Annotated in this window: 59 protein-coding genes; 15 read left to right on the top strand and 44 right to left on the bottom strand. The window is 49.1% G+C overall.

The features are described from left to right. Positions 1–30: 30 nt before the first annotated feature. Positions 31–480 carry an Hsp20/alpha crystallin family protein gene (locus ACI4OH_RS11710; RefSeq protein WP_439784775.1) on the bottom strand — a complete coding sequence of 150 codons (450 nt, stop codon included), beginning with the start codon at positions 478–480 and terminating at the stop codon, positions 31–33. A gap of 342 nt (positions 481–822) precedes the next feature. Between ACI4OH_RS11710 and ACI4OH_RS11705 the strand changes: the two genes are divergently transcribed. After that, on the top strand, positions 823–1,641 hold the full coding sequence (locus ACI4OH_RS11705) for a nitroreductase family protein (protein WP_435721932.1): 819 nt from the start codon (positions 823–825) through the stop codon (positions 1,639–1,641). A 178-nt stretch (positions 1,642–1,819) separates the two neighbouring features. Here the strand turns inward: ACI4OH_RS11705 and ACI4OH_RS11700 are convergent, their stop codons facing one another. Next, on the bottom strand, positions 1,820–2,539 hold the full coding sequence (locus ACI4OH_RS11700) for a hypothetical protein (RefSeq protein WP_435721931.1): 720 nt from the start codon (positions 2,537–2,539) through the stop codon (positions 1,820–1,822). A 503-nt stretch (positions 2,540–3,042) separates the two neighbouring features. Between ACI4OH_RS11700 and ACI4OH_RS11695 the strand changes: the two genes are divergently transcribed. Next, positions 3,043–3,837 (top strand): dihydrofolate reductase family protein, encoded by a 795-nt coding sequence (locus tag ACI4OH_RS11695; protein ID WP_435721930.1) that lies wholly within the window; start codon positions 3,043–3,045, stop codon positions 3,835–3,837. Between the two features lie 597 nt (positions 3,838–4,434). Then, positions 4,435–5,679: a replication initiation protein gene (locus ACI4OH_RS11690; RefSeq protein WP_432647283.1), complete on the top strand. Its 1,245-nt coding sequence runs from the start codon at positions 4,435–4,437 to the stop codon at positions 5,677–5,679. A gap of 76 nt (positions 5,680–5,755) precedes the next feature. Here the strand turns inward: ACI4OH_RS11690 and ACI4OH_RS11685 are convergent, their stop codons facing one another. Genes ACI4OH_RS11685 through ACI4OH_RS11675 form a run of 3 tightly spaced genes read right to left on the bottom strand, consistent with a single transcriptional unit; the run spans position 5,756 to position 6,851 of the window. Beyond that, the gene (locus ACI4OH_RS11685) at positions 5,756–6,343 is read right to left on the bottom strand and encodes a 4Fe-4S binding protein (RefSeq protein ID WP_435721929.1); all 588 of its coding nucleotides are present in this window, start codon (positions 6,341–6,343) and stop codon (positions 5,756–5,758) included. Beyond that, entirely contained in the window at positions 6,340–6,543 is a 204-nt protein-coding gene (locus ACI4OH_RS11680) for a 4Fe-4S binding protein (protein ID WP_432647285.1), read from the bottom strand. Before ACI4OH_RS11680 ends, ACI4OH_RS11685 begins: the two co-directional genes overlap by 4 nt. After that, positions 6,537–6,851 carry an ArsR/SmtB family transcription factor gene (locus ACI4OH_RS11675; protein WP_432647286.1) on the bottom strand — a complete coding sequence of 105 codons (315 nt, stop codon included), beginning with the start codon at positions 6,849–6,851 and terminating at the stop codon, positions 6,537–6,539. Before ACI4OH_RS11675 ends, ACI4OH_RS11680 begins: the two co-directional genes overlap by 7 nt. Before the next feature lie 749 nt (positions 6,852–7,600). Between ACI4OH_RS11675 and ACI4OH_RS11670 the strand changes: the two genes are divergently transcribed. Next, on the top strand, positions 7,601–8,830 hold the full coding sequence (locus ACI4OH_RS11670) for a replication initiation protein (protein WP_439784781.1): 1,230 nt from the start codon (positions 7,601–7,603) through the stop codon (positions 8,828–8,830). A gap of 89 nt (positions 8,831–8,919) precedes the next feature. On the opposite strand, the gene ACI4OH_RS11665 is transcribed toward ACI4OH_RS11670, so the two are convergent. Then, positions 8,920–9,861 carry an MBL fold metallo-hydrolase gene (locus ACI4OH_RS11665; protein WP_432647288.1) on the bottom strand — a complete coding sequence of 314 codons (942 nt, stop codon included), beginning with the start codon at positions 9,859–9,861 and terminating at the stop codon, positions 8,920–8,922. 163 nt (positions 9,862–10,024) lie between these two features. Here ACI4OH_RS11665 and ACI4OH_RS11660 point away from each other — a divergent pair, with 163 nt between their 5' ends. Continuing rightward, complete coding sequence (locus tag ACI4OH_RS11660) at positions 10,025–10,945, top strand: LysR family transcriptional regulator (RefSeq protein ID WP_439784780.1); 921 nt, start codon at positions 10,025–10,027, stop codon at positions 10,943–10,945. Between the two features lie 188 nt (positions 10,946–11,133). Next, a complete protein-coding gene (locus ACI4OH_RS11655; protein WP_432647290.1) occupies positions 11,134–11,457 on the top strand; it encodes an OsmC family protein in 324 nt (107 codons plus the stop codon). 281 nt (positions 11,458–11,738) lie between these two features. Here ACI4OH_RS11655 and ACI4OH_RS11650 read toward each other — a convergent pair whose 3' ends face one another. Then, positions 11,739–12,221, bottom strand: a complete 483-nt coding sequence (locus ACI4OH_RS11650; protein WP_432647291.1) for a MarR family winged helix-turn-helix transcriptional regulator — start codon at positions 12,219–12,221, stop codon at positions 11,739–11,741. Between the two features lie 174 nt (positions 12,222–12,395). Between ACI4OH_RS11650 and ACI4OH_RS11645 the strand changes: the two genes are divergently transcribed. The 3 genes from ACI4OH_RS11645 (at position 12,396) to ACI4OH_RS11635 (ending at position 13,942) form a co-directional block, all read left to right on the top strand. Then, positions 12,396–12,758 (top strand): hypothetical protein, encoded by a 363-nt coding sequence (locus tag ACI4OH_RS11645; protein ID WP_432647292.1) that lies wholly within the window; start codon positions 12,396–12,398, stop codon positions 12,756–12,758. Between the two features lie 63 nt (positions 12,759–12,821). Next, a complete protein-coding gene (locus ACI4OH_RS11640; protein WP_439784779.1) occupies positions 12,822–13,268 on the top strand; it encodes a ferritin family protein in 447 nt (148 codons plus the stop codon). Positions 13,269–13,396: 128 nt separating this feature from the next. Further along, positions 13,397–13,942 carry a glutathione peroxidase gene (locus tag ACI4OH_RS11635; RefSeq protein WP_432647294.1) on the top strand — a complete coding sequence of 182 codons (546 nt, stop codon included), beginning with the start codon at positions 13,397–13,399 and terminating at the stop codon, positions 13,940–13,942. A gap of 304 nt (positions 13,943–14,246) precedes the next feature. Here ACI4OH_RS11635 and ACI4OH_RS11630 read toward each other — a convergent pair whose 3' ends face one another. Then, entirely contained in the window at positions 14,247–14,825 is a 579-nt protein-coding gene (locus tag ACI4OH_RS11630; RefSeq protein ID WP_432647295.1) for a beta-class carbonic anhydrase, read from the bottom strand. A gap of 211 nt (positions 14,826–15,036) precedes the next feature. Further along, positions 15,037–16,317, bottom strand: a complete 1,281-nt coding sequence (locus tag ACI4OH_RS11625; RefSeq protein ID WP_439784778.1) for an RNA-guided endonuclease InsQ/TnpB family protein — start codon at positions 16,315–16,317, stop codon at positions 15,037–15,039. A gap of 23 nt (positions 16,318–16,340) precedes the next feature. Here ACI4OH_RS11625 and tnpA point away from each other — a divergent pair, with 23 nt between their 5' ends. Then, on the top strand, positions 16,341–16,529 hold the full coding sequence (tnpA, locus tag ACI4OH_RS11620) for an IS200/IS605 family transposase (RefSeq protein WP_439784784.1): 189 nt from the start codon (positions 16,341–16,343) through the stop codon (positions 16,527–16,529). A gap of 141 nt (positions 16,530–16,670) precedes the next feature. On the opposite strand, the gene ACI4OH_RS11615 is transcribed toward tnpA, so the two are convergent. The 3 genes from ACI4OH_RS11615 to ACI4OH_RS11605 form a co-directional block, all read right to left on the bottom strand. Next, on the bottom strand, positions 16,671–17,804 hold the full coding sequence (locus ACI4OH_RS11615) for an alpha/beta hydrolase (RefSeq protein WP_439784777.1): 1,134 nt from the start codon (positions 17,802–17,804) through the stop codon (positions 16,671–16,673). 115 nt (positions 17,805–17,919) lie between these two features. After that, positions 17,920–18,432 (bottom strand): cyclophilin-like fold protein, encoded by a 513-nt coding sequence (locus ACI4OH_RS11610; RefSeq protein ID WP_439784776.1) that lies wholly within the window; start codon positions 18,430–18,432, stop codon positions 17,920–17,922. 3 nt (positions 18,433–18,435) lie between these two features. Further along, complete coding sequence (locus ACI4OH_RS11605) at positions 18,436–19,620, bottom strand: MFS transporter (protein ID WP_435721920.1); 1,185 nt, start codon at positions 19,618–19,620, stop codon at positions 18,436–18,438. A 132-nt stretch (positions 19,621–19,752) separates the two neighbouring features. Here ACI4OH_RS11605 and ACI4OH_RS11600 point away from each other — a divergent pair, with 132 nt between their 5' ends. After that, the gene (locus ACI4OH_RS11600) at positions 19,753–20,640 is read left to right on the top strand and encodes a LysR family transcriptional regulator (protein WP_435721919.1); all 888 of its coding nucleotides are present in this window, start codon (positions 19,753–19,755) and stop codon (positions 20,638–20,640) included. A 177-nt stretch (positions 20,641–20,817) separates the two neighbouring features. On the opposite strand, the gene ACI4OH_RS11595 is transcribed toward ACI4OH_RS11600, so the two are convergent. The 18 genes from ACI4OH_RS11595 to ACI4OH_RS11510 form a co-directional block, all read right to left on the bottom strand. After that, entirely contained in the window at positions 20,818–21,267 is a 450-nt protein-coding gene (locus ACI4OH_RS11595; protein WP_439784775.1) for an Hsp20/alpha crystallin family protein, read from the bottom strand. A gap of 178 nt (positions 21,268–21,445) precedes the next feature. After that, on the bottom strand, positions 21,446–23,497 hold the full coding sequence (locus ACI4OH_RS11590) for a beta-galactosidase (protein ID WP_435721917.1): 2,052 nt from the start codon (positions 23,495–23,497) through the stop codon (positions 21,446–21,448). Between the two features lie 101 nt (positions 23,498–23,598). Next, positions 23,599–24,846 (bottom strand): MFS transporter, encoded by a 1,248-nt coding sequence (locus ACI4OH_RS11585; RefSeq protein WP_435721916.1) that lies wholly within the window; start codon positions 24,844–24,846, stop codon positions 23,599–23,601. Between the two features lie 18 nt (positions 24,847–24,864). Beyond that, complete coding sequence (locus ACI4OH_RS11580) at positions 24,865–26,523, bottom strand: glycoside hydrolase family 43 protein (RefSeq protein WP_435721915.1); 1,659 nt, start codon at positions 26,521–26,523, stop codon at positions 24,865–24,867. A 148-nt stretch (positions 26,524–26,671) separates the two neighbouring features. Next, positions 26,672–27,439 carry a helix-turn-helix domain-containing protein gene (locus ACI4OH_RS11575; RefSeq protein ID WP_435721914.1) on the bottom strand — a complete coding sequence of 256 codons (768 nt, stop codon included), beginning with the start codon at positions 27,437–27,439 and terminating at the stop codon, positions 26,672–26,674. A 98-nt stretch (positions 27,440–27,537) separates the two neighbouring features. Then, a complete protein-coding gene (locus ACI4OH_RS11570) occupies positions 27,538–28,926 on the bottom strand; it encodes an ATP-binding protein (RefSeq protein WP_439784774.1) in 1,389 nt (462 codons plus the stop codon). Positions 28,927–29,054: 128 nt separating this feature from the next. Further along, the gene (locus ACI4OH_RS11565) at positions 29,055–29,999 is read right to left on the bottom strand and encodes an ADP-ribosylglycohydrolase family protein (RefSeq protein WP_439784773.1); all 945 of its coding nucleotides are present in this window, start codon (positions 29,997–29,999) and stop codon (positions 29,055–29,057) included. 37 nt (positions 30,000–30,036) lie between these two features. Continuing rightward, the gene (locus ACI4OH_RS11560) at positions 30,037–32,541 is read right to left on the bottom strand and encodes an excinuclease ABC subunit UvrA (protein WP_439784772.1); all 2,505 of its coding nucleotides are present in this window, start codon (positions 32,539–32,541) and stop codon (positions 30,037–30,039) included. Between the two features lie 49 nt (positions 32,542–32,590). Further along, the gene (locus ACI4OH_RS11555; protein WP_439784771.1) at positions 32,591–33,193 is read right to left on the bottom strand and encodes an RNA 2'-phosphotransferase; all 603 of its coding nucleotides are present in this window, start codon (positions 33,191–33,193) and stop codon (positions 32,591–32,593) included. Positions 33,194–33,234: 41 nt separating this feature from the next. Beyond that, positions 33,235–34,662 carry a M61 metallopeptidase family protein gene (locus ACI4OH_RS11550; protein WP_439784770.1) on the bottom strand — a complete coding sequence of 476 codons (1,428 nt, stop codon included), beginning with the start codon at positions 34,660–34,662 and terminating at the stop codon, positions 33,235–33,237. A 102-nt stretch (positions 34,663–34,764) separates the two neighbouring features. Beyond that, positions 34,765–35,028 (bottom strand): Txe/YoeB family addiction module toxin, encoded by a 264-nt coding sequence (locus ACI4OH_RS11545; protein ID WP_432647666.1) that lies wholly within the window; start codon positions 35,026–35,028, stop codon positions 34,765–34,767. Beyond that, positions 35,028–35,276 carry a type II toxin-antitoxin system Phd/YefM family antitoxin gene (locus ACI4OH_RS11540; RefSeq protein ID WP_432647667.1) on the bottom strand — a complete coding sequence of 83 codons (249 nt, stop codon included), beginning with the start codon at positions 35,274–35,276 and terminating at the stop codon, positions 35,028–35,030. Before ACI4OH_RS11540 ends, ACI4OH_RS11545 begins: the two co-directional genes overlap by 1 nt. A gap of 128 nt (positions 35,277–35,404) precedes the next feature. Next, the gene (locus tag ACI4OH_RS11535; RefSeq protein WP_432647668.1) at positions 35,405–35,821 is read right to left on the bottom strand and encodes a YolD-like family protein; all 417 of its coding nucleotides are present in this window, start codon (positions 35,819–35,821) and stop codon (positions 35,405–35,407) included. Then, the gene (locus ACI4OH_RS11530) at positions 35,818–36,066 is read right to left on the bottom strand and encodes a hypothetical protein (protein ID WP_439784769.1); all 249 of its coding nucleotides are present in this window, start codon (positions 36,064–36,066) and stop codon (positions 35,818–35,820) included. The genes ACI4OH_RS11535 and ACI4OH_RS11530 overlap by 4 nt, the downstream gene beginning before the upstream one ends. Further along, complete coding sequence (locus tag ACI4OH_RS11525) at positions 36,026–37,339, bottom strand: Y-family DNA polymerase (protein WP_439784768.1); 1,314 nt, start codon at positions 37,337–37,339, stop codon at positions 36,026–36,028. Before ACI4OH_RS11525 ends, ACI4OH_RS11530 begins: the two co-directional genes overlap by 41 nt. 21 nt (positions 37,340–37,360) lie before the next feature. Then, positions 37,361–37,927, bottom strand: a complete 567-nt coding sequence (locus ACI4OH_RS11520) for a cyclase family protein (RefSeq protein WP_432647670.1) — start codon at positions 37,925–37,927, stop codon at positions 37,361–37,363. A gap of 34 nt (positions 37,928–37,961) precedes the next feature. Beyond that, positions 37,962–38,546, bottom strand: coding sequence for an OTU domain-containing protein (locus tag ACI4OH_RS11515; RefSeq protein ID WP_439784767.1), 585 nt, complete (start codon positions 38,544–38,546; stop codon positions 37,962–37,964). Positions 38,547–38,674: 128 nt separating this feature from the next. After that, positions 38,675–40,162, bottom strand: a complete 1,488-nt coding sequence (locus ACI4OH_RS11510) for a hypothetical protein (RefSeq protein ID WP_435721907.1) — start codon at positions 40,160–40,162, stop codon at positions 38,675–38,677. 628 nt (positions 40,163–40,790) lie between these two features. Here ACI4OH_RS11510 and ACI4OH_RS11505 point away from each other — a divergent pair. Then, the gene (locus ACI4OH_RS11505) at positions 40,791–40,976 is read left to right on the top strand and encodes a hypothetical protein (RefSeq protein ID WP_432647673.1); all 186 of its coding nucleotides are present in this window, start codon (positions 40,791–40,793) and stop codon (positions 40,974–40,976) included. A gap of 75 nt (positions 40,977–41,051) precedes the next feature. On the opposite strand, the gene ACI4OH_RS11500 is transcribed toward ACI4OH_RS11505, so the two are convergent. Together ACI4OH_RS11500 and ACI4OH_RS11495 are read right to left on the bottom strand one after the other, a co-directional pair. Then, positions 41,052–41,696 (bottom strand): cyclase family protein, encoded by a 645-nt coding sequence (locus tag ACI4OH_RS11500; RefSeq protein WP_435721906.1) that lies wholly within the window; start codon positions 41,694–41,696, stop codon positions 41,052–41,054. Between the two features lie 128 nt (positions 41,697–41,824). Next, the gene (locus ACI4OH_RS11495) at positions 41,825–43,009 is read right to left on the bottom strand and encodes an ATP-binding protein (protein ID WP_439784766.1); all 1,185 of its coding nucleotides are present in this window, start codon (positions 43,007–43,009) and stop codon (positions 41,825–41,827) included. A 470-nt stretch (positions 43,010–43,479) separates the two neighbouring features. Between ACI4OH_RS11495 and ACI4OH_RS11490 the strand changes: the two genes are divergently transcribed. Further along, positions 43,480–44,088, top strand: coding sequence for an Ltp family lipoprotein (locus tag ACI4OH_RS11490; protein WP_435721904.1), 609 nt, complete (start codon positions 43,480–43,482; stop codon positions 44,086–44,088). 86 nt (positions 44,089–44,174) lie between these two features. On the opposite strand, the gene cynS is transcribed toward ACI4OH_RS11490, so the two are convergent. The 10 genes from cynS to ACI4OH_RS11440 form a co-directional block, all read right to left on the bottom strand. Next, positions 44,175–44,654, bottom strand: coding sequence for a cyanase (gene cynS / locus ACI4OH_RS11485; protein WP_435721903.1), 480 nt, complete (start codon positions 44,652–44,654; stop codon positions 44,175–44,177). Positions 44,655–44,819: 165 nt separating this feature from the next. Continuing rightward, complete coding sequence (locus ACI4OH_RS11480; protein WP_432648259.1) at positions 44,820–45,080, bottom strand: PhzF family phenazine biosynthesis protein; 261 nt, start codon at positions 45,078–45,080, stop codon at positions 44,820–44,822. A gap of 90 nt (positions 45,081–45,170) precedes the next feature. Next, a complete protein-coding gene (locus ACI4OH_RS11475; protein ID WP_435721902.1) occupies positions 45,171–46,427 on the bottom strand; it encodes an RNA-guided endonuclease InsQ/TnpB family protein in 1,257 nt (418 codons plus the stop codon). 255 nt (positions 46,428–46,682) lie between these two features. Then, on the bottom strand, positions 46,683–47,561 hold the full coding sequence (locus ACI4OH_RS11470) for a metallophosphoesterase (protein ID WP_439784765.1): 879 nt from the start codon (positions 47,559–47,561) through the stop codon (positions 46,683–46,685). Positions 47,562–47,565: 4 nt separating this feature from the next. After that, positions 47,566–47,847, bottom strand: coding sequence for a DUF1294 domain-containing protein (locus ACI4OH_RS11465; protein WP_439784764.1), 282 nt, complete (start codon positions 47,845–47,847; stop codon positions 47,566–47,568). 257 nt (positions 47,848–48,104) lie between these two features. Next, positions 48,105–48,269, bottom strand: a complete 165-nt coding sequence (locus ACI4OH_RS11460; RefSeq protein WP_435721899.1) for a hypothetical protein — start codon at positions 48,267–48,269, stop codon at positions 48,105–48,107. A gap of 103 nt (positions 48,270–48,372) precedes the next feature. Next, positions 48,373–49,215: a hypothetical protein gene (locus ACI4OH_RS11455; RefSeq protein WP_439784763.1), complete on the bottom strand. Its 843-nt coding sequence runs from the start codon at positions 49,213–49,215 to the stop codon at positions 48,373–48,375. Positions 49,216–49,377: 162 nt separating this feature from the next. Beyond that, positions 49,378–50,352: a ribonuclease HI gene (locus ACI4OH_RS11450; RefSeq protein ID WP_435721897.1), complete on the bottom strand. Its 975-nt coding sequence runs from the start codon at positions 50,350–50,352 to the stop codon at positions 49,378–49,380. Between the two features lie 73 nt (positions 50,353–50,425). Then, a complete protein-coding gene (locus ACI4OH_RS11445; RefSeq protein ID WP_435721896.1) occupies positions 50,426–51,379 on the bottom strand; it encodes a DUF1848 domain-containing protein in 954 nt (317 codons plus the stop codon). 14 nt (positions 51,380–51,393) lie between these two features. Further along, the gene (locus ACI4OH_RS11440; protein ID WP_435721895.1) at positions 51,394–52,311 is read right to left on the bottom strand and encodes a hypothetical protein; all 918 of its coding nucleotides are present in this window, start codon (positions 52,309–52,311) and stop codon (positions 51,394–51,396) included. 196 nt (positions 52,312–52,507) lie between these two features. On the opposite strand from ACI4OH_RS11440, the gene ACI4OH_RS11435 reads away from it, so the two are divergent. Then, entirely contained in the window at positions 52,508–53,776 is a 1,269-nt protein-coding gene (locus ACI4OH_RS11435) for a helix-turn-helix transcriptional regulator (RefSeq protein WP_435721894.1), read from the top strand. Beyond that, positions 53,751–54,704, top strand: a complete 954-nt coding sequence (locus ACI4OH_RS11430; protein WP_435721893.1) for a WYL domain-containing protein — start codon at positions 53,751–53,753, stop codon at positions 54,702–54,704. Before ACI4OH_RS11435 ends, ACI4OH_RS11430 begins: the two co-directional genes overlap by 26 nt. Here the strand turns inward: ACI4OH_RS11430 and ACI4OH_RS11425 are convergent. Both ACI4OH_RS11425 and ACI4OH_RS11420 read right to left on the bottom strand, forming a co-directional pair. Further along, on the bottom strand, positions 54,695–55,621 hold the full coding sequence (locus tag ACI4OH_RS11425) for an HNH endonuclease signature motif containing protein (protein ID WP_439784762.1): 927 nt from the start codon (positions 55,619–55,621) through the stop codon (positions 54,695–54,697). The two genes, ACI4OH_RS11430 and ACI4OH_RS11425, sit on opposite strands and share 10 nt — an antisense overlap. A 231-nt stretch (positions 55,622–55,852) precedes the next feature. Then, positions 55,853–56,463 (bottom strand): integrase core domain-containing protein (locus ACI4OH_RS11420; RefSeq protein ID WP_439784761.1); only part of this gene is annotated, 611 nt, incomplete at its 5' end.

Here is a 56,463-nt window from a genome sequence, read left to right as displayed (position 1 = left end):
GGTCAAGCTTTAGGCGTTTTCACGCTTGGCTTAAGCGGCGCCATTGATGTTGATCGTATGACCCGTTTCAGCCTTCTCTGCCGACTTCGGCATATGGACGGAAAGGATACCATCCTTATACTCTGCCGTGCACTTGCCCTCATCGATGTTGTCGATGTAGAACGAACGGCTCATGCTGCTCTGGCTGCGTTCGCGGCGGACGTAGTTGCCCTTCTCGTCCTTTTCATCTTTCGTATCCTCATGTTTCGTGGCGATAGTCAGATAATTGTTGTTGTACGTCAGGGAGATGTCTTCCTTCTTGAGGCCCGGCAGCTCAGCCGTGAGGTCGTAGCTGTCCTTGTTGTCTTTGACATCAACCTTGAATTCCGGAGTATGGAAGCTCTGCATAAACGGTTCATCAAAGACATTCATGAGGCGATCAAATACGTTTTCTTCTTTCTGAAGATCATTGTTGGAAACAAATGGAACCAAACCAAACATAATCAAAAACCCCTTTCGACGTCTTGCCGCCGCCTTCCGATGAGCATCAGGCGGCGATTCAAAACCATTTGATATTTGTACCGAGGACCTTGGACCCTTTCTCTCGGTTCCCTTATCCTCTTTACAATTCTTATTATACTCAGAATGGTCAAAAAGTCAATAGGTCAAAAAGAAAATATGAAATTAATTTTTATTTGCAGGCATTTGAAGCAGCAAAATCCTTTACAAATATATTCCTCGGCTCCCCTGGCCTTACTTTTTATGGATGTTTTTGTTATAATGAATGGTACATCTAATAATATATAAACTATGAGCAGTAATACAGCCGGAGGGAAAATAATCATGAAAAAATTCATTGCGATTGACAAAGAAAAATGCATTCACTGCGGTATGTGTCTCCGCGACTGCATTGCTTCCTGTCTGGAGTTTGACGAAAACAAGGTACCGCGTTATATCAGGGGCGGGGATGAACGGTGCATTGCCTGTCAGCACTGCCTTGCCATCTGCCCGACGGGGGCTTTTTCCTTTAACGGACTCAATCCTGCCGATTCGTCTCCGGTGACGACGGTCGACAGCGAGGCTTTGCTTGGACTCATCAAGTCGCGCCGCAGCGTCCGCCAGTACAAAGATGCCGATGTGCCGGCGGAGAAAATCGCCAAGCTTCAGGAGATGCTGGCCTATCCGCCGACGGGCATCAATGCCCCTTCCCTGCGTTTTACCATCATCGCGACGCGCAGGAAAATGGATGAACTTCGCAGCATCACCTATGACTGTCTCGACCGTCTCCCTGACGACTCGCCGCTGGTATTCTTGAAGGAGATGGCAGCAAAGGGCCGCGCACAGGGCAAGGATGTCGTCTATCGCGGTGCACCGGCACTCGTCGTCGCCTCAGTCGATGAAACCAAGACCGTCGAGATGTGCCGTCCGGTTGACCCGATCATCGCCCTCTCGTATCTCGAGCTTTACGCCCAAAGCCTCGGACTTGGCACACTCTTTGACGGCTTCGCCGTCGCTATGGCAAGGCATTTTCCTGAGGTCGAGGCACAGTTCCATATTCCAGAGCACTGCAAACTCGGCTTTGTTATAGCTTTGGGCATCCCTGCGGTTAAATATGCGAGGACGCCGCAGCTGACGACGAAGAATGTCACCATCATTAAATGAATGCCCGAAATTGTGTATACTCGTTATGTCCATTGACAATTGCCATGTTATAATGAAATCATGGCATGTCTAGCAAGGCATATACCAAAAGAACCGCCCTTCTTCGGAGTGATGACCGAAGAAGGGCGGTTTGTTCTTATAAAATTTTAGCGGCCTGTTAGGAAAAATCAGCAGTTTTTCAGAAGAAATCGCCGCCGTCGTCACCGCCGCCATAATCACCGTAATCGTCATAGCTGCCAGCGTCGTCGTTATAGTCAAAGCCATCATCGTTGTCAGGATATTCATCGGCATCGCTGGCATCGTCGTAGTCGTAATCATCACTATCGTAGTCGTCACTGTCATAGTCATCATTGTCATAGTCGTCGCTGCCAAATTGCCCGTCATCATCTGCTGACCAGTCCACGTTCTGATCGATATCGAGATCATCCGTTGAAGAATCATCAACGCCACTGTCATTTTGATCCTGCATGGCCAAGGCATCGCGCTGCATTGCTGCGGCCTGATCGATATGGGCCTGCGTTTCCTGTGCATCGTGATGACGCATCAGGGCCGCGCCTGCGACTACGCCGGCAAGACCGGCAGCCGCAGCCATACGGCTGTCATGCTGACGGTCCAAAGCATTTTGACGGCGGATATCCGCAAGAGCCTGACGCTGGTCTGGGCGCAGTTCATGCCGCATGATATTTCGCCGAACGGCATCGATATGGGCCTTTGGGATATCCGCACCATTCTGCAAAGAAGGAGTCGGTTTTTCCTGAGGGAACGGCCGGTTTGACGATATGGCAGACCGCTGGCTTGGTGAAATAGATGATGTATTCTGCTGCTTTGTTTTGGCAGAACGTCCAAGGCAGTAAAAAATAACAAAGAGAACGAAAATAACAAGGATTGCAGTTCCCATAAGAAAATCATCCCTTCTATTCAAAATTCAGACCGATCCGCGTGTTGTTCCATTTGTTAATAAACTTCTTCTAAAGTAGTCAGATTCCTGCCAATTCGACAGTTTTCCTCAATGAAAAAAGACCACCGAAAATGCTGCTTAATATTCCAGAATAGTGTATTATGATTGTGTAATTGGTGAACAAACATGGCATGGAGCTGATGATGATGTTTTCGTTCTTCGTTTGGGGTGCTGTAATATGCGGTGCCGTTCTTGCCGTCCTGTGCTTTTTTGCCGGCATTCTGGGCTTTCTGCGGGGCATTCTAGGCAAACTGTGGAAGGATTTTTTCCACAAATGAATGCATCCTCTGTATTCTGTCTGTAATGATTGGAATCGGATTTACTTTTTCCCCCTCAGGTATGCCTGATTCGTATGACAGGACTTTGGCAAAAAGCATTGGTCAGATGATGTAATTTTTTGTTATAGTGAAGATAGATAAGCATTTTTAGAAGGAGATGAGCAAATGGATAAACCATTTATTTTTTGTCATATGGAGACTTCGACGGACGGCAAAATCATGGGGAAGTATCTCTGGCGTCCGTCGACCAGCGAAGCGCCAGACAGCTTCAGCACGATCATGAATGGTCCAGATGCCAAATACCAGTATCAGGCGATGATCAACGGCCGCACGACAATCGACGATAACTTCACATTTTATGCTAAGCCGGAGCTTGATGAAAATGCCCCCGAGGTTCCTGCCGGCGACTATTTGGCCGATGGCGTATCTTTGGGACAGTTCGTGATTGCCGTCGATGGTCACGGCAAACTGGCATGGCAGGATAATGTCAGCGAATATGATGGTGTCAAGAGCCATATCGTAGAAGTCCTCACCGAAGCGGCGTCCAACAGCTACAAGGATTTTCTGCGTAAAAAGGGAATCAGCTACCTGATCTGCGGCAAAGACAGCGTCGACCTGCCGCTGCTTTACGATAAGATCAAAAATGTTCTGCATGTGGATTCCGCAATGCTCGGTGGCGGCGGCGTCATCAACTGGAGTTTTGTACAGGCAGGGTTGGTTGATGAATTGAGCCTGGTCATGGCTCCGGCAGCGGACGGCAGCACGGAAACACAGACTCTCTTCATGGCAAAACCAGGCATCACGACCGACCAGCCTGTCCTCTTTAAGCCTTTGGAAGTCAAAATCATGCCGGATGATGCCGTCTGGATCCGCTACAAAGTCGGTAAAAAAGTTGACTTTGATTTTGACAGCGATCCCGAATTCAAAGAAACCATGGAAATGATTCGCGCACACCGATAAGAAAATATTGACTTTCCTATGCAAAAAGCCGGATGAGGATACTTCCCCATCCGGTTTTCTTATGGTCAATATTAGGCGGCTGACTTTTCTTCCGTATGGAAACGATCGACAATCGTGGCATAGGCAGCATCACCGGTGATGTTGACCGCCGAGCGCAGTATATGTTCCCTCAAATTATTCTATGAAAAAGAAAGAAAAGGCAGGCAGGCAAAAGCATATGGGAGGTGCTGGCGTGACGGATGAGATAGGTATTTTCTTGCCTGTGGATAACTTCCCTATGCTATGCATGCTTTTAGCATATAATGCTTTATAATGCTTTCCGCGATTTGAGCCCAGTAATGGCGCGGGTTTCGGGCGTTTTCGATTAGGGATTGTGACCTAACTATTAGGGATTGTGACCAATTTTTGCGTTAAGTATTAGGAAATGTGACCTGAACTATTAGGGATTGTGACCTAATTCGAGGGCATTTGATAAAAATATAGCTTGAGCACCTAATACTTCCCTGTTATAATGGAATAAAAGTAGGAATTGTGACCGCGGACAGGCATTGCAGGTCACATTTTCTACTCTTTTACGGGGAAAGCGAGGCGAAGCGTGTGGAAAAATTGGAAGTGAATGAGGCGCGGGATATCTATCAGTCCAATCCGCTGATCGAGGCAAGAAAGCCGCTGAATGCTTTGGAGATGCGGCTGTTTCTGCTGGCCGTGGCCCATGTCAATCCGCATATTTCCGGCAATGACAAATACTACGACAAGGAGTTTCGGGAGTTCCATCTGACGCCGGCAGAGGTTAAGGCCATCTTCGGACACGGTGAGTATCTGAACCGTCTGGAACGCGTCTGTGACGATATGCTGCAGAAAATCGTCACGGTGCGCAATGATGACGGCGGCTTTGTCAAATTCTCCATTTTTGTGCGTATCAAATACACGCCGAAGGATGGCCTGTACATCAAGTTCAATGAGGACATGGAGCCTTTTCTGCTCCATATCTATGAGAGCGGCGATGGCTATACGAAAATCAGCATGAAGCAGATTTTCAATTTGTCGTCTGCCTATGCTATGCGCCTGCTTGAACTGATGCTGCAGTACCGCGGCACGATGCAGGGGAAGGTCATCACGCGCCATATCGAGCTCGACAAGCTTCGCTTTTTCTTCGATATCGGTCCTTCGCAGTACAAGCAGATTGGCCCGTTCTGCAAATACGTGTTGGACAATCCCATTCGTGAAATCAACGAAAAGACGCAGTACCATATGACGTACGTGAGGACAAAGACGGGACGCAAAGTCACGGGCTTTACTTTTTCGATGGACTGCCGCGATCTTTTGGTTGATCGCGCAGCCGAGGAAAACGTTACGCTTGAAGCACTGCCAGCCAAGAAAGACCGCCATGGTCTCTCGGAAAAGATGGTCGACAAGCTGACGACGCTGTGCGGCAGCAACGAAGAATTCCTGCGCCGCATGGATTACGCTGTCGAACTGGCTAAGACGCGCAAAGTCAAGAATGTACCGGCCTTTCTTTACAAAGCCGTTGCCGAGAACTATCGGCAGCAGGACCTCGACATGAAGGCCGCCGTGGAGCGTGAATTTAAGGCCAAGCAGGAAAATGCCGCTTGGGAGCTCGATGCTCTCAAACTGTTTGGTGACAAGATTTCCCTCGATGTCGAGGAAACACCGTTTGACCAGTCCGACGACATGGGCCGGGCCATGGTCAGCGTCGTCCGCAAGGCCTTGAAGGAACGTCACCTCAATGTCACGGCTAAGCGCCTGCTTGAAGACCACGGCATGTCCGTGGCGCGCTTTATCGAATTGTACTGTCAGGATGAAACGACAGCAAAGAAATGACAGCTTTTTCGTCAATAGCTTTGTTGGATATGTTGGATACATTGGATATGTTGTTCAACTTATCCAATTTATACCATTAATTATTGCGGCCAGAGCCTGATTTCACCCTGCAGATGGTCTGCGTCAAGGTCCCCATCGGGCAGAAGACGCACCAGGAGCGCGGCTTGAACCAGAGCATGGCAGCCAAGGCGATGACTTCGGAGGTCATCATCAGACTATAGAGGCCAAAGGCGAATTGAGCCTGCCACGGGCTGACGCTTGCCGTATAGGTCCAATGCCAGGGCAGGTTGATGCTCCAAAGCAGCATGACAGCTTCTTTGACGCTGGATGCGCCGCTGCCGACGAGCCAGGTAGTGTAGATGACACTGCCGAACATGGCGAAAAAGAATATCATAAAGGCGTAGCGGAAAGTTTGGCTTTTCAGCCAAGCAGGCATTTCATGGCGCCGCGAAAGTCCGACTTGACTGCCGAGCACGCGGAGCAGCTGACCGCGGTCGCAATAGCGATTGCAGAAGAGCTTGTTGCCGCCGATGATGGCAAATAAGAGTGGCAGGCAGAAGCTGATGAGCCCGAGCCATGCAAAGAGGATGTTGACGAAGCTCATTGAGAAATAGAAAATGGACCACAGCCAAAGATAGTGGTACCAGTGATGCTGCTGTTTCATGGTCTCACCCCAATCTGAATCGCGGAAGCCGGACACTCTCTGGCGCACATGCCGCAGCCGACACAGAGATCCTCATTGACTTCGGCAAAAATGCCTGCATGGATGCTCATGGCACCGCGTGGACAGATGTCGACACACGTGCCGCAGGCCACGCAGTTTTCTTTATGTACTACAGCATGACGCGGTGAACGTTTTACCATGATGATTCCTCCTCTGTACCGGCTTTCTTTTTTGGAAAAAGGCATGACAAGATGGCTTTGACGCGTTCATCTTTCAGCGTATAGCAGATTTCCAGTCCGCTGCGCTTTCCTTCGATGATTCCCGCCTGACGCAGTTTTGCCAGATGCTGAGAAACCGTTGACTGCGGTACATCCATGCACTGCTGCATATGTGTCACATTGCAGCCGCCATTCTGCCAAAGTCCGCGGACGATGCAAAGCCGTACGGGATGGGCAATGACCTTTAGGAGCTCTGCCTGCTGCTGCAGAAATTTTTCATCTTGAATCAATTTATACACCTCACAATTTATATTTATATATTAGAATTTTTAAATATAGTTGTCAAGGGAATCCGCAAAGTGATCTCTAGCGGGCAACTGAAGCAGAAAGTCTAGCAAAATATAGTTTGACACTCCCATGCCTAAAGGCAGGTGGAGTGTCAAGAGGGGATGGAAATCAAGCAACCATCTTCGAATAGAACGAAATGGATCGTTCAAGAGATAAAAAGGACAAAAAAGAAAAGGCAAGCAGGCCGGCAAAGGCAGCTGTGGAAGTCTGGATCGTTGCTCTATTTTCCTCTGTGGATAACTTCCCTATGCTATGCTTGCTTTTAGCATATAATGCTATATATGCTATAGGTGTTTTGAAAGCCTTATAGCACAAGGGCTAGCGGCTTTTTAGGTGGACGGATTTTAACCTATAGGTAGACAATTTTTAACCAAATTGGGCTTTTTAGGTGGACGAAATTTAACCTAAAGGGAGACGGATTTTAACCTGATATATGATAAAAGGTAGAAATAATGCCTGTTGAATGTCTACATTACGTTTGATATAATGAAATTAGACGTAATGTAGACAGATTTTAACCAAAAATATTTTCGAAAAAGGGCTTGACTTTGACATGTCAGTTAAAAATCGTCCACCTTACCGCCAAATATTGCCCGCAAAGCCGTCGGTTTCCTTACCGGTTTGCTTGCCGATTTAATCTCTGCAGCCCTTGATTTTACTTGATTTCTGCGAAAATGAAAGGAACATTTCTATGAATGATCGTCGTCCCGTTATTTATCAGGCCAATCCGCTCATCGAAGCGAAGAAAGCGATGAATGCGCTGGAAATGCGCCTTTTCCTGCTTGCTCTGCAGGACATAAATCCACATCTTGGCAGGAATGACAAATTTTACGACAAGGATTTTCCAGCTACGCACATCTCGCCTAGTCAGGTCAAAGAGATATTGGGCAACGGCATGTATCTAACTTTACTTGATAAAACCTGTGATTCGTTGGCCAAGCGCGTTCTCGTCCTGCGTTCTGAAGAAGGGATGAAGTACGTGCCGCTCTTTGCCGTCATCGAATATGAAAAACGCGATGGCCTGCGCATCAAGTTCAACAATGAGATGCGTCCCTATCTGCTTGACATCTTTGAGCTTGGTAAAGGCTATACGCGCATTGCTATGAAGCAGATTTTCAATCTGTCCAGTGCGTACAGCATGCGTCTTTTGGAGCTCATGCTGCAATATCAGGGGCTGATGCATGACAAGACCATCCAGCGCCATATTGAACTCGGCGACCTGCGCTTCATGCTGAACGTCGGGGAACATACTTATACGAGGATTCAGGATTTCTGCCGCCGTGTTCTCGATGACCCAATCAAGGAAATCAACGAGAAGACGCAATACCGGATCTCGTATACGAAAGTTCGGAAGGCACGCCGTATTATGGGATTTAATTTTACGATGGACTGCTCGCAGGTCATGCCGGATGAGGAAGCTGCGGAAACGGTGCAGATGGAGATGCTGCCGAACAGGAATGAATGGCACGGCCTTACGCGCCAGAGCGTCGACAAGCTTACGCTTCTCTGTGGCAGCAACGAAGAATTTGAGAAACGCATGGGCTACGCCGTCGAGCTGGCCAAGACGCGAAAAGTCAAGAATGTCCCCGCTTTTCTCTATAAGGCGATTGCCGAGAACTACCTGAGACAGGATCAGGATATGAAGGCCGCGATTGAGCGCGAATTCAAGGCCAAGCAGGAAAATGCCGCTTGGGAGCTCGATGCCATCAAGATGTTTGGCGACGAGATTTCCCTTGATGTCGAGGAAACACCGTTCGATCAGTCCGACGACATGGGCCGGGCCATGGTTAGTGTCGTCCGCAAGGCCCTGAAGGAACGCCACCTCAATGTCACGGCCAAACGTCTGCTTGAAGACCACGGCATGTCCGTGGCGCGCTTTATTGAGCTGTACTGTCAGGATGAAACGTCAGCAAAGAAATGACAGCCTTTCGTCAATGGCTTTGTTGGACATATTGGACATGTTGATTATATCGATGCTTCCTATCGCTATGAGGGCTATAGAATTTCTGCTTACTTCGCGTAGAGAGAATCAGCGGTCATCATCAGGTAATTATCGCCCTGATAATCCGGGAATGATTTTTTGACAGCCGTCACAAAATCTTCTTTATTCTTATTTTCAGCGGCAAGCTGCTTTATGGTCTGCAGATAGGTCAATTTCGTTGCGACAGCGTCCTGTCCTTCCGGTACATTATGGCCTGTGAGCACCAGTGCGTAGCCGGCTTTCTGGTACTGCTGCATGGCCGCGATTTCTGCATCGATATGGGCTGGGCTGGTCAGGATATTATGCGTGTGAGAGCCCATCATATGACGATAAACGACGTTGATCTGCGGGAGTTCGATGCTGTAAGCTGCATCGCCGGCAGGCAGGATATGAAACAGAATGCCACCGATTTTGACATGCTGCCCTTCCTGTAAAAGTTTTGCCTGCGTGGGCAGCGTTCCGGCTACAGCTTCCGTGCCGAAGCCTTTATTGAAGTTCTCGGTCAGAGCGTAAATACTGCCGCCTTTCTGCCAGCTTTTCAGGGCTGTTTCCGTGGCATAGATTTTGGCGCCATATTCATCTGCATCATTGGGATGATAGGCCATCAGCGCGCCGGCTACAGGTTTCTTCAAGGATTTGATATACTGCTGCCATTCCTCGTTGTTCGCTTTAAAGGCTGTGGATTCCAGTAAGACCAGATGCTTATCATTTTCGAGGACATACGTCTCATCACCGAGAGGATCCTTGCTCTGATAAGCGTGAATCTTGATCTTGCCGAAGTCATAGACAGCTACGGAACCAATTTTCAAATTTTTGACAACTGGACTGGGCACCTGAGCGGCCGTCACTGTGTTCTGTTCCGGCATTACAACAGCAGCTGCAGACACATCCGCTGAAGTCTGGAAGCCAAAGGCTGCCAGCGAAACCAGTACGGCTAACGATGCTTTTCTAAAGCGGGAATAATTCATCATGACGTTCTTCCTTTCACCCTGACTTGTCTGTTCTTTACGTTGTGCAGATGAGGATCTGCTCTTTTTGTTTACGTTGTCATCATAGCATGGAAAATGTCTCCGGTGAAATAAATATATGGTATAATTGATAAATGGACCGTATTAATAAGAGGGAGGAATCAGGATGAACACGACGCAGTTGGAATGCTTTGCCACTCTGGCTAATACCCTTAACTATATGCGGGCTGCGGAAGAATTGAATATGACGCAGCCCGCTGTATCCCGGCAGATTCAGTCGTTGGAACAGGAACTGGGAACGCAGCTTTTTCATCGGACCACCCGTGCGGTGTCGCTGACGCAGGTAGGGGCCCAGTTCCTGCCGGAAGCCCAGTCCATGCTGCACACTTATTACCATAGTCTGGATTGGATTTCTCATTTTCAGAATACCTTTCATCAGGTGCTGCGCATTGGCTACATGGATACGCAGGCCATGCCCCTTTTGACGGCATTTTTGCGGCCTGTGCTGGAGCAGCAGGAGAAATTAACTGCAGAATTCACGCTGGACCAGACCGATGCCAATCTGCAGCGGCTCGTGAGTGGCAAATTGGATTTGGTCTTTACTATCAAAGATGCGAAATTTGCTCACGAAAGCGTCGTCTTTACGCCGCTTCACGAAGAACGGTTCTACTGCGTTTGCCGCAAGGACCATCCCCTTGCTCAAAAAAAGAAAAGAAAGCGTGATAAGAGCGTTTCTTCCGAAGAATTACTGCCATATCGGCAGATTTTTGATATTCCGCCATATCTGTTAAAACACGTTTTCTCGCGGGGCCATCGCATCCTGCCCGTCAATGAGGAGCAGGACAATATCATCTGTGCCAACGCGAGTGAGGCCTGTGCCCTCGCCTTATGCGGCAGCGGCTATGTTCTCCTGCCCGATTATTTGCTGCCAGCACACAAGGAACTGGCCGTTTTTTCTTGGCCGGAATCTCCCGTGACTCAATTGGGGATTTACAGCCTGAAAACATCCCTGGCCGATAAAAAATCACCGATATATCAAGTAATTCGGGAAGCCAGGGCATATTACGAGGACATGGTTGCCAATTAATACGATATAAACATAAATGATTCGATAAAAGTATTTCACATGCTTTCCGCTGACTGCTATCATTGAGGTATAAACAAGTATGACATACGTGTTTTACGGTCAGGAGGATATGACATGAGTAACTGCAAAGTCGTTTATTTAGGCAACAACAACCAATCGGTCCGTCTCGAAGCCAATGGACAGAGACCATGGTTACAGAAAATGATGCATCCCGTCTTTTGCCGACAGATATTTTGGCTCTGGCCTTAGCAGACTGTGCGGAAACCGTACTGGCTGCTGTGTTGGAAAAGAAAAATTTGGATTTTTCCGGTTCTTATGTCGATGTGTCCAAGGATGCGGACTTCGAAACATTCCGGGTCAAGGCGATTCATTTGACATTTCATTTGCATAAAGACTACAGCGAGGAAATCCGGAAGGAAATTCCTCGTATCTTAGAGACCATGTGCGTCGTAGGACGCAGTCTTCATCCTGATGTGGTAAAAGACTATAAATTTCTGTTCGACGTTGAATAAGGGCAATCCGTCGTCCGCAAGGCTTTGAAGGAATGTCATCTAAACGTCACGGCCAAGCGGCTGCTTGAGGACCACGGCATATCCGTGGCGCGCTTTATCGAGCTCTATGGTCAAGATGAATTGTCAGCAAAGAAATAACGGCTTTTTATCAATAGCTTTATTGGACATGTTGGACATATTGGATATGTTGATTATATTGTTCAACATATCCAATATGTCCATAAAAATAGGCACAAAAAAGAGGAATCAGCTAGATGTTGATTCCTCTTTCTATATGGAATTTAAGCTAATGCCTCAATTATACGGTAGAGCTGCTTTTTCAGAATCTCTACTTCCGCTGGCGTAAAAAGATCGCCTTTGCGATTAAGCAGGCAACCCATTTCGTAAGGTACTTTTTCGGCCTTTTCGCGCAGGGTCTCTCCCTCCGGCGTAATGTCAACGAGCAGGACGCGTTCATCTTCTGGCTGACGGCGGCGTTTTACGTATCCCATACCCTCTAACTTTTTCAGCACCGGCGTCAGTGTACCGGAATCGAGGTAAAGGCGTTTGCCGAGCTCGTGCATCGTGATGCTCTTTTCTTCCCATAGCACCATCATCGTGACATACTGCGCATAGGTGAGTCCGATGGCTTTCAGGAAGGGATGGTAAGCTGCTACGATCTTGCGGGCACTGGCATATAGTGGAAAGCAAAGCTGATTCTGCAGAAGCAGCGGATTAAAGTCAGAACCAACAGCGGCTGTCGTCTGTTTTTGGATATCTGTCATTGGATAACACCTTCAATTCTATAATGATTCTTCATAATTATATTCTAGCAGAGATACATGATTAAATCAAATAAGATTTTATAAAATTTAATTTGACAAAATTAAATAGATGCGTATAATAGAGCATGTAAAACAAATCACAGCGATAACGCAGACAGGAAAAGGAGAGCAAAAATGGAACAGCAGAAAATCATCGAGTCGTTCCACATGATGTGGGATAATTTTCCAGAGCCGGTTTTACTGATCCAGAAAAATCGTCAGATCTACGCAGTCAATCAGAAAGCCGCAGGATTTGGCCTGAATACGCAGATGCGGTGCATAGATAATGGCACATTGGAACAGCATAAGGGCTGTCTCTGCAATCGTGCAGCCGACGAAAAACGCACGGTCTGCGTGACCTATGATGCTCCAAACGGCAGCAAGGCTTATGGCTACTGGATGCCGGTGGCTGGTGCAGAAGAATATATTCTTCATTTTGGCGTAGGAGCGTTCAGCATTCCGGAAAACGATATCAAGACAGCAAATCAGAATGCATGATGTGGCGGCACAGCCGCTTTGAATAAGGATTTCACATAAAGATAAGGAAAAAGGAGAAAAATCATGAGCATTTACGGACAGGCAATCGGCACGGATATGGAGAAAATGATGAAAGGCATGATGCAGGCAGAAGTCAATGGCACGATGATGTATTACGCACTGGCCAGACTGGCAAAGGAGCAGGGCTATGACGATATTGTCGATACGCTGATCGAGGCAGCCAATCAGGAAGCGGTACATGCTGGCTTCTACGCAGTCATGAGTGCCAAGTATCCACAGGATTTCTGGGGCCTTATCCGGACGCTGCAGAAAGCAGAGACGAACGGCGAAGCACAGGTCAAGGCAATTGCGGATAAAGTCCGTGCCGCTGGCTTTGCGGAAGCAGCTGATGAAATGGAAATCTTTGCCAAACAGGAAGGCCACCACGGTGTCATGATGGCAGAGATCCTTGCAAAATATCCAGAAGAGTCAAAGCCAAAAGCGAAATCTGACAAAAAAGTTTACGTCTGACCGGTCTGCGGCTATGAGTATGAAGGCAATCTCGACGAAGAAGGGGACGACTATACCTGCCCGCTCTGCGGTCAGCCGAAAAGTGCCTTTAAAGAGAAGAAATAATCACGACAGGCGGAGGGATTTTAATGACGATTTATGATTTTGAACTGGAAGATAATCAGGGCAATAAAGTTCCGCTGAATGATTTTCGCGGCAAGGTCATGCTGATTATCAATACCGCTACGCACTGTGGTTTTACGCCGCAGTACAAGGCATTGGAAGCTCTTTATGAGAAATATAAAGAGCAGGGGCTGGAAGTCCTTGATATTCCCTGCAATCAGTTCCTCGGACAGGCCCCGGAGGATGATCAGGGCATTCAAAATTTTTGCACATTGAAATACAATACGACGTTTCGCCGCATGAAGAAAGCGGATGTCAACGGCGAACATGAACTGCCTCTTTATACCTATCTGAAGTCCCAGCGGGGATTCAAGGGCTTTGGCAGCGGTCCGAAGGCAATGGGCATGAGTCTGCTGCTTCGTCAGCGTGACTGGCATTACAAGGAAAATCCGGACATTAAATGGAATTTCACGAAGTTCATCGTAGACCGTCAGGGCAATGTCGTTGCCCGCTTCGAACCAACGGAGTCCCTGAAGGACCTTGAAAAATGCCTGCTTGAATACCTGAATTGACAGGTGATTACAGCCAGTTCCCCAATGGCTGATCATATAGGGGAAATTTCTCCAAACTCCCTTTCAGACAAAAGGCAGTCTGCCGACTTATGCAAGTCAGCGGACTGCCTTTGTTTATGAAATCCATCGGTCCCAATTGCGGGCTGATGGCGATTCGAGTAAACGCTCAATCGTCAGGTGTATAAAATCTGTTGGATATGTTGTTCAATATATCCAACAGATCCAATATGTCCAACATATCCACAAAATACATGTAAAAGAGGAACCAGTGGGGTTCCTCTTTTTTTGGGGAGTATGACTGCGTTTACTTGGTCAGGCTGCTGCCGGATGCCGTCTTTATGACATCGAGCTGTCCGGTGCGCGGGTGGATCATGAGGCCGTGCACTTTGATGTTTTTCGGAATGTAGGGGTTCTGCTCAATCTTTTTCACGGCGTCTTTGACATTTTCGACGGGGTCATGGAACGCGTCGGCCCAAGTTTCAAGCTCGCCGTGCACTTTGGCAATGGCGTCTTCCGTGACGCCGTGTGCACGCATTGCGGCGGCGAGGCTTTCTGCCGTGGTCTTGGCCATGCCGCATTCGTAATGGCCGACGACGAAGATTTCTTCGACGCCAAGCTCGTAGATGGCGACCATCAGGCTGCGGATGACGGCATCAAATTCGCCTGTGAGATAGTTGCCGACGGTGCGGATGATTTTGGCATCGCCGCGTTGAATGCCCATGGCCGGCTCGAGAATCTCCGTCAGTCTCGTATCCATGCAGGTGAAAATGGCCATCTTCTTTTTCGGCAGTTTGCTCGCGGCAATGTCCTCTGCCGTATAGTCATGCTTGCCATGGGCCACGAATTCTTTGTTGGCGGCTAGGATTTCATCTAAACGACTCATTTTTCTTCCTCCTCATGTTTTGGCAGATAGTAGGCCATGATTTTTGTCAACTACTCGCGACTAAAGTCGCGAGCTTGAGGGAACCTATACGGCACCTCAATTTGCTTAGATAGACCACACTTACTGGTTCGGCATTTCTGCTTCATCCAGCAGAGGCGCGGCAATTACCAAAGCCATTTACGTCCGCAAGTTGCCAAACGGACGAAGGAAATCATGTTATGCCAAGTTTTGCTTTGCCTTTAGCGAGGATATTCTTGGCAGCATTAATATCGCGAATATGGTGCATTCCGCAGACAGGGCATGTCCATTCACGGTCGCGAAGTGTCAATTTTTGTTCTCCGCGCATCACATATCCGCAGTTATGACAGGTCTGCGTTGTATTTTTGGGATCTACCGTAACAAACTGCCGCTGGTGCAGTTTTGCCTTGTATTCCAGCATATTCAAAAAAATACGCCAGCCATTATCCTGAAGGCACATCGCTAAAGCATGGTTCTTCAGCATATTTTTACTGCGCAATTCTTCTGCTGCGACCAAATCGTGGTTCTTGATGAGTGTCGTGGAAGTACGCTGTAAAAATTCTCTGCGTCTCCTTTTGACTGCAGACGTAAGCTCGGCTAAAATCTGACGTTGCTTTTCGATATTTTTTGCTTGGCAAAGGGGACGGTGTTCCTTTTTCGCCCGTACAATTCGTCGACTAAGCTTACGCTGTGCATTTATGAGCCGCTGTTTCTGTTTTCGATAATAAGAAGGATTATCCAGAATGACTCCATTCGAATCGGCATAAAAGTTTTCAATGTTCAAGTCGATACCAATCTCTTTACCAGTATGTGCGAAGGCCTCAACAAACGGCTCATCTGAGCCGAGCTGAAAAGAAGCAAAATAATCGCCTGTAACGTCTTTCGATATCGTGATCGTACCGATACGGACAATTCGATGCTTTTCCTTCTCCATAGCAAAAATCTTTTGGAGCATTTTCTGAGAGCACTGAAAGCGGATGCGTTTTAATTTTGGCAGCATCAGATGATGAGCATCGAGAAAACAGGCATTGCCTGTAAACAATGAAATTGGCTTGTCTTTTGCGTAATGAGGGTTCGTCTGATACGATTCTGTGGAGTCTTTTTTATGGAAGCGTGGCACGCCAGACGCATGGACCTTGTGGAACTGCCGCCAGGCTTTTTGATAATTCTGACGAGCATTGGCAATACTTTGGGCATCGATGTCTGGATGGCAGAGCCAGGGAAAGCGATTCTTCAAAGCCGTCACCGTGGCAATCCTGTTCCGCAGGTTCTCAATTCGCTTGGCAATGAAGTCGATGTGAAGATTTAGCTTGCCGAATAAACTGATTTCTTTGTTCGTACCGACTATTTCATTGTAAACGGAACGGGCTGCATCCGAATTGCGGCGGATCATTTCTTTCTGCCGGTTGCTCGGATAAATGCGAACTTTCAGTCCATAATGATAGGCATATTCGCTCATCTTTTTATGTCCCATAATCTCACCTCCCTCTCAATTATATTATAACCGATATCATAAGAGCACTCAAAGGCGGCAGCGCAAGGCTTTTTCTAAAAAACCACCCCGAAATCAAGTATCATAAATTCTGGAATGGTCACATCTGGTCGCATAGTTATTATATGAGCACGCTCGGCAATATGAGCAAGGAAACGGTTGTCAAATACATACGAAATCAATATTCTAAGTAAGCAAGGCTGCGGCCATTCCTCTCCCAGCTAAAGCAAGGAGATTCCTGGCCGCATTTTAAATAAAAGAAGAGCCAGCGAGATGCTGACTCTTTTTTCTTTTGAGGGATGTCTGTTATTTAAGGGGAAAGAATCGGGCGAGTATTACTTCAGATGTGCCTTGAAGAACTGCTCGAATTTGTCAAAGGGGATTTTCTGGGTGTTATCGTAGAGGTCCGTGTGGTTGGCACCCGGGACGATGTAGAGTTCCTTGTCTTTCGAACCGATGGCCTTATAGGCATCTTCGCTGAAGTAGCGGGAATGTGCTTTTTCACCAGCCACGATCAATGCAGGCGTACGCATTTCTTTGGCGTATTCCATAATTGGCATGTTGATGAAAGAGAGCGGCGTAGTATTCGTCCAGGAACCATTCGGATTGGAGTTGATGGAACGCGGATGATAGCCACGTTTCGTCCGATAGAACTGAGCGTATTCTGCAATGAATTTTGGCGTTTCCGGCGTAATATCTTTTTCCGGGTCCAGATTGTTAGCCGGAGCTAATGTAGCGTAATCGTTTTTCGAGCTTTCCCAACGGTTGTTGTTCAGCTGTTCTTTCATCTGGTAACGCGCGTCGGCGTTCATCGGTGCTGCATGGTCGTATTTGCCCTTTGGATCCATCTTGATTTCATAACCGTTGGCCATGACGCGGGTCATGTTGTACATGGTGCTCGTAGCTACGGCCTTGACGCGCGTATCCTGAATGGCATCGTTCAGGGCAAAACCACCCCAGCCGCAGATGCCGAGAATGCCGATCTTATCGCGGTCTACCATGTCAAGGGAGCCGAGATAGTCTACAGCAGCGCTGAAATCTTCCGTGTTGATGTCCGGCGAAGCAGTGTTGCGCGGCGTGCCGGAGCTTTCTCCCGTAAAGGATGGGTCAAAGGCCAGTGTTACAAAGCCGCGTTCGGCCAGCGTCTGTGCATAGAGGCCGCTGGACTGTTCTTTAACCGCGCCGAAAGGTCCGCTTACGGCAATGGCTGCCATTTTTCCCTCGGCGTTTTTCGGTGCATACAAGTCACCTGCCAGGGTGAAGCCATAACGATTCTTGAACGTTACTTTGCGGTGATCTACTTTGTTGGACTCTGGGAAAATCTTATCCCATTTCTGTTCGAGCTGAATGGTCTGCCCCGGTACAGAAACCGTTGTCGCATTTTCCGGCATGGCAGCAAAAGCGGTTGTCGCAAACGTTGCGGCCAGCATAGCGGCAAGAGAAGTGGTTTTAATGACTTTTTTCAACATGATGTGTTCTCCTTTTTTGTGCGAGCTGATGTTTATGATTGATCTTGCTTACAGTATATCCGAATAGACGTTATATAACAAATACCTATAAATTATTCTTTGTTATGTCTATAAGTTATGGCGAATCCCGTTCTATGGTTACGGCTGCATTCCCGCTTCCCAGTGCTTCGGGCAGACCGTCCGTATTTTCAATCTGCCCTATCTTTGTGTAGCGGTAATTCGTCGGGAAGTCTTTGTAGAACATTACGATGTAATCTCCGTTAAACAGCATGATTTCGCCTGTACGGATTTGACCGGGATTTGTATCAGCCGAAGGAAGCGGGCTTGAGAACCGATAGTATTTTTCATTGCCGTTCAGTTCCGTCATGGTCACTGATAGCGGCAGTTTTTCTACAAGGGCTTTTGCCGTATCGTTATGTTCCAGCGTGGCATAAAATATATGTCTGCCAACGGAAATCTTGATATGGCTGTCTATTTCTTTGGAGGCATTCTGCACCGCTTCCGTCTGCCCTGCGGCAGATTCAGGCTGAGCTGCAGATTTTTCCAGTGAGCCGCTTTTGGCGCAGCCGATGGTGAGAAAGGCGGACGCCAGCAGACAGGCCAGAATGATTATTTTCCTGTTCTTCATAGTTTATGCCCCCTGTTCGACAGAAAGTTCCGCTGGATTCATGCTGCGTCTTGTGCATTGGCTCCAGAAAAGAATGCCAGCGATGACGATGAAAAGCAGGCCGCCGCAAATAACATATTCGATGCCAAAATGGTCGATAAAGATGCCGCTTACTTCTGTCGCGGCCATGGTACCGAGATTGGCTGACGTGAGAAAGAGGCCATTGGCAAAATCAGGGGCCTCAGGCGCAGCATGGGAAAGCCAGAACTGATTGATGTTGCCGTTGATGCCGGCTAGAATGCCCCAGAAAAGCGTAAGCACGGCCACCATAGGCCAGCTGCTTCCGCTTGTGAGCATCAGGAGATAGAGTGCTCCGAGCAGGAACGGGAAAACTTTTACGGTAGTTTCGGAGCGGTTCGACAGGAGATTGCCCGCGGCCATGCTGCCAAAGATATTGCAAAGGCCGTAGCCAAAGAGAAGCAGGCTGATGAGATTTGGCGCAAGGCCTGACACGCTCCCAAGATAGGCTGCCCAATAATTGAACACACCGAAGACCGAACCGTTCAGGAAAATGACGGCGAAGATTGAGGCCCAGACGACGGGCTTTTTGAGTACGGCCAGCTGTTTTCCGTAAGATAGTCTTTTCTCTGCCGGCATAGAAGGAACAAAGAAGACCGTTGCCAGCATGACGAGAAAGGTCGTCATGGCGAAGAAGGACATGGAGGCGGACAGGGAGATATTCGCTGCGAGGAAGTTGCTGATCGGGACGCCGACGACCATGCCGGCCGATACCCCGATGTTGATTTTGGCCACGGCCTTTGGGGCATCTTTGGCTCCTGCGAGCGCTGCTGCTACCGTAAAGGCCATCGAGCAGTAGACGGGATGGAAAAAGGCAGGCAGCACCCGCGCGGCTAAGAGCAGGTTGAAATCCGCGGCAAACACCGAAATCGTATTGCATACCGTGAATAAGCCAAGCACGAACAGCATGACGTGTTTGCGGTTGAAACGGGAAAACAGCAGCGGCATAATCGGACCGGCAATGGCAACTCCCAGCGCAAAAAGGCTGATGAGCAGTCCGGCATGAACGATGGTCACATCGTAGCGTTCTGCGATATAGGGCAAAAGGCCGATAAAGCCCATTTCCGTATTGAGGATGCCGAATACTCCGGTCATGAGGATGAAGATCAATAGGTTTTTGTTTGTCTGCATAATGGCTCCTTTCTTGCTGTTACGGTAAGGATATCATAAGGCGCTTTCTATAACAAATACCTATTTATACTTACTGGATATAATTGAATCACATAGCAGATGTTGTTATAATAGACGGCAGAGGTGATAAAAATGGAATTTCGTGTCCTGAAATATTTTCTGGCTGTGGCCAGAACGGAAAATATCTCCCATGCGGCGGAAGAATTGCACGTCTCTCAGCCGGCGCTTTCCCGTCAGCTCATGGATCTCGAAAATGAACTCGGCGTGAAGCTTCTATTGCGGAGCAATCGGCGTACGACTCTTACGGAAGCGGGATTTTTGCTCAAGAAGCGAGCAGAAGAAATTGCCGAACTCGTAGATAAAACTGTCGATGAAGTCTCCCATGCACGGGAAGGCGTCAGCGGCAGTGTGCATATCGGCTGCGGCGAAACAGCGGGCATGCGGATCATCGCGCATGCCGTCCACGAGCTGCAGAAGGAATATCCCCATGTCAACTATGATTTTCGCAGCATGGATGGCATGAACGTAAAAGACCATCTGAAAAGAGGCACCTTGGATTTTGGTATCTTGATACAGCCCGATGTGCCGCAGGATTATCCTTATATCGAACTTTCCTATGAAGACCGCTGGGGCGTCCTGATGCGCAGAGACAGCCCTTTGGCGAAGCTTACGAGCATTCATCCAGAAGACCTTGACGGACTCCCCTTGATTCTCTCGCAGCAGGCACTTAAATGGAAGGAATTTGGCGTCTGGTTTGATCAAGACGAAAGCGAACTCAATATCGTCGCCACGTATACACTGCTCTACAATGCTTCTCTTTTGGCCGAAGAAGGCATCGGCTACGTCCTGTGCTTTGACCGGCTTATAAGTCTCCCCGAAGACAGCCCGCTTGTGTTCCGTCCCCTGGACCCGCCGAAAACCTGCCGCGTGTTCTTCATCTGGAAAAAGCATCAGGTCTTCTCCGAGGCGGCAAGACTGCTGAAAGAACGTATTTTGAGCATTTCAGCGGCAAAAGCATAAGGACTCCTGCATAAAAAAAGACGCCATTACATACTTGTCACGAGAAAAAAAGAGGAGCCAGCAAAATGCTGACTCCTTTTAAGAGACGTCCCTTGCATATGGAGCAAACACCAGCGGCCACCCGAAGGTGACACGCGGTGTTTGGTTGGTCAAGCTTTAGGCGTTTTCACGCTTGGCTTAAGCGGCGCCATTGATGTTGATCGTATGACCCGTTTCAGCCTTCTCTGCCGACTTCGGCATATGGACGGAAAGGATACCATCCTTATACTCTGCCGTGCACTTGCCCTCATCGATGTTGTCGATGTAGAACGAACGGCTCATGCTGCTCTGGCTGCGTTCGCGGCGGACGTAGTTGCCCTTCTCGTCCTTTTCATCTTTCGTATCCTCATGTTTCGTGGCGATAGTCAGATAATTGTTGTTGTACGTCAGGGAGATGTCTTCCTTCTTGAGGCCCGGCAGCTCAGCCGTGAGGTCGTAGCTGTCCTTGTTGTCTTTGACATCAACCTTGAATTCCGGAGTATGGAAGCTCTGCATAAACGGTTCATCAAAGACATTCATGAGGCGATCAAATACGTTTTCTTCTTTCTGAAGATCATTGTTGGAAACAAATGGAACCAAACCAAACATAATCAAAAACCCCTTTCGACGTCTTGCCGCCGCCTTCCGATGAGCATCAGGCGGCGATTCAAAACCATTTGATATTTGTACCGAGGACCTTGGACCCTTTCTCTCGGTTCCCTTATCCTCTTTACAATTCTTATTATACTCAGAATGGTCAAAAAGTCAATAGGTCAAAAAGAAAAAGTTATATTTTTTCTGTTGCCACGATTTGTACGTCCCATGGCGCTAAGGTGATGATATTGCCATCTTCGAGGGGCTGACCGCTCATTAATTCCGTGGCATTCGTGCCTTTATAGGGGACAGACTGTTCTTTGTCTGAGTAGTTCAGGTAATAGGCCAGTTTCTTTCCGGTGGCGTTATACCCCTGACGGATGATCAGCGGGAATGTCTCCTTGTAAGGACGGATAGCCGGCAGGTCTTTCGCAATGACGTCGCGCACGAAGTTTTCAAGATGCGACGGCGAGAAGTAGCAGCCGAGATACCAGGCTTTGCCTTTGCCGTATTCGTTTTCGGTTACGGCTGCATAGCCATTCCAGGCCGGGTTGTCATAGGAAGCGAGAACTTTGGCCGTAGACGGCTCCAAAAGTTCCTGCCAGTCGGAGCATTCAGCGCCTGTAAGGGATGCTTCGCCCTGCAGCTTCATATTCGGGGTGACGGTGAATTCCTGATAACTGAGCCCGAAGACATCCGTCAGATTATGGGGCTGTGCGTCCTGATAGACCTGAACGTTCTCGTTCGTATAGGCCGTCTTAAAAGTCGCCAGCAAGTGGCCGCCTTCTTTGACGTATTGTTTCAGGGTTTCCGTAAGTTCATGTTCTGCCGTATAGAGGGCAGGTACGGCGATGAGGTCATATTCCTGGAAGTCTCGCGTAGTCGCTGGCAAAAAGTCACATTCGATGTTGCTGCGGTAGAAGGCATCGTAGAGCCAGCGTACGACATCGTTATATTTGAAATCGCGTTTGCGCAGCACATCGCCGATAGGCTGATACTCCAAGGCCGAAAGGGCTTCGTTGCTGACGAGAATCGCCACGCGGTTTTTCTTCGTAAGGCCCTGCAGCTCTTTCGAGAGGCGCGCCATCTCTTTACCGACTGTCTGTACTTCGCGATAGATGCGCCCAGGCTTCAAATCATGCGGCAGGACACCGCGCCAATACGTTTCCCACGAGTTGTGCAGGGAATGCCAATGCCAGTACATGACGCCGCAGGCACCGCTGGCAAGATGGCTGAAGGCCTGCAGCCTAAGCTGCCCCGGATACGGCGTCCACTGCGGGAAGCCCTGAGCCTCAGTCTCCATGACGAGATAATTTTTCTGCTTGAGCGAACGGCTGACGTCGCCGCCAAAGGCAATCTCCGTACCCGTCAGGGCCGACTGCGTCGGATGATAGATATCGACGCTGGCAAGGTCCAGCACCTCGGCACACTGGAAATGGTCGACCTGCGGCTGAATGCCGAACGACCAGCCGCGCCATTCGTAATCGAAATTCTGCGTGACGAACTGGCCTTCCTTGGCATATTCTTTGACAATGGCAGCCTGCCAGGCGAGGAAATCCCGGACGGTCCCGCGGCGGAATTCGTCGAAGGCGGAAGCGAGGCTCGCGTTGATCGTGCCGCGCACATCGGGGAAATCCTCCCAGGTGTTGATACGATTGCTCCAGTAATTGAGGCCAAAGACCTTGTTGAGTGCGTCGAGCGTCCCGAAACGCTCTTTGAGCCACGCGACAAATTCCTTTTGGATGCGCGCATTGGCATTGCCGTAGTACTTCGTCTCATTGTCGAGCTGATAGCCGATGATGCTGGGATGGTCCTTGACGTGCTCCATCAGGGCGCGGATCATCTCTTCGGCGCATTCGCGGTAATAAGGATGGCCGATATCCATATTCTGGCGCCTGCCGTAGAACTCGTGGCCCGGCTCTGTGACAGGGCCGTTCTTTACCATGGCCGGTTCCGGCACAAGCAGGACATCGGGGCATTCCTTGGCCATCCACGTGGGGATGGCATAAGTCGGCGTGCCGACGATGACGTACAGGCCGTATTTTTCGGCAGCCTCGAGGGCACGGTCGATATGGTGAAAATCAAATGTGCCGCGCTTGGGCTCCATCGTGCCCCAGGTGGATTCGGCGATGCGGATGACATTCATGCCGGCGTCCTTGATGAGCTGCATGTCTTTTTCGAGACGTTCATAGGGCATGTATTCGTCGTAATACGCTGCACCGTAGAGAAGGGAATTTATTTTCATAAGAATACGGGCAGGATGCCTCGGTCCATAAGACCGGCGTATCCTGCCCGCTTCACCTCGCTTTCTTCTATCAAGATTCGGGAACGATTTTTTGTTTTCTATTAACGGGCAACGCCACGGATGGCGAAAATGCAGAGGCTGGCAACCAGCGCGAAGACCATGGAGATCACGAAGACGCCGGAGAAGCCGATGAGGCCGATGGCCGTAGCCGCGATGACCGGGCCGATAGCCTGCGGCAGCGAGTTGCCGACGTTGTAAACGCCGAGGAAGAAACCAACACGGTCCTTATCCGGAATGACCTTGAGGTTCAGGTAGTTGTCGAGGGAATTCCAGAGGCCCATGCCGATGCCGGCGCAGAAGGCGTAGACGGTGATGCCCGTCATATCGCGCAGCACAAACAGTGCCAGCGCGCCTGCGGCGAGGAACAGAGCCGAAAAGCCAATCGGCAGCTTCAGAATCTTGAATTTATCGGCAAACGGACCCGCGAAGAAGCCCATGAAGACACCGATGAAGAACATGATGGAGTTGATGAGCTGGATGCTCGTCTGCGTCATGTCGCCGCTGAGCTTCAGGAAGTCGGTCATGATGTAGAGGATGTAACCCGTGATGGCGAAGTTTGCAACGCCGAGGAGAATCTTGCCAATCAGGGCAAGATAGTAATCGCGGCCGATGTGCCAGGCCGGGAAAACCTGACGCAGCGTCGACATGGAAAGGGAATAATGCTCTTTTTTCTTGCTGTCGTCGTCTTTTTCATTGAGGTTGGACGGCTCGTGGACAATCAGCGTCGCAATCAGGACGCCGACGAACGTGATGACACCGAAGATGACGAAACCGAGACGGAACTGACCGAGGAACATGGCGCCGATGACGTTGAAACCGTTGTTGCCAAGGGCCATGCCGAGACCGCCGTAAGCCGAGGAAGCCGTGCCTTTGTACTTATCTTCCGCGAAGTCGAGCCAGGCGACCATCGGTGCGACGATGAAGTTCAGGGCCACCTGACCGATGAGCCAGCAGACGAGCAGCATGGTGACGCCTTCCGAGAAGCCTGCGCCAATCATGGAAAGCATGAAGACAAAGGCGCCGCCGACAATCCACGGGGCGCGTTTGCCGAAGCGCGAATGCGTGCTGTCGGAAAGAGCACCGGCCACCATGTTCGAGATGGCCGAGATAATGCTGCCGGAGGCCGCAAAGAGCGCGAGCATGGCGACTTTGTTCGCGGGATCGATTTCCTGCAGCAGTGCCGGCAGGAACAGTGACAGCATGACGATATATGGTCCAAGCCAGCTGGCAGGGCCGATGATCAGGCCCGGTACCAGGCGTTTGATGGAAATAACAACTTTTTGACTCATGATAATTCCCTCCTGCCCTTAGGCATCATTTTCGACTTTATAATAGTAAAAATCCGCATGCGATGTATGCTGATAGGCATCGACGCTGCCGATGAAGTTAAACAGGCCCGTAAAGCCGCCGATTTCACCCGGTTCGCCGTTGACGCCTTCATCCGAAAGGTATGAAACATCGACCGGGTCTGCAAGGGCCTGCCACTCTGCCGTCTCATCAAGGCGGTAGAATGCCTGTGCTCTGCCATTTTCATAGCGCCAACGGATTTCCGGAACGGCATCCTCGGGGATGACCACGGTATCAAAGTCAAAGGGGATGCGCATGCCGAGTCGGGCCTGCAGGATGGCGATGATGCGCTGATTTTCCTTGTCGTTCAGGCCGATATGCGCGTAAATCCAGTTGTTCGAGTCATAGTACAGGCCAACTCCTGCCGTCTGGGAGAAATGCTCCGGATGGAAATCGAGCTTTGTCTGCAGCGTATAGGCAAACGAAGTGGCGCGGGTGGCCAAAATTGATGGATTGTTTTGCGAGAAGAACGAACCGCGCCCCGAAAGCACCAGATGGCTGTTTTCTACCGCGACCCACGAAAGGTCCGGCTGATGGTATGGTGTCATAAAAGCCTTGTTGTACTTTCCTGTGGAAAAAGCATCGTAGATATCCTGACTGGCCGGCTTTGCATCTTCTGGCGCAGAAGATGGTGCCGGCGTCGTCATCTTGGCAAGATTTGTGCCGTCTTCAAGCTCGAGCCAGCCATCTTCCATCCAGCGGACTTTCTGCAAGGAGGTCTCGCGTCCGAGCGGATTACGCGTCGTTCCCGCAAGAGGCCTTGACATCAGGTGCGCAATGTAGAATTCATGGTCGGGCGTCTCAACAAGCGAGCCATGGCCGGCTTTCTGCATCAGGGAATGCGGATTATACATCTCGAAATGGCCGGCATCCGGATCGCCGAGGGAAAAGAGATGGCGTGGCGATGACGTGAGAATCGGTTCGTTTGTCGGATTTGGCTCATACGGGCCAAAGATATTTTTTGAACGGCCGATTTCAACGCCGTGGGCATAGCCCGTGCCGCCGGATGCTGCCATCATATAATAGTAATCCCCGTGTTTATAAAGCTGCGGTGCTTCAACGCAGCCCCTTGTTGTAAAGCCATTGGTGATGCGCTGCCATTTACTCATGAGCTTGCCGGTCTGCAAATCGATTTCTGCAAGTACGATGGTGCCCGGCGCCTGATAGCCGCTGCGCGTCTCCCATTCGAGAACCGCCAAATAATGATGGCCGTTTTCGTGGTAAAGCGAAGGGTCAAAGCCAATCGACGTGAGGTAAAGCGGACTTGACCATGGGCCCATGATGTCATCGGCCGACATGGCGTAGCTTTCGGCATTGAATTCGCGTCCAGCCATGTTCTGCATATGGCAGAAGACCAGCCAATATTTTCTCGTCTGCTCATCGTACGAAAGATGCGGGGCCCAGATTCCTGCTGGCGTGTTCGTGCCACGCAGGTCCACTTCGCTGCCCTGCAGCACATGCGTCAACAGCTGCCAATTCACGAGATCTTTCGAATGATAAATAGGAATACCCGGCAGCCAGTGAAAGCTGGATGTCGCAATATAGTAATCATCGCCTACGCGCAAAATGCTTGGGTCCGGTGCCATGCCCGGAATGATTGGATTCTGAATCGTCCCCATATACAGCCCCTCTCTCTTTTTATGAATCGTATATATTTGTACGTTGTGCGTTCACGTACACGCATCGTCTATACCTATATCATACCGAATAAAAAAGACGCATTCTATAAAAAATGCGTCCTAAATATAAGAAATGCCGTATTAGATTTTATTCTTTGTATTTATTTCGATACTTTTTTGGTGTGAGCCCAGTGTACTTCTGAAAAACACTGCCAAAATGGCTTTGCGATGAAAAGGATAAATACGAACTGATAATGTTGATGGGCTGATCTGTGTAGCGAAGCAGGTCAGTTGCCTGACGAATTTTGGCTTGCAGGATATATTCTTTCAGGGGAACGCCTGTAATCTGCGAAAAATGCGCGGAAAGATAATCCGTTGACAGATTGAAATCATTGGCGATGGTATTGAGGCGCAGGGGTTCCTGAATATGCTGCTGGATGTAGTTTTTGCAGCGTGCAGTCAAATCGTCATCCCGCTTGGCTTGACGTAGCTTTGCTACGAGCGAAGTATAATAAAACTCCGCTTCCCGCGCGAGTTTATCGACCTCTTCTTCTGTTTCCAGCTTTTCAAGCTGCTGAGAGTACGCGTCTTCTACGGTAAAAGCCGTTTCCGGATCGAGTCCGCCGCGGATGGCCGCACGTGAAGCCAACGTCAGGATTACGATGCCGATATTTTTCGCAGAGCGAAGCGGCGTGTCGGCAAGCTTACCCGTCATCGTGCCCGTACGTTTTTCCGCGAGGGCCTTTTTTAGCCCTTCGCTGTCCCCCTGCTCGATGCTCGAGAATTCCCGCTCCTCCTGATCGTACGGATTATGCGGCAGAGACAACTCCCGCCGCTCCATATTAATTTCCAGAATCCGGCGCTGGATCTCCTGCAGCATTCGCGCCTGCTTTGAATCTTCCTCTTCCCACATCATTTGACCATTCCCCCTTGTGCATCTTTCCCTACATAGATGCTCTATTTTTTGCAAGGCATTCTATTCTTTTTCCTATATTCTTGTTCTGGCTCATCCATTTAGGAAATGAGCAGTATATCTTTGCGGACCGCCGCTGCCGCACGAAGATCCTCATTGAAGCCGTGGATGCTGAACAAGATGTACATGGTTGTGCGCGTTTCCTTGTGCCAGTCCACGAATGCGGCCTTTTGTTCCAATGTCGTGAGAACATTCATGCCGACAGGACCGGCCCAAAACTTACATTCACCAAGCACTAACAGCTGATCTGCTTCCGACAGACCGACAACATCGATTTCGTGTGCATTGTCCCACCAGCGACCGACTCGTTCCAGAAGGCCGGGAAGCGTTCCTTCGGCAGAGAGTGACCAGAGCTTTTCCTGACAGATTTGTTCGTAAACAAAACTGACCTGATTATCGATGAAGTTTCGCTTCAGGCGGTTGAGCACGATGTCCGTATGGCCCATTTCCAGATAGCTCCGATTCGGATAGATGAACTGAAACCAGAAACGGATGAAATTGTCCCGTATTTGGTAAATTCCCTTCTTGCTTTTGGCCGGATTATTTTCGGTAACGGGAACGTCCCGTGCCAATAAGTCGAGATCAATCAGGACATTCAGATAGCGCGGAAGATTGGTCTGCTTCTGCTGCAGCATGGCTGCAATTTTCGACAGCTTATGATTGCCGGCAGCGATGACACGCAGGATGGAAAAGTAGCTGCCGATATCCGAGACTTCTTTTTGCAGGAGGAAAGTCGGCTCATCAAACAAAAAACTTGAAGGGGTCAGGATACTTTCCTGTACCGCCTTGGCGAGTTCCTCATCCTTGACAAACATTTCAATATATTTCGGTACGCCGCCGGTGATGCTGTAGCGCTTGATCAATTCTTCCTGAGAAAAGGAAGAAGGGAAAAATTCATGATAATGAGCAAATGGAATCGGGCGTACATGGAGCTGCGCGGTACGGCGCCCGTAGAGAGGGCTGCTTTGATTTAAGGTCTGCGACATCATCATGGAAACGAGCGAACCGCATAAAATCAGCATGATATTGGCGTTTTGCAGAATTGTATCCCAGATGCGCTGAAAGACGGAGAGAAAAGCCGGATCGCTTTTGCCAATATACTGGAATTCATCGATAACGATGATGAGACGCTGTTTTTCAGCTGCCTGCGCAAGCTGCTGAAAGATTGGTTCCCAGCGCGTGAGCACGCTGTCACGAAGCAGATCGTTGTCAAGAAAATCAGCTGTCAGCTGCTGAAATGCTTCGCGGTTCATTGCTTCGGATTCTTCCGTAGCTAAAAAGTAAAGAGACGGCTTATCCTCGATGAAATGACGAATGAGTTCCGTCTTGCCGACGCGCCGACGTCCATAAATAATAACCATAGACGAAGACGTACGCGCATACTCCTGCTGCAGCGTCCGCAATTCACGGTCACGGTCTACGAATTTCATCGAAATCACCTCTAAAATAGTCTTTATAATATTATACTCTAAAATATTATATTTTAAAATATAATATTTTAGGGGCGTCACAAAATCAAAAAGTCTCGTCTGTAAAATGTGTAGACGAGACTTTTGCATCAATTACCGAGTGCGGTCTCAATCTGCTCTTTTCCCTTCAGTGCCTCTACCCATTCGGATGGAATGGCTTCATAGCCATAGATAATGCCGGCAAGTCCGCCGGCGATGGCCGCGATGGTGTCGGTGTCTTCGCCGAGGTTGACGGCACGCAGGACGCATTCCTTGTAGCTATTGCTGTGCAGCAGGCACCAGAAGACCGCTTCCAAAGTATCGACGACATAGCCGCTGCTCTTGATGGCTTCTTCCGGCAGACGGCGGAAGGCGGAGAGGTTCAACAGGCGATGATAGGCATGCAGGAGTTCTTCTCGGTATTCCGGTTTATCTTGATAGAGGCGGTGCGTTTCCTGAACGCCCTGTTCGATGGCCAGAGAAATCGGCTCGCCTGCCAGCAGCCTTAAGGCCGTTGCGACGAAGATGACGCAGGCAGCCTGACTTCTCGGATGCGCGTGTGTCAGGGCTGAGACATCATGAATCTTTGCGGCCATTTCTTCATTGAGCGTCAGTCCGCTATGTTCCTCGCAGTAAATGACCATCGGCGCAATGCGCATGAGCGAGCCATTGCCGTTGTCGCGCTCGCCCCGTCCGCCGCAGGCAAGCGGCGCGATGCCGTCAACATGGCGTCGGACGGCCATCTGGCTTGTCATGCCGACGTCAAAAACAACGCCAGCCGGCGTGAATTTCTGCTCGTAAAGCCAGCGTGTGAAATTCTTCATGACGTCATCGTAGTCGAGTCTGCCGAGCCGGTTCAGGCTTTCGAGCAGGCAGAGTGTCATGCTCGTGTCGTCCGACCACGAGCCGACTGGCATATGATACGTTCCTTCACCCCGCATTTCTTTGACGGGGTCTTTTTTTCGCTGCTCTCTTGAGCTGAACTCCACCGGCACACCGGGGGCATCGCCTACCGCATGGCCGTAAATCATCGCACGAATCATTTCTTTGCGCATCGTATATTCCTCTCTTTCTACGCCCTGCAATTTTTCCTTACCATGAAGCCAGAAATCTTCCCGTGATGCTCTCCTTACATGCCTTTATTTCTTCCGGCGTGCCGCTCGCGACAACCCTGCCGCCTTCTTCACCGCCGCCGGGGCCCATATCGATAATGTAATCCGCACTTTTTATAACGTCCAAGTCATGTTCGATGACGATGACGGTCGCTCCTTTGTCAATCAAGGTCTGGAACACCTGCAGGAGTGTCTCTGTATCCTTTGGATGCAGGCCTATGGTAGGCTCGTCAAAGACAAATACGGAATCGTCCTGCTGCCGGCCCATTTCTGAGGCCAGCTTCAATCTTTGGGCCTCTCCGCCTGAAAGTCCGGGCGTTTCCTCGCCAAGTGTGAGATAGCCGAGCCCGAGGTCGCGGAGAATCTGGAGCCTTGACTGTACTCTTTTCATATCTGCACAAAACTCGAGTGCCGTATTGACATCCATAGCCATGAGCTCCGGCAGGGAACACTCTTTTCCTGCCCTGTTCTGCAGCCGTATCTTCTTTGCTTCCTTACTGTAACGGGAACCCCTGCATTCTAGGCACGGGATATTCACGTCCGGCAAAAACTGTACATCCAGTGAAATCTGCCCCGTTCCATCACAGACCGGACAGCGCAGTCTGCCGGTGTTATAGGAAAAATCGCCTGCTTTACAGCCCAGCTCTTTCGCGGCTGCCGTTCTTCCGTATAGTTTTCTGAGCTCATCATGGATATTCGCGTAAGTCGCGACGGTTGAGCGGACATTGATGCCGATTGGCGTGGCATCAATCAGTTTTACATGCGAGATGCCCTCTGCCTCGATTTTCTTTACGTGTTTTGGCATCGCTTTGCCGTTGCAGAGTGCATCGAGTGCCGGCACCAGACTCTCCAGAATCATGGTTGTTTTGCCTGACCCTGACACGCCTGTGACCACGGTAAGTCCTTTCTTGGGAATATAAATCTCCAGAGGCTTTACGGTATGCAGTGCTTCTGTCTGCATAAAAATTTCACCATTGGCAAAAGGTTTTTCCCGCGTGCCTTTTCTTTGGGCATGTTGTTCGCCGCTGAGGTATTTGCCGATGATGGAGGAATTGTTCTTTTCCATATCGCGGATTGTTCCCTCGGCGATGACCGTGCCGCCTTTGGCTCCTGCATCCGGCCCCATTTCGATAAGCCAGTCCGATTCCTTTAGTATCTGCGTATCATGGTCAACCAGCAGGACGGAATTTCCATCCCGCACGAGGTCATGCATCACGTTATTCAGGCCCACGATATTGGCAGGGTGAAGGCCGATGGAAGGTTCATCCAAAACGTACAGCACGCCTGTCGTCCGATTCCGCACAGCCCTTGCCAGCTGCATTCTCTGCCGTTCCCCTGTCGAGAGCGTAGCGGATGCCCTGTCGAGCGTCAGATACGAAAGACCAAGGTCCATGAGCCTTGCAGCGACTTCCAAGTAAGACTCGCAGATATTTTTCGCCATGGGCCTCATGTCCTCAGGCAGGGAAGCCGGCACTTTTTTGACCCACGCGATGGAATCCTTCAGCGTCATTTTGCAGACATCTGCCAGCGAGATGCCCATGATTCTCGGCGCTCTTGCTGCATCTGAAAGTCTCGTTCCGTGGCATTCCGGACAGACATCCTCTTTCAGGAATTTTTCTACGCGCTTCATGCCTTTTTCGTCCTTGACCTTGTTCAGGGCGTTAAGGACCGTAGCTGTCGCGCTGTAGTAGGTAAAATCCAGTTCGACCGCATCCGCCGTCGTGGCCTTCTTTGGCCGGTGAAGAATGTGTTTTTTCACCATCGGGCCGTCGTAGACAATGGCTTTTTCCTTGTCCGTCAGGTCCTTAAAAGGAACATTCGTCCGGACGCCCATTTCCCTGCAGACATCCGTCATGAGCGACCACATGAGAGAATTCCATGGCGCCACGGCTCCTTCCTCGATGGTCAGGCTTTCATCGGGAATCAGCGTACTCCGGTCCACCGTCCGGACCATGCCTGTTCCCCCGCAGCATTTGCAGGCGCCGCTCGAATTAAAGGCCAAATCCTCGGCACCGGGCGCTAAAAAATGCTCGCCGCACACTGGGCAGACAAGGTCCTGCATCAGGGCTACCTTGAAGCTCGGCTCTACATAATGGCCATTCGGGCATCTGTGTGAAGCCAGTCTGGAAAACATCAATCGCAGGCTGTTCAACAATTCTGTTCCAGTGCCAAAAGTAGAGCGGATTCCCGGGACACCGGGCCTTTGGTGCAGGGCAAGTGCTGCCGGTACGTAAAGCACCTCATCCACATCCGCGCGGGATGCCTGCGTCATCCTTCTTCTCGTATAGGTCGAAAGGGACTCCAAATACCTCCTCGAGCCCTCTGCGTACAGGACGCCAAGGGCAAGGGAGGACTTGCCCGAGCCCGACACGCCGGCAATGCCGGTAATGCCATGAAGCGGGATATTTACGTTAATGTTCTTGAGATTATGAACCCGCGCACCTCTTACTATGATGTTTTGCGGCTGTTCCGTTATGTTCATCATGAACGCAACTCTTTTCTTTTACCGATTTGCACCGTCTCACACATGGCTGTCATTTTTTGAAGTCATGGTGACAGCATGCCATGGATTCAAGCGCCTTCAAATAAACAGGCTTTACCATCTGCGTAAGCCAGACGCCATTTTCCGACAGGAAAAACGTGCAGCCGTCACGCAGCATGGCTTTGGCATCTACCTCGTAAATCAGGATAGGCCCTTTCTTCTGGCGCCGTCCAGCCACGCGTTTGGCTGTTTCGATATTCGGCGAAAGATGCACATACAGGCGGTTCATCGGCAGGAGTCCCTTTTCCTCAATGCTCATACGGTTTGGCTCAATCGTGCCGTGATAGAGCACTGCAGGCGGCACAGCTTTTTTGAGTTCGACATCGACAGGAATGGAATGCCCCTGTCTGGCGCGAATTTTTGTCCTGTCCTCGTTAAAGGCAAAGCGTTTCTTATCATTATAGAGGACGATGCGCTCAAGTTCCTGCATGGAACACTCCGTACCGTGCGCAGACAGGGCCTGCAGCATTTCCCTGACGTCAGCCCAGCCGTGCCTGTCGAGCCGGATGCCAATCTGCTCCGGATGATGGCGCAGAACACAGGCAATTTTGCGGCTGTGCCTGACTTCCTGCGAAGTTAATTCGTCGTTTTCCATAGATTTCCATCCCCCTGCCGGCCACTGTCCGTCCGTGCAGACTATTTTTTCTTAGCGGCCTTTGCCGCTGCTTTTTCCTGCTGTGCCTTTTCCCATAGTTCCCGTACCGATGGCTGCTTGTACGTAGAATCCGCAAGCATGAAAAGCTCTGGATAGTTGCCGGCATTGACATCGGCAGAATTGTCGCCTTTTATTTTATGCGCTTTGAAAAATGCATCCCGGTCAGTCGGCAGGACAGCAGCATTCTCTTTGCTCTTTATGACAGGCGCAATGCTCACATCGCGTTCTTCCCCCGCTGACGTGCGAATATGGAATACTGCCGGTTTTTTCATCTGCAAAAGTTTCAGCTGCAGTTCATTGGGCTTGTACCAGGCCACGTTCTCGCCATTCAGAGACAGAAGTTCGTCCCCTTTTGCCAAAGCAGGGAGATCCTCGCGCACGGAAGCCACGAAGAAACGGTTGCCCTCGCCTTTTTTATGAGTCATGTTCAAGGCGAAGCCGAAGTCCGCGTAATCATTAAAGGCCTTGTAGGCATCGTTCAAAAATCCATCCCACTGGTCATCAAGAAAACGCCAAGTCGAAGTCAGACTCACGATGTCATCGTCGGCCTGCATCATGCCAGTCGTATAAGATGCTCCCTGCCAGCGGTCGTACCTCTCCTGGTCTTTCATCAGCGCCAGCATGGTACCGCCGTTATACGGGCGTGTCTCAAACGTAATCAGCGGCAGTCCATCGCCAAGCGGTCTGCCGGAAAACACGACGATATCCGAATCCTTTTTATGATAATAAAAATCAAAGTTCTCGTACAGAGCCTTGCCAAGCTTGTCTTTCAGCAGAGACTGACGATGGAGAAACAGCCATGCCTGCACCTGCGTCGGAGAGACATTCGGCAAAAAGATGCGCGGTCTGGCGTCACGGCGGACCGAATCCGACGCTTTTTCATCACGGATCACGCCTTCGCGCAAATAACTTTGCGGCCTGGCCGCTAAGAGTCTGCCAATGGCCTGTGTCGTCTTGCCCTTGCCTTCCTGTTGCCAAAGGACTTTCCCTTCCTCATTGACCAGCTGGAATTGATACGACTTCGCCCCGGCGGCCTGCTGCAAAGCTGCTTCGCTGACAGAGTACTGCCCCGAAAAAATGTCGGCTGCATGCATATCGGCTTCACTGCCCACTGGTGTCAGCGGAATTTCCTGCCCGTCCGCGAGCAGGCGGGCGTGAATCGGTCCCTGCTGCTTAGCCAGTTTGCGGCTCTGATCCCAAAATTCGAAATAATAGACAGCTGCACTGCCGTCTGGTCTGTATACCTTGAGCAGCGGCACGTCTGGGCCTGTTACAAAAGCGACATTTCCGTCCGGAGACTTATGGGCAAGAACATTCGTGCCCAAAGGAAACATCCCCGACGCCTCAACAGAGCCGGCTAGAAAGACACTGGCCAGAACAGCCACCCCTAAACTTTTGCGAAAATACATTGGCAATCACGCTCCCTCTACTGTCGGACTGCAAAACTGTTCAGCCTCTTTGCGTTCAGTGGATGGATACATGTGCAGATAGAGTCTGCAGGCTGTGGTTTGCTAAAATTCGTAGTGTGTCCACATGCTGATAATCTTTACAGCCTTGTCTTCCTGATACACCTGATACACTAATCTGTGCTGTATATTGATTCTCCTGGAGTATGCTCCTAAAAGATTTCCCTTTAATTTCTCGTATGGCGGCGGATTTTGAAAGGGATTTTCTTTTATGACTGCGATTAATTTTTTTGCTTTGCTATCAAGGTGTGCTGCCTTTAGCTTTGGTATATCTGCTGCAGCCTGCTTTGTATAGTAGAGTTTCCACATCACCACTTCACCGCATCTTCGTCAAGGCATTCAGTTAAAGGTGTGTTAAGACCATCCACTATTTTTTTCTGCATGGCAGGATTCGTTGAGAGTTCCAGCGTAGCAAGCATATCCCTGTAATCTTCCTCGCTCAAAAGAATCGCATTCCCCTGTTTCCCTGTAATGCATACGGGCTCATTGTATTCGACCGTCTGACTTAGCGTCTGATAGATATTCTTACGAAATGTCGTTGCATTCATGATCTGCATAATATCCCCTCCCTATACGTACATTATAGCGTACATAGTGTAGAGCGGCAAGATTTTTGAAAACATCTCCTTTTTCTATGCGTATCATTCATCGGTTATAACTGATAAAATTCTTATTATGTATAAATTTAACAGTTATAATTGTTAAAAAATAAAACATCGGTCAGACAAATCCATTGACTTCCTTCCAGAAGCAGGCAATGCCTCACGGTGTCGATTTTCTGCAGGCGTCCGGTGGCCGTGATATAGGTTCCGCCATCAGCCGTCATATCCTGCTGAAAATAGGTGATTGTGACCTTCGGATGCTTCTGAATTCTTGCCATGAGTTCCTGCATTCTGCGGTCGAGCTGCTCTTTTTCATCGTCGGACAGCTCGATGCGCTGGACGAGCGGCCGCGTGGATTCGGCGAGGATATCGTCGTAGCCGGTCAGAGCGGCAAAGGGTGAAAACTGGGCTGCTCGCTTTTCGCGCGGCATTTGCGGATGATGCTTGGAGACGGGATGCGGCAGGTTGATGATATCATCGTAATTTCTCTGCTCGCTCATGCCTTATGACCTCCAATCTGCCCGTTGCGCTGAATCATCGTCGCGCCTTCCTGCAGGTTGGCGGCACGCAGCAGGGAGTTCTTGCCGTATTTGTCCTTGATGGCCAAAATGGCTTTCTGTATCTTTTTCTCACGCTGCTCGTCTTTTGCTTCCTGCTCTTTTTGCCTTGCCTCGGCCTGATAGTCACGGAAAAGGTCCATTTCCTCAGCTGCCGGTGCTTTTTTCGGGATATCTTCTTCCCGCATGGTATGGTTGGCTACAATCGTAATGCGGCGCACAAGCAGGTCCGGATTGGTGATCTTGTCGAAGAGTTCCATCATTTTCGCCAGCATCAGGCGGCCTTGAGGACGTGTATTTGCCGAGGTTGATGGAGCCATGGGCAGCTTTCGGCACGGTACGGCCGTAGCGGTCGACGTGGACGGGGCCTCTATAGGCTTTGTGGCCGGCTTGATTCTTCATATTTTCGATATCATAGCCGACGGTCAGGATGAGCTGGTCGGCGACGAGCTGCTTGGCCACGAGGTCGAGCACGAGCTGGTCCGTCATTTCCCAAGTCACGAGACGGGCTTTTTCGTGCGTGTACGGCTCCTGCAGGACCTGCCCCGAGCCGAGGCTGTGATTTTCCGGTTGATAGGCTTTGATATCGGCCAGCGTGCAGGGCTCCCAGCCCCAGGCGTGGTCGATGAGGAGTTCGGCATTGACGCCGAACATTTTGTAAAGTAAATCTTCATTATAATAGTCCGATTTTTGGCCGAGGGAACAGCGGGCAATATCGCCCATGGTGCGCAGTCCGACTTCCTGCAGCTTTTTGGCATAGCCCTTGCCGACGCGCCAAAAATCCGTCAATGGCTCGTGATGCCAGAGATTTTTGCGATAGCTCATCTCGTCGAGCTCGGCGATGCGTACGCCGTCTTTGTCTGCCGGCATATGCTTGGCCACGATATCCATGGCAATTTTAGCAAGATACAGATTCGTGCCGATGCCGGCCGTGGCCGTGATGCCCGTTTCGTCGAGGATGTCCTGAATGATTTGGCGGGCCAGCTGATGGGCCGTGATGTTCCGGTACTTCAAGTAATTCGTCACATCGATGAAGACCTCGTCAATCGAATAGACGTGGATGAGCTCGGGCACGACGTAGCGCAGATAAATCTGGTAAATCTGCGTGCTGTATTTCATGTAAAGGGCCATGCGCGGCGGGGCGACGATGTAATCGACGGCAAAATCCTTGTGAGCAGCGAGTTCCTCCGCATCTGACGATTTGCCCGTCAGCATCCGACGCGGTGCAAAGAAACGGCGCCTGCGATTGACCTCTTCCACGCAGCGAATGACCTCAAAAAGACGCGCACGCCCCGGAATGCCGTAGGCCTTGAGAGACGGCGATACGGCAAGGCAGATGGTCTTTGCGGTGCGTGTCGGGTCAGCGACCACGAGATTTGTCGTGAGAGGATTGAGATTCCGCTCACGGCATTCCACCGACGCATAGAACGATTTGAGATCGATGGCAAGATACGTAGGCATGCGTTCACTTCCTTTATATATCTATATATCGGCTATATCGACGACCACCCGGCAGGGCAGTCCCGTCATATCCGCATAACGGACCGGATACGTGCTGACCCTGCCCTGTCCGCCGGCCTTGACCACATCTCTCAAGCTGCAGAGATTTTCCACGATGAAGACACCGCGGTCCGCACAGTACTGATCCGTCGGCTTATGTTCCTTGCCGTTGCGCACGCCGGAAAAATCCACGCCGATAAGGGAGATTTTTTTGCTCAGCAGGGCATCAATCAGCTCTTTTGACAAGCAGGGATGCGTACCGAGGTAAGCTTTTGTCCCATATCCCTTTGCCTCGATGAAGCCGGAATAGAACCCGACAAACATATCGGCCTTCACTTTATCAAGGTCGATATCGGAAGTCGTCACTTCCCGGTCCCGAATATCGCTGATATCAAAAAATATGCCCTGCCGCTCCACATACTCAAGCGGGAAGGCCTTGTCCATCACATCAATATGCGTGCCGAAATGTTCCATGTTGAATTTATGAAGACTTCTTCGTGCATCATCGACTAGTTCTGGGGTTATTTCCAAGGTAATATCAATCTTCATATGCTCATAACCCTTCCATAAATATAAAATTACTTCATTTCACCCTGTCAGTCCGATTGGTAATACCTTGGGATACTTTGTCGAAGAGAATCAGTCCGCCTTTACGCGAATAGCCCGTGTCCCACAGGACCGACAAATCCAGCCACTGCCATTGACCGTAGGTGACGACTTTGACCAGAAAAACATCGCTGAAGTTCTGATACCCCGTCAGCAAATACCAATGCCAGACATACGGCTCCATCAATGGATTTTTGTGGCGAAGAGTCAGGCAGGGAATCGGCATGCCCTTGTCAATCTGCTGACAAATGATAGCCTTTGTATCTTCGAGAGATTCTTTCCCCGGCCACGGCTGCAGATGCAGGATCGTATTTCCCCGCTCCTGCAGATAGCCGGAAAAACCATCAATATACGTTTCAAGTTTGTCGATACCTGTAGGCCGCGGATAGAGATACGGCTGCATATCCTGCTCTGCAAAGCGGATGTAATCGGCCTTGGTCACATGATTGGCATCATATGGGTACAGCTCCATCATGCCATGGTAACGTGTCAGATAGATGCAGCAGTCGCACGCCCTGAAACTCCCCATGGCTAAAGCGAGGGGGTTCTTGAGTACGTACATAACTTCCCAATATCCTCGAAAGGATATCGGACTGGCTATGCTTCCTCAAAAATTTCACAGACAAGCGTTCCATTGAACGCATTAGCGTCTGTCCGGCCCGTTTCAAGACCGGATACCTGAAATCTGTTTTATATTCCAATACTGCTCAGGTTATGGTTTCCGAGCAGGCGGGTTACTTCTGCGTTGTGCATCTGGATGAAATCAGGGAATCTGCGGTTGCATTTCTCTAAGTCGAAGGTTTTTAAATCGGGATTGACGTTCTGAATCAGGAACGCGCTGTACATGTCCCGCTGGATTTTCAATCCAGCAATGAGGTTCCATCTCTGGGACAGCTTCTTCTTTTTGTACGTTCCTTCAACGTGGTTGAACTGGGAAGCTCTGGCTTCCCGCGTATCAATCTTGATGAGGGTGCGTCCAAATTCTTGGAGCTTGCGGTTGAGGATACTGAGAAGCATGGCTGGTGCCCGATTCGCTAGGGATTTGCCGAAGCGTTTCTTTCGCTTGAACCTGCCCTTCTCGTTCTTCTCGGTCTTGGCGGAGCGCCTTTGCAGGGCTTTGAAGTTCATGTCTTCGACATAGAAGGTATCGCCGAGCGTGAGCAGGTGGTTTGCTAGGAGCTCATGCTGGAGCTTGCGGACTTCCCGCTGCTTGCGGTAAGTCTCTTTGAGTCTTGCAAGAACCTTTTCATAACGCTTGCTGCGGTGCCATATCGGACGGTTTCCTTTCGCGTGCCGGACTGCTGTCCCGTCTTCATGGAACTGGTCGGGATTGGTTGCCCTGCGGCTTCGGTCCAGTTTTCGCAGGAGGCGATGCCGTTCACGCTCGTAACCTTGTGCCTTGTCTGCCAGCTCCTCGATGCGGACTTCCTTTTCTGAGGCATACGCAATGGTGGATGTGCCGATGTCGATGCCGACGTCGCCCTTGCCGAGCAGATGAACGAAAGTGCCATCGGACTTGTGCCGTTTGGCTGGTTTCCTGCCTTTGAATACGACCTGCAGGTAGTACTTTCTTTTCCCTCGGACAGATTCCCGAAGGATTCGGCAATAGGCAATGGGCATCTTCAAGGCTTCCATCTCATAGGGATTCTTTTCATCGACCAGTACGGGCATCCTGAGATTCGACCAGATGCATTCCCTGCGTTCTGGCTTGAAGAGGATTCCCGTGGTATTGGTCTTGCCTTCAAGGGAATTGAGCTGGCCGTATTTCTTGAAATGGATGGCCTTGCTCTCTCCTTTGAACAGTTTCTCGAAGGAGCGCCATACGCTCAGGGAAAGCTTCTGCGCGAGGTGTGCGCCGATATGCTTCTCGAAGTGTTTACGGATTGGCGTGATCATCTTGGAAAGGCCGTACTCCGTAAGTCCTGCTTCGCATCTCAGACGGTTGATCTCGGCCCAGACTGGCTTATCGTGTGCTTTATCGTGATTCAGGGAATCGAGCAAGGCACGATATTTCTTCGTCTTCTTGAGTTCGTTCCAGTGTTTGAGGCTGACGTTTGCCAAGGCATTATAGATCTGCCTGCCGGCTTCAAAGCGCTTATCCATGACATCTTCCTGCCACGGCTCGGTCTTCAGTTTGAATTTCAGCACGAAATGCGGTGCAGATGCTTTGCTTGCCATAGATGCAGCCTCCTTTGGTTTCTCCCTTCATTATAGCAGAATGCTTTTTCGAGGGCAGCTGCCAAAGGCTGCTGTAAAACGGATTTCAGGTATGAAATTTTAAGGGAACCCTCTGGCTTTTCAGCCATGCGATTGGGAGTTTGTCGTTCATATCGGGGCGCTGCTCCCGATACAGTTCTCTTATGAACTTCTTGCAGTCTCCTGCAAGCACAGACTATATCTTGTTCCTCTGCGCTGCACGCAGTAGGGTCTCATCCACTTCGGGGCGCTTGCCCCTACTTCCCTCGGGAGGAATAGTCGTTGAACTTTCTCCTGTTCGGAGCTTAGCTGCTGATTGCCCATTGTGCGATTCGGTGTTTAGGATTTGACCTTGCACCATCCAAGTGATTCTTTCTACTTTCGCCACGTTCACGTTGGCCTTTCTTTCAGGGCTGCGTTGTCGTTCTCTTGGCTTTAGGGGATTCCAGCAATTCAGATGCTGTCCTGTCCATGTCTTGGCACGGCTCTACACGCAGATTACTCTACGTGCTGATTGATTGCGTTACGCGCCTATCCCTATAGCTTAAGCTAAGGGCTTGCGGCGCGAAGTTAATCGGTCACGCCGCATCTAACGAAGGGGGTCGATGAAATGTGCAATCTGAGTGAGGGCGTTGAGAAACGCGGCGAACATAATAAAGCTGTGGCTTCCGCGCGTATCATGATAAAAAATGGGGAACCAAAAGAAAAAATAATGTTATACTTGGGGCTTTCGGAAGAGGAAGTTGATGCACTTATGCAGAAGGTAATGGAACTCATGAACGGAAAGAGTGCATAAGACAAATGATACCTCTTTCGTAACCAAATGGAAGATAATGGCAGTTGCTATCATTTATTGATGCAGCTGCTATTTTTATGCGAACCATGCGACAGCACGGATGGGAGCACCATCGCAGTCGTCGATTTTCAAAGGAAAGCAGCTGAACCAGAAAAGGTCCCTGCCGCACAAGTCGAGATTCTTCAGGTTCTCGATGTTCACGATATTCTTTTCGCGGAACAGCTTTTTATGCCTCGTTAAATTCTCGTCGGCAATCGGATCGAGCCCAATCACATCGAAGCCAATCCCTTTATAGTCGCCCTGCAGGATATAATCCATGACTTCGTCGTCAATACAAGGATAATCGCCAAAATAGGCCTCAGTCCCCCAGCGTTTGTCCCAGCCAAGGTTGAAAAGCAGAAAGTCTGCCTGATTTGCCTGATCGCCGGCATTTTTGATGCAGTTCATGGTGATCGACTGCCCTTCCTGCAGGTCGCGGCAGTCGATGACGATGGCTTTGCCGATAAACTGCTCTGCCGGGAACTGGTCCAAGGTCGTTCTTCCGGCAAACAGATGAGCCGGCGGGTCCATGTGCGTGCCAGTATGAGAATACATCTTAATCAGTGTTTCCTTGAAACCGTTTCTTTCATAAGTATTGGCTGTCAGCAATGCAGGAGGGTCCGTTCCGGGATATACAGGCATATTCTCTCGTATCGTATGGGTTAAATCAATGACTTGCATAGCATTCTCCTAGCTTGCACCTAATCAATGTTTACTTATTTACTTGGATGCTTTCAGTATAGCATAAGGATAACATGAACGGCGAAGCATCCGATATAGGATAAAAATTGAGGCCTTGAAAAACAGTCTCATTTGTCCAATAACCATTGCAGAACATTTTGTTTGCAAATGCCGTTATAGTCAGCCGCAGACTCGATTTCATCAAGGGTGAGCAAAAATTTCGGATAGTTGTCCCGGATCCGCTGCAGAGGCTTTAATTCCCTCTCCATCACTTCTGGCTGCAATGTCGATTCCGAAATCTGATAATAAGCAAGGCCTTGTTCATTTTTGGTAACAAAATCGACTTCACCACCTGTCATGGAGCCTACATATACTTCATAGCCGCGGCGTAAAAGTTCCAGATAAACGGTATTTTCCAGGATATGTCCGGTATCCTGCCCGTGCCTGCCGACTTTTAGATAGCGCAGTGCTGCATCGACGACATAGTACTTCGGGTTAATTTTCAAGAGTTCCTTGCCCCTGATATCAAAGCGGTCTGCCTGATAGACGAGCAGGCTGTCCTGCAGGCCAGTCAGGTATTTCTCGACTGTCTTGCTGTCAATCTTTCGTCCGGCACTGGTCATAGAAGCCGCAATCTTGCGGATGGACAGCAAGCTGCCAACATTGGCAAACAGGTACTTTACGATGCTCTCGAGCATCTTTACATCACTGATATGCAAGCGGCCTACGACATCCTTCAGAAGGACGGTATTATAAAGTCCTGTCAAATATTCATGAATATCCTGCTGACGGCCCTCGAGCTGTAAGGTATATGGAAAAGAACTTTCTGTGATATAACGCTCATAGATTTCCCGCAGCGTGTGATTCGCTGACAAATTGCTGGCCTCATAATATTCCTTGAACGACAGCGGCAGCATTTTCAGCTCCACATAGCGGCCAGAAAGCAAGGTTGCCAACTCTCCGGACATGAAGTAGGCATTGGAGCCGGTAATATAGACATCCGTATTGTCCTTAATGAACAGACTGTCCACGGCTTTTTCAAAGTGAGGCACATGCTGGATTTCATCCAAAAAAATGTAGTTCATCCCCGTAGGCTGCATGTGCGCCGTAACATATTGATAAAGCGCATGATATTCCTGCAGGTCTTCAAATGCCAGATCTTCGAAATTGATGCTAATGATATTCTCTTTCGAAACGCCCTGCTCCAAAAGATCATTCTGAAACAGCTCGAAGAGCTTTGATTTTCCGCAGCGTCTGACACCAGAAACGACCTTGATGATGTGTCTGTCTTTGTGACGCTGTAAAAACGACATATATTCTTTTCGTTCTAACAATTTCATGATTTCACTCCATTATGAAAATAAATCCATATTTATCCGTATTATATCATAAATATGGAATTTATTCTATATTTATGATTTTTATATCATATATAAAGACTTTATTCTAAAAAACTCTTTCATACCCAAGTTCCTATGCTAATTTGTGTTCGATAAAGTATAATATTAAACGAACATATTCATAAATAAAATTTGTAATATTTACGAACATAAAATCATAAAAAATACAGGTATTCAATAAGGTACACCTTTTTGAATACTTGTTTTACTTAATGAATACATGAATAACTATCTTTTAGATGTATATATTAATTGATGCAAGTGATTTATAATGAAAATTCAAAATTTAAAATAAACTCATAAAAGAAGGAATATTTTAATGAATATAGAAATATATATTAGAGTTAAACGAAAAATCTATTTATAAGAAAGAAGGTATCCCTATGAGAAAAGTTCTATCCATTTTTATGGCACTAATTTTTGCTTTTGCCATTGCTGCCTGTGGCAGTAATAATGGGCAGTCGTCTTCTAATTCATCTACGTCGTCATCAGCAGCATCGGCAGAGCAGTCACAAGCTAAAAAAGGAGCGCCTAAAGTTGATCCTAACGCTACTGCGGATCAAAAGAACGCAGTCAAGAAGGCATACAGCTATGCTACTACCATGCATATGTCACTGAATAAAATTCGTGATCAGCTGGTCCAATTTGATAAATTTTCAGAGGCTGATGCTGATTATGCCGTTAGCAAACTTACCGATATTGATTGGAATAAGGTCGCACTAAAGAAAGCTGAATCATATACCCAGACGGTAAATATGGCAAAATCCAAGATTCCAAATCAGCTGGTTCAATTTGAGGGGTTTACGCAGGAACAGGCTGATTATGCTGTCAATAATTTAAATGTTGATTTCAAGGAAGTAGCCGCTCGTAAAGCAAAGAGTTATCAGCAAAGCCAAAATATGAGCACGGAAGGAATCCGTAATCAATTGTTGAATTTTGAAGGCTTTACTGAAGACGAAGTTGATTATGCAATTAGCAAGTTACAGAAGTAATTTAAATGAGAATTAATGTAAAAAGCCATTCTGATGAATGGCTTTTTTGTTTCATAAAATATGAATGGCTGTTCACTTGTATAGCATTACCAAGGATATTTGCCTTTTTTAGCATATGGCAGCAATTTGCCATCCATTTTGATGATGACGCGGTGATTCCCCTCGGCATCGGTGATGACATCAACATCAAGACCAAAGTCGATGGCGCTCATGATGGCATTGCCGCCTTCTTCATGAATGATAGATTTTATGGCAGGACCATACGTATCGATGACTTCATGGAGGCGATACAGGATAGGATCCGTATTTCCTTTATAAGGATGCTCGGAGAGAAAGGCTGTATCGGCCGGCGTCAAGCCAAGTACCTCAGCCAGCTTGCTGCAATACTCTGCAGGCACGTACTGCTGGCCGTCAAAGACAGAGGCTATCCACATCTTGCTTACACCGAGCTTTTCTGCGAGCTCTTTATAGGTAAGACCTGATTTCTTTTTTGCTTCGCACAATTTCTCCAGTTCGTCTGCATATTTGATGCGCGTCAAATAATCTGCATTACTCATAGGTGTCATGATACGTTCCTCCTTCCAGAAAAAGCAAAAGACAACGAAGCCAATTGACCTCGTTGTCTACATTTAAGATATCACTCTGGTGTTTATTAGTCAATGAAAATTTATAGGAGTGTTTTATATTTTTCGACTAATTTATGGCTGTTTTTATTTTCAGCCATAAAGCCTCTAGACAAAGAGCTCACACTTGGAAAATAAGGCTGCATGACCGGCCAATTTCACACGGTTCCCTGCCATACGGCAATAGAGGACGCCTGTGCGTTCACTGGCCTGGAATGCCTTGATTTCGTTCTTGCCGAGACGTTTTGCCCAATAAGGGATAATGTGGCAGTGGCCGCTGCCGCATACCGGGTCTTCGACGATAGAAAGTTTTGGTGCAAAAGACCTAGAGATACAGTCAAAATCCTGGCCTTGAGCCGTCGTGTGCATTGAACCTCTCCCACTTATAGAAGCGGGAGATTCTTGAGAAGTTTGATATCTGGACAATGCCTGACAGACTTATCCCGAAGGAGTCCGCTGTCAGGATACCCTTATTCTCAATGGGCTGCCCAAGAGCCCTCTACACAGTCCTTCGAAATCGAAGTTCTGCTTACTTTTACGAAGTATGTTTGCCGCACCGTTAAGGTCAGCATTTACCGTTCTGCCATCTGCGCATTGATACAGCCCACGCTGTACGCGCTTGCCTCTGAATGTACCTGGATAGGGATGTTCAGAATCATAGACGGGAATGTCATCCAAATCGAGGCAGCTGGCCTTCGATGTGTAGGATTCTTCCTGCTCGGCGTATGTCATACCATAGCGTTCACAAATATTGCGCAGTGTTTCACGCAGGTTGCCAAATGGGATTTGCGTGAACTGCTGGTTCCTTTTTCGGCCAAGGTTCATGCTGCGTTTAAAGTCTGGATTATAGCCGCAGACTACGGTGCCGATTTGATGCGCAAGGCAGTGGTCTATGATGCAACGGGCCGTTTTGCGAATATAGTCTTGTATGCTGTTATTCCGTTTTTGCGCAAGAGCATGGAGTCTGCGTGTTTTCTTCGTCCCCTGCTTTGCGGCTATTGCCTGAAAATGAGCATTCTGTTTATTCCAATACTGGTTGATGGATTTGAGTTTACGACCGTCCATGAGGAACGATGTCCCAGTACTGGTTACGCAAGCAGCTAAATTTTCAAGCCCGATGTCGATGGCGAGAACGTTGTCAGGATTCGTGTTCTGCTTTTCGATTTCCTGCAGATAGCAATACTGAATCTTGAAGTACCTGCCTTGATAGATGGGGCAAATCCGCACTTCCTTGATGGTTTTTCCTGCAAGCCTTGCAGGGAACGGAATCTTGATTTTTCTGCCTCCGTGAAGTCTGGCAAAGCTGCGGCTCATCGGAATGGTCAGATATCCATCCTTAATGCTGATGGCATTGGTCGAGAGGATCAGATTGAAAAGGCCACCTTTTTCCCGATAATGAGGTATTTTGATATTCTGAAATGAATAGTCGCCTGCCTTTGCTTTCTTGATGAGCTGAAAAAACGACTTGAAGCTTCGATCGGCCACTTTTAGCGTCTGCTGTGCTACGCCAGCCTGAAGCAATCCGTAGTTTTCATTTTCCTTGCAGATACGACAGTTTTCTTCATACCGAAGATACTTCTTCTCTTGAAAATAGCGTTGTCTGATATTGTAGAGAGCCACATTGTACAGGTTATTACTGTATTGGCACATCTCGCGAAGCATGGCATACTCTTCCTTGGAAAGCTTGCGAATTACATTCGATTGTGTCAGATACATCTTGTTGCACCTCCCTTCTTGTCATCTGCTAATTTTATTGTAGGATACGGTAGGATTGACTGCAAGGTATATTGCAAAAAAATGTCTTGGATTAGGCTCGAGCCCAGTCCAAGACAGCGCCATTCATCCCCTACCTAAGAGGAAGGAGCCTTCTGGTGAATGAAGGTAAAAGCATCGACAATGTACTGTTTCATAATATTATCCTTTCTGCAGAACTTATCCTCATTGGCCAAAAGACACCTTCTTTTTTGGCAATTAAGCAGAACTAGTCTTAAGCCATAAGAGCTGAATTCGCTGCGGCATACAGATTTCTTCTGGCATCATCGTGTAGGTGAGTGTCTTCTGGATGAGGTAAAGTAGGTCGGCTTGAGGTTCTTTCTCCGGCACTTGAATCGCTTCAAGGGGATATCTGCTGAGTTTTTCGTGATACAAATTTTGCGGGATGGCAAGAAAAATGCAGCCTTCATGGCGGTGAAACGATACAATATCATCCTGCCTCAAAACGATCTCGGTACCATCGCTTAAGTAAATCTGCAGGGGCTTTAACATGCTGGCACGGATATTTCCCATGTAATCCCGCGCAGATGCCTTGCCTAGATAATCCTGCCGAAGTGCCATGAGCTCATGGATGTTTGGATTTCGCTTGCGGTCCACCCAGCAGCGAAGAGTCGAGAGTACTTCATCGTCAAGCGCAATCGGTTTATAACCCATATGCTCCAACGAAAGAGGCCAATACCGATAGAATTGGTCCTCATAATGCAGATCGTGCTGGTGTCCATGAATGTTGATGTCGGCAGAATGACCGTAAACAGGGGCATGCGAAAAGAGCACCTTTATGCCGTTCAAAGTCATGGTCATCTCGTCGGCAACCAGCGTAAAGCCGGCCTGCATGTAATGAGTCATCGACTTCTTATCATGATTTCCGCGGATGAGGATCTTGCGTCCCGGCAGCTTTAGGAAGCGCTGCATCACTTCCTGATACCAGGCCACGTCCCCCAGATGGATGAGCAGATCGTCCTTACTAATCATTTTCTGGCAGTTTTTCAGGATTTGGTTTGTAAAATTCTCCGGCCGATTGCAGCTTTGGATCATGTTCTTGTGGCCAAGATGTGTGTCCGTGATAATATAAATCATTTCATCATCCCGCTATGTGCAGATATATGAGGCCAGCGGCCTGCAGTGCCATTATAAAAGGCACGCCATATTTAAATTTAAGGTGCAGCGTCTTGTGGTGGAATAGTTTCATCGCCACCAGAGCTCCTATACTGCCACCAATGGCTGCTGTACCAAGCAGGGCCAATTCCGGCACACGCCACCACTTACGGATGGCGCATAGCTTGTCCCAGCCGTAGACCGCTATGGTCACTGCGTTTATAATGGCAAAATACCAAGCGGCTGCGCTATGCACGTCAATTTCCATTTTTCCCTCCAAGTTTAATCAAGAACCAGTGTTTGTTTAGTATTTTTGTGGGCATCTAGAATCCTGCCTACCATCTCATTATTTTCTCAAATCTCTTGCCGAAGTCTGCTTGAGATCTTTGTCCTTTCATTATAACAAAAGAGCTCCTTCCAGGAAAAGAAAAAGACAACAAAGCCAATTGACTTCGTTGTCTACATAAAAAATGTCACTCTAGTATCTGACATTATTCGTTAAGGTTCAACCGTTATAAGTATGCTTTAATATAAAATTTCATCACCTTCTGTATCTTCTATGTTCTCGATTGGCTCCTCGTCGTAGTATTCTTCTTCGCAAGCATCCTCTTCATAGTCTTCTTCTTTGAACACGATTTCATTCCTAAGATCCGTCAAAACTAATTCCTCCCCACACATGTAATCTTTCAAACGACCATCCCCCATGTAAATAGATGATTCAATCATCAACGACGACGATTTCACCCATGGATCATGCATCTCCTTTCTACAGCTTTATATTAATGAAGAGAACTTAATCATCAAACAGGGAAGAAATAAAGCTTCCTACAGCGCAAGCCACGCCAAAGCTGACGACCAGCGGTGCTACGGCGACGGCGACACTTCCTACGGCGGTAGCTGCTGCCGCTCCGCCAATGGCTGTACTGGTTACGGCTGTCGTCACAGCTCCTGCAGCCCCCGCTGCTACGCTGCCAGCTGCTGCAGAAGCAGCGCCGGTGACGCCGCCTTTGATACCAGCACCGGCAATATCGACGACCGCGTCTGCAGCATCTTTTTTGCCGTCGATAACGTCAGAAATAGAAGAAATCGCCTCAATGCCTGCACCGATAGCAGCACCCGCCGCGCCACCAGACTTTGCGGCTGAACCTATGCTGGAAAGACTTGGCATCTTTCCCAATGCTTTATCGGCAACGCGCTGAGTCGTCTCAGAAGAAATTCCGGAGGAATGCACTTTCTGTGTGGTCTTGCCTGCTAATTTCGCAGTGGTTTCTTCGGTACCGTATACTCTGGTTTTATTGTAATGACCGGCTTTTATCTGTCTGGCTGTTTTGGCCACACCCGATGAGCTTACCGTGTCTTTCAGCTGTGCATGCGAGACAATTTTTCCCTGTCTGTTCCTGACGATGATATCCTTCATTTTAGCGACATTGGATTTCGTCAACTCTGCATGGTGCCCTTTTGCGATATTCACCGGATTGGCGTTGACTTTATCGCAGAACATAACTTCATGGACATGTCCTTTGAGATTGGGACACTGACCCGCACGAGCCAAGGCTCTGGCCCCTACACTGCCTTCATACGCTTCATGCGTCATGGCAGCAATGTTGTTCTGAGCTTTTTTATAATCCTGACACATAATGAGACCGCCTTTCAAAATATAAAATCCATGAGTTCTTCTCTTCTTATTTGCTTCATCCTAATTATAGAAGAAAATGACTCTGCCTTCATGTCAGAAAAAATGTGATATGGTTTCTTTCAATAAATCTATCTCATCATAACCCGCTCTTGGCGAACCCGATTATACAGCTTGTACATTCGGAAAATGAAGGCATTCCTGCATTACTTCCTGGCTGCTTGTCTGCTGCTTCTTTTTTCTCTTGACCGTAGGAGCCATAACTGGGTGGGACTGTCGAAAATCTGCAGCCTGTCGTTTGGCAAGGGCGTCTGCTACTACGTTCCATTCATTGCCGCTATGGCCGCGTATATACGAAACTGTTACATCGTGATTCTGACAAAGGGTATGGATTTCTTGCAGGATCTGAATGAAGTCATCCGAGCGATGATCAACTTTCTGCGCACCATTCATGATGCGAACAACGTCCATGCAGTCTGTATGGATAAAGACTTGATGATGTTCCGTCATGATGGATTTAAGAGCGAGATAAACCGCACGCCATTCCGCTTCATTTGAGCTGCTCACGATTGCTGAGCCGGACAGGAAAGCAAGCGGACGGCCGCCGTCTAAAGCAATCGCAGCAAAGCCGCCGAATGTATTTTCCAGGCAGCTGCCATCAACGTAAAAGTTCACGATCTGCGGCAGGCATAATTGAACAGCAAAGGAAGGATTTGCTGCTTCAATATTTGTTGAAGCCTCCGTATATCGATTGAGCGGACGTGTCATGTCCACAGTCATAGCTTTGCTTTCAAAAGCAGGGATATCGGTCTTTGGCTTCGATGCCGATTCTTCCGTGGTATCCGGGGAAATGTCGATCTCTTCCGGAGAAAGATATACCCCATATCGATTTTTATCGTGTTTCGGTTCCGGGATACTGTACTTGGAACGATATGTTGACAATTTTTTATAAAGAATAGGCAGCAGTACTTTATCGCCAATGATACCTGCTATCTCAACCAGTTCATCATAGGTCGTATCATCCGAAAGGCGACGAATATTCTTATCTATAAGAGGAATGGGAGCATAGTCATGCGCCTGTTCCCAATCAGCGCAAAATACGAACATCCCAGGAATCCGGTTTCCATACAGAAAATACATAATAACATCCTCCTCTCTCTTCTTCCTATTGAAGAAAATATTGTTGTGATAGCTTGTATGGCGATGCCTGATATCAGAACAGTGAATCCATCCTTTCTTCGATACTGACTTTCTTCTGCAGATGGGTAACTTTTCTTTCGGTGATCTTTTCATCACCGCGAAGTTTGCCGGAGAGAATGGTGGCGTCTGGATGATGGTCGGCGTAGCTTGCCAGCGCAATTTTGCCGTTGGTATTGGCGTAGCAGTAACGGCAGCGGTGCAGGCATGTATCGTACTGGCCGATGTCAACGCTTTTCATGCAGTGGCAGACATTGCGCTGAGTCGGATCTTTCTTGACGTCAATGGGAGCGCCAATTACTTTTTCGATGCGTTCCTTATCAATGCAGGCCCCATGGGCAATGCCATAAGCATCGAGGTCAATTTCTTCGGAGCAGGACTGCAGCGTCACGCCCGAGCCTTTCGCGAGCCTTGCGAGGCCTTCGGCTAAAACATTCATTTCGGCCAGGCCAAGCGGCTGCAGCTGCAAAGGACGCGTATTGCGCTCAGTCTTTTTATAAAGGTCAAGGAAACTGATGACGCAGCGGTCCGTGTACGGTGCGAGCTTCTCAAGCATTTCGGCAAAGTCATGGAAGTGCTGCTGGATGGTGTAGCGTTCGTTGAGCAGGATGGGATCGTAGCGCCAGATGACGCGGTCCCTGCCAAGACGCTTTGACAGCTCCTGAAATGTATGGATAAGGTCTTTCTTAGCCGGCAAAGCCGGCTCGACATCGCGGTCATACGGCGTAATCGTGAACTGGAAATAGAATTTGTAATGACGGTCGAGTTCGTCAAGATAAGGCAGCAGCGGTTTGGCATTCTTCGTCCAGAAGACGATGCAGTCGACGTCCTCAGGCTTTAGGGAAATGCGGCTGACCTGCTTGCGATTGAATGGATTGATCGCATCGACGAAGCCCGCGCGGATGCGATTCATGAACCACTCACTATAAAAGGCCGGGATATCCGTCCGGCGGCTTGCACTGATTATCATTAATCTTCATCCTTTCAGCATTTCTGCAAAACGAGGTAATAGTATTTTGTCCATTTTTTCGGAATCAGGCCATCTTCTCCCGTGAAGACGGTTTCCCGCAGGGACAGCGGCATTTCGTAGGGGCACTGGCTCCACTCGGGCTGGCCGTCGTTGTAGATATTCGTGCCGAGCGTCTTGACGTTAGCCGACCAGGGCAGGCCTTCCTGCTCATCCAGGTCAAGCATCAGGCGCAGGCTGTTCGCATATGGCAGGTCCATAATGACGAAGACCGAGCCCTGCTGAGCCCTTTCAATGCAGGTATGCATTTTCTCGAAGAAGCAGTCTTCTTCTTCCGGCTTCACATGACTCAGGAAGTTCTGCAGGAAGTAAACATTGGCCTTCTCATAAATGCGCTGACGGCAGAGATGGCCGTGCGAGCAGCTCTCGCAGCGATGGAGATTATCGCAGCGGTAGATCAGGAGTCCGTCATCGTGAGCATCGAGAAGCCCATCTTCCTGGCAGAGCTGCCAGCTGATGTCCTGTTCGGGCTGCCAGCCGCTTTCCCAATCCAGGATGGAAACCATCGCGCTGCCGTAAACCTGCTTGCCCTGAAATGCCTTCATCGTGCCGTAAAGTTCCGGGCAGGGACCGCCAGCAAAGAAAGCCAGGTTCAAAGTCGGATAAAACGACTGGTGCTTTTTGAGTGCCGGCACGACGAAGCGGCTGACGATCTGATGCGCCGGCTCTACGTAATTGGGATAATACGCGAGCATATAGGCTTTGCGGTTTTCCTCCGAGTCGTATCGCTTCGCGCAGACCCCTTTCTGATAGCTCAGGCGCAGATCCCTTACGGCCTGGCGTATGGCTTCGATATTCTGCTTTCCCAATTGGCTGAGGTCACGATGTTCACCATACGTTTTTTCCATGATACGCTGATAAAGATTCTGTTCCATACAGCAGGCCCCTTTCTTTTTTTCTACGTTTATGCATCGTTTTGATGATTTTATTGTAGAAAAAATTAGGACCTGTATCGTGTCAAAAAAACTGCGAAGTTCGCGGAAAAAAAGCAGGATATTGCCGGCATCTTGTAAAATTTTATAATAGTATTCTTTTCTGCATAAAGTACATAAGCAAAGGAAGGATTCGCTTATGGCAAAACAAACATCGCGCAGCCTTAATAAGTATATCGCGGATTATGATAAATTGCGTGCGTTTCTGCGGTATATTTCGTATGGCTGTTACCATAAAAAATACCTGGCACATCAGCTTCATCAAAGTGCCAGGAGTTATGAGGATAATTGGGCGCGTGTGCGCTTTTTCCTGCCGGAAGATCGGCTGCAGGCGGTCCGGCAGGGGCATCGCGAGATTCACAGCTTAAAGGGTGATTCCTATCGCAGCTCGTTTAATGATCTGGCCAGGACATATGAAATCAAGACGTTAACCAGCTCAGCCGCCTTTGCGCTCATCTGCATACTGCAAATTTTCTCGGACAGCGATGAGCCACTCGACGAAGCAACCTTGTATCAATATGAGCTGGTTCCCACGGATCAGGAGTTCCCGCCGCAGTATGAGGAAATCAGCCGCAGCACGCTGCACCGCTATCTCAAGGAATTGACGGAACAGGGATTCTTGACCTGTCAGAGTCAAAATGGACGATTCCGGTACGAGCTTGCCTCCAATCCTTTAGCCGCTTTAACGGCGGAGGAAGTTAGTTGGCTTCAGGACGCGATTGCCTTTTATCGGAATATCTCGGCCGTCGGTATACCGGGGTATTTCCTTTCGCAGACGCTCCAAGAGATGTATCCGGATGTGACTCTCCCCGCACTGGCGGCCCAATTCAAACATACGACGATTACGCGCATCCTCGATGATGATGTCGTCTATGCGCTGGCCTACGGCATCGTGCATCATATGTCGGTACAGTTCTCTTATCGAAAGAAAAAAATATCGGCCATCCCGCAGCGGCTGGTAACGGACTTTGAAACGGGACGTCAATACCTTTTAGCCGTTCGCAAGCGCCGCAATATCTCAAAACAGTTTACGATTTCCCAGTCTTTTCGTGTGGATTTGATTCAGGATATGGAGATGGGAGAGGCCGTACCTCTAGTTCCGCGACTTGAAGAAACTGCCCCGCATGATATGCAGATTTTGTTTACTTATACAGATAAAGCCAGCAAAAAGCACTTGCTTTATCGAATTCAAGAGCATGCTCCAACAGCTGTACTCGAAGATGACGAGCAAGGCACTATTCGCTGTACGCTGTCTGTTGTCGACGATCTCAAATTGATGCCGTGGCTGCGGACCTTTTATCCGCACGTCCGCATTGAAAAGGACGGCCCGGCTCATTTAAAGGAACGCATGCGTGATGATATTGAGGAGGCGCTGAAGAATTATGGCCTATGCCCCACTCTTTCATGAAGTTCATTCGGAGCTTTTCCTAGCTCTGTGCCGCATCATCAATGAAATTCATCAGGGACGGGAAATGACGCGCCAGGATATCCTGAAAGAACTGCCGAACCTGGACTGGAACACTCAGGAGCGCGTCAAGGAACTCATCGATACCCTGTTCCTGTTTCGAACGAACGGTCATGCTGTACTGTTTCTCGATAAGCCCATTCATTATCGTCCGTCTGCTGCAGAACTCGTCTGGCTGCATCTCATGCTGCAGGATCAGCGCGTGGCTTTTTTGCTGCCCATGGAGCTGCGTCAAAAGCTTGCGTCCGCATTGCAGGACATGTCTGCGTGGTCATTGAATAGTATCTGGCAGGTCGTACACGAGCGGGGTGATGACTTTTCGACATTGCAGGATAAATTAACTGTCATCTGGCAGGCCCTGCATCAGAAGAAAAAATTGTATTACCGCAGCCGCGATCAGCAGGGACGGCTGCATGAGGGGGCTTGTGCACCGTGTCGGCTGGAGTATGATGCGGCGGCCAATCGCTGTCATTTAATCATCTGGCAGGAAGAAGAGCAGCGTGCAGTCAAAATCAATATCGCCAGTCTGATTGACGTGCATATCTTGGAGAAATCCATTCCGGCATCCACGGAGCAGGCCTTTCAGGACTTCTTGGAGAGCCGTCGGCGGTCCGTATGCATTGAAGTTTCGCGTAAAAATAATGCCGTAGAACGCTGTTTTATGATGTTTGCGTCCTACGACAAAGAAGCCAGTTATGACGAAGACCAGGATATCTACACCCTGACTATCTATTATTATGATTTTGACCGTGAAGATATCCTGCAGCAGATTATTTCGCTCGGTGCCGCAGCTGCCGTTTTATCACCGGAGCCGATGCGTCAGGCCATCATAGAGCGTTTGCTGGCTGCCTGGCAAAATATTCAGGATTGACCCCAATATTCCGGACCTGGCCAGCCGTAGAAAAGACGATGCTGCGTGGTAATCCAGTCATGGTCTTCTGCTTTTAAGAGGACCATATTATCGGGCGAATCTGCACCGCCTTCGCAGAGCGGTACGACATGGTGAATTTCCCAGCCGCTCGGGATGCGTTCAAGATCATGCTGTGCTAAGAATTCCATGCGGGCATCCTGACTGCGGATGACTTCGCTTACATGATGCGTATCATTGAATTCGCCGGCTTCGGCCATTTCGGCCAAATTGTTGGGCGAATCATCAATGAGCATACCGTCTTCGACACCGGGCAGATCATCGATATCGGTTGATGGCAATAAATCGCCTGCTCCATCGGCATCCGGCAAATCTGCAGGATCACCATAATCTGTACCTATGTCGTGAGCATCATCATCGGCAGAAGCTGCTTCTGCCGAATCTATCCCATCAATAGCATCCACAGCCTCTGAGGCAAGCAAAACCGTTCCGCCAACGATTGCGCAGTTGCGCAGTCCATGGCGGAATTTTTTTGCAGCCTCCGTATCACTCGTGCAGGCTGCCTTGACGCCGTTGCAGACCGTGCCGGCTGCCGTCGCCGCGGCCATGGCGGTACCTTTTACACGCCGCATCTGGATATCCACGATTTTTTTGCCTGCCTCTTTGTACTGCCCCTCTTTGGCCTTCTGGCCCGCCTCGTAATAATCACAGGCTTTGCGTGCCATGCAGCCTGCCGCGCTTTTGGCAATGGTCCAGATGAGATTGGCCGCGCCGCCAATGACGCGCCCCGCCTGATAAACCGTCTGACGAACCTCTTCCTGCCCTTCCTTGCTTTCCCCATAATAACGGATGCGTTCCTGCAGCTCATCGGCTGTCTCCGACAGACGCTGTTCAATAGTTTTTTCTTCCTTATTATCCATAAAGAATCCCCTCCTATCCAAGGTACATGGAAAGGCAGCCATTTTTGCCCTTTCCGTTCTTTCATCGCTACTTCTAGGATAGCAGGTGCAGTAGTCAACACTTTTTGGACACGACTACATAAAATCTAATCACTTATTATTTTGGTTTTATACATCTAGAGCAGCGCCCCGGACATCGCTACTGAAATTGCAGGACAGCAGCTGCCTTAGAATTGGGCATTCATCAACAAATCATGCGGCATGCGCTTCTCTGTACTGTTTTGGAGTAAGATAATTCAGCGAATATGCTGGACGCTCTTCATTGAAAAATACAATGTAGTCGTCAATTTCCTGCTCTACCGGTTTTTCACCGGTGACATGGAGATCCATAAACATCTCGGCTTTAATCCAGCCGTTAATGGACTCCATTGCAGCGTTGTCCGTAGGCGTTCCAGCGCGTGACATGGATCGATTCACATACATGGGCAGAAGTTCGTTATACGCCTTCGAGGCATAAACAGAGCCCTGGTCGCTATGAAGAATCATCTCGTATTCAGGATGGGCCTTTTTGAGTTCGAGAAGGTCTTTCAAGCCGCTTATGTATGTCATCCGGTCTCCGCGCTTTGCCGACAGGGCATGGCTGACAATCTCATTGTTCCAGAGGTCCATGTACAAGGTTAGCTCATAATAGATGCCCTTGACACAGAAAGCGGTCATGTCGCTGACAATGCACTGAAGCGGCCCGTCAATGTTGAGCTCTGCAGAAAGCAGATTCGGGAATATTCTTCCCGGATCGCCCGGCTTCTTGTACTTGTAGTGCTTTGCCTTGCTCTTTATTCCCGCAATCCTGCAGCATTTATGCG

Origin of the sequence: Mitsuokella apri, assembly GCF_051886055.1 — a bacterium.
Classification (GTDB): Bacteria; Bacillota; Negativicutes; order Selenomonadales; family Selenomonadaceae; genus Mitsuokella.
This window is presented reverse-complemented; position numbering and strand designations above follow the sequence as displayed.

Coding starts and splice junctions, on each gene's coding strand:
- ACI4OH_RS11695 (WP_435721930.1), top strand. CDS start 3,043: ATGGATAAACCATTTATTTTTTGTCATATGGAGACTTCGACGGACGGC.
- ACI4OH_RS11560 (WP_439784772.1), bottom strand. CDS start 32,541: ATGATGAACATAACGGAACAGCCGCAAAACATCATAGTAAGAGGTGCG.
- ACI4OH_RS11445 (WP_435721896.1), bottom strand. CDS start 51,379: ATGATAATCAGTGCAAGCCGCCGGACGGATATCCCGGCCTTTTATAGT.
- ACI4OH_RS11615 (WP_439784777.1), bottom strand. CDS start 17,804: ATGTTGAAAAAAGTCATTAAAACCACTTCTCTTGCCGCTATGCTGGCC.
- ACI4OH_RS11625 (WP_439784778.1), bottom strand. CDS start 16,317: ATGGGACATAAAAAGATGAGCGAATATGCCTATCATTATGGACTGAAA.
- ACI4OH_RS11535 (WP_432647668.1), bottom strand. CDS start 35,821: ATGAGCGAGCAGAGAAATTACGATGATATCATCAACCTGCCGCATCCC.
- ACI4OH_RS11515 (WP_439784767.1), bottom strand. CDS start 38,546: ATGTACGTACTCAAGAACCCCCTCGCTTTAGCCATGGGGAGTTTCAGG.
- ACI4OH_RS11425 (WP_439784762.1), bottom strand. CDS start 55,621: ATGGATAATAAGGAAGAAAAAACTATTGAACAGCGTCTGTCGGAGACA.
- ACI4OH_RS11660 (WP_439784780.1), top strand. CDS start 10,025: ATGAACACGACGCAGTTGGAATGCTTTGCCACTCTGGCTAATACCCTT.
- ACI4OH_RS11705 (WP_435721932.1), top strand. CDS start 823: ATGAAAAAATTCATTGCGATTGACAAAGAAAAATGCATTCACTGCGGT.
- ACI4OH_RS11590 (WP_435721917.1), bottom strand. CDS start 23,497: ATGAAAATAAATTCCCTTCTCTACGGTGCAGCGTATTACGACGAATAC.
- cynS (WP_435721903.1), bottom strand. CDS start 44,654: ATGACACCTATGAGTAATGCAGATTATTTGACGCGCATCAAATATGCA.
- ACI4OH_RS11525 (WP_439784768.1), bottom strand. CDS start 37,339: ATGCCTACGTATCTTGCCATCGATCTCAAATCGTTCTATGCGTCGGTG.
- ACI4OH_RS11495 (WP_439784766.1), bottom strand. CDS start 43,009: ATGTCGTTTTTACAGCGTCACAAAGACAGACACATCATCAAGGTCGTT.
- ACI4OH_RS11600 (WP_435721919.1), top strand. CDS start 19,753: ATGGAATTTCGTGTCCTGAAATATTTTCTGGCTGTGGCCAGAACGGAA.
- ACI4OH_RS11580 (WP_435721915.1), bottom strand. CDS start 26,523: ATGGGGACGATTCAGAATCCAATCATTCCGGGCATGGCACCGGACCCA.
- ACI4OH_RS11605 (WP_435721920.1), bottom strand. CDS start 19,620: ATGCAGACAAACAAAAACCTATTGATCTTCATCCTCATGACCGGAGTA.
- ACI4OH_RS11640 (WP_439784779.1), top strand. CDS start 12,822: ATGAGCATTTACGGACAGGCAATCGGCACGGATATGGAGAAAATGATG.
- ACI4OH_RS11450 (WP_435721897.1), bottom strand. CDS start 50,352: ATGTATTTTCTGTATGGAAACCGGATTCCTGGGATGTTCGTATTTTGC.
- ACI4OH_RS11680 (WP_432647285.1), bottom strand. CDS start 6,543: ATGGTAAAACGTTCACCGCGTCATGCTGTAGTACATAAAGAAAACTGC.
- ACI4OH_RS11540 (WP_432647667.1), bottom strand. CDS start 35,276: ATGCAGATCATGAATGCAACGACATTTCGTAAGAATATCTATCAGACG.
- ACI4OH_RS11500 (WP_435721906.1), bottom strand. CDS start 41,696: ATGCAAGTCATTGATTTAACCCATACGATACGAGAGAATATGCCTGTA.
- ACI4OH_RS11685 (WP_435721929.1), bottom strand. CDS start 6,343: ATGAAACAGCAGCATCACTGGTACCACTATCTTTGGCTGTGGTCCATT.
- ACI4OH_RS11505 (WP_432647673.1), top strand. CDS start 40,791: ATGTGCAATCTGAGTGAGGGCGTTGAGAAACGCGGCGAACATAATAAA.
- ACI4OH_RS11650 (WP_432647291.1), bottom strand. CDS start 12,221: ATGACAGATATCCAAAAACAGACGACAGCCGCTGTTGGTTCTGACTTT.
- ACI4OH_RS11530 (WP_439784769.1), bottom strand. CDS start 36,066: ATGCGGGAAGAAGATATCCCGAAAAAAGCACCGGCAGCTGAGGAAATG.
- ACI4OH_RS11455 (WP_439784763.1), bottom strand. CDS start 49,215: ATGTGTCAGGATTATAAAAAAGCTCAGAACAACATTGCTGCCATGACG.
- ACI4OH_RS11665 (WP_432647288.1), bottom strand. CDS start 9,861: ATGATGAATTATTCCCGCTTTAGAAAAGCATCGTTAGCCGTACTGGTT.
- ACI4OH_RS11610 (WP_439784776.1), bottom strand. CDS start 18,432: ATGAAGAACAGGAAAATAATCATTCTGGCCTGTCTGCTGGCGTCCGCC.
- ACI4OH_RS11475 (WP_435721902.1), bottom strand. CDS start 46,427: ATGTATCTGACACAATCGAATGTAATTCGCAAGCTTTCCAAGGAAGAG.
- ACI4OH_RS11490 (WP_435721904.1), top strand. CDS start 43,480: ATGAGAAAAGTTCTATCCATTTTTATGGCACTAATTTTTGCTTTTGCC.
- ACI4OH_RS11595 (WP_439784775.1), bottom strand. CDS start 21,267: ATGTTTGGTTTGGTTCCATTTGTTTCCAACAATGATCTTCAGAAAGAA.
- ACI4OH_RS11570 (WP_439784774.1), bottom strand. CDS start 28,926: ATGAAATTCGTAGACCGTGACCGTGAATTGCGGACGCTGCAGCAGGAG.
- ACI4OH_RS11550 (WP_439784770.1), bottom strand. CDS start 34,662: ATGTATTTTCGCAAAAGTTTAGGGGTGGCTGTTCTGGCCAGTGTCTTT.
- ACI4OH_RS11510 (WP_435721907.1), bottom strand. CDS start 40,162: ATGGCAAGCAAAGCATCTGCACCGCATTTCGTGCTGAAATTCAAACTG.
- ACI4OH_RS11470 (WP_439784765.1), bottom strand. CDS start 47,561: ATGATTTATATTATCACGGACACACATCTTGGCCACAAGAACATGATC.
- ACI4OH_RS11635 (WP_432647294.1), top strand. CDS start 13,397: ATGACGATTTATGATTTTGAACTGGAAGATAATCAGGGCAATAAAGTT.
- ACI4OH_RS11630 (WP_432647295.1), bottom strand. CDS start 14,825: ATGAGTCGTTTAGATGAAATCCTAGCCGCCAACAAAGAATTCGTGGCC.
- ACI4OH_RS11670 (WP_439784781.1), top strand. CDS start 7,601: ATGAATGATCGTCGTCCCGTTATTTATCAGGCCAATCCGCTCATCGAA.
- ACI4OH_RS11555 (WP_439784771.1), bottom strand. CDS start 33,193: ATGGAAAACGACGAATTAACTTCGCAGGAAGTCAGGCACAGCCGCAAA.
- ACI4OH_RS11645 (WP_432647292.1), top strand. CDS start 12,396: ATGGAACAGCAGAAAATCATCGAGTCGTTCCACATGATGTGGGATAAT.
- ACI4OH_RS11655 (WP_432647290.1), top strand. CDS start 11,134: ATGGTTACAGAAAATGATGCATCCCGTCTTTTGCCGACAGATATTTTG.
- ACI4OH_RS11440 (WP_435721895.1), bottom strand. CDS start 52,311: ATGGAACAGAATCTTTATCAGCGTATCATGGAAAAAACGTATGGTGAA.
- ACI4OH_RS11585 (WP_435721916.1), bottom strand. CDS start 24,846: ATGAGTCAAAAAGTTGTTATTTCCATCAAACGCCTGGTACCGGGCCTG.
- ACI4OH_RS11435 (WP_435721894.1), top strand. CDS start 52,508: ATGGCAAAACAAACATCGCGCAGCCTTAATAAGTATATCGCGGATTAT.
- ACI4OH_RS11545 (WP_432647666.1), bottom strand. CDS start 35,028: ATGTGGAAACTCTACTATACAAAGCAGGCTGCAGCAGATATACCAAAG.
- ACI4OH_RS11700 (WP_435721931.1), bottom strand. CDS start 2,539: ATGGGAACTGCAATCCTTGTTATTTTCGTTCTCTTTGTTATTTTTTAC.
- ACI4OH_RS11575 (WP_435721914.1), bottom strand. CDS start 27,439: ATGATGTGGGAAGAGGAAGATTCAAAGCAGGCGCGAATGCTGCAGGAG.
- ACI4OH_RS11430 (WP_435721893.1), top strand. CDS start 53,751: ATGGCCTATGCCCCACTCTTTCATGAAGTTCATTCGGAGCTTTTCCTA.
- ACI4OH_RS11710 (WP_439784775.1), bottom strand. CDS start 480: ATGTTTGGTTTGGTTCCATTTGTTTCCAACAATGATCTTCAGAAAGAA.
- ACI4OH_RS11520 (WP_432647670.1), bottom strand. CDS start 37,927: ATGAAGATTGATATTACCTTGGAAATAACCCCAGAACTAGTCGATGAT.
- ACI4OH_RS11480 (WP_432648259.1), bottom strand. CDS start 45,080: ATGCACACGACGGCTCAAGGCCAGGATTTTGACTGTATCTCTAGGTCT.
- ACI4OH_RS11565 (WP_439784773.1), bottom strand. CDS start 29,999: ATGCGCAAAGAAATGATTCGTGCGATGATTTACGGCCATGCGGTAGGC.
- ACI4OH_RS11465 (WP_439784764.1), bottom strand. CDS start 47,847: ATGGAAATTGACGTGCATAGCGCAGCCGCTTGGTATTTTGCCATTATA.